The sequence below is a fragment of the Geomonas ferrireducens genome, from assembly GCF_004917065.1.
In the GTDB taxonomy this organism is placed as follows: domain Bacteria; phylum Desulfobacterota; class Desulfuromonadia; order Geobacterales; family Geobacteraceae; genus Geomonas; species Geomonas ferrireducens.
Genome location: NZ_SSYA01000004.1, coordinates 1 through 57,671 on the forward strand (window position 1 = coordinate 1; position 57,671 = coordinate 57,671).

Annotated in this window: 52 protein-coding genes and 1 rRNA gene (1 of these 53 running past the window's edge); 41 read left to right on the forward strand and 12 right to left on the reverse strand. The window is 62.7% G+C overall.

The genetic code is table 11. The features are described 5' to 3' along the window. Positions 1–104, forward strand: a 5S ribosomal RNA gene (rrf, locus tag E8L22_RS20225); the annotation flags it as partial. An 87-nt stretch (positions 105–191) separates the two neighbouring features. On the opposite strand, the gene E8L22_RS20230 is transcribed toward rrf, so the two are convergent. Beyond that, a complete protein-coding gene (locus E8L22_RS20230; protein ID WP_246044870.1) occupies positions 192–1,487 on the reverse strand; it encodes a radical SAM protein in 1,296 nt (431 codons plus the stop codon). Positions 1,488–1,928: 441 nt separating this feature from the next. Between E8L22_RS20230 and ung the strand changes: the two genes are divergently transcribed. After that, positions 1,929–2,618 (forward strand): uracil-DNA glycosylase, encoded by a 690-nt coding sequence (ung, locus tag E8L22_RS20235; protein ID WP_136526928.1) that lies wholly within the window; start codon positions 1,929–1,931, stop codon positions 2,616–2,618. 57 nt (positions 2,619–2,675) lie between these two features. Here ung and E8L22_RS20240 read toward each other — a convergent pair whose 3' ends face one another. Further along, positions 2,676–4,274: a methyl-accepting chemotaxis protein gene (locus E8L22_RS20240; protein ID WP_136526929.1), complete on the reverse strand. Its 1,599-nt coding sequence runs from the start codon at positions 4,272–4,274 to the stop codon at positions 2,676–2,678. Positions 4,275–4,572: 298 nt separating this feature from the next. Here E8L22_RS20240 and E8L22_RS20245 point away from each other — a divergent pair, with 298 nt between their 5' ends. Further along, the gene (locus E8L22_RS20245) at positions 4,573–4,878 is read left to right on the forward strand and encodes a hypothetical protein (RefSeq protein WP_136526930.1); all 306 of its coding nucleotides are present in this window, start codon (positions 4,573–4,575) and stop codon (positions 4,876–4,878) included. A gap of 47 nt (positions 4,879–4,925) precedes the next feature. Here the strand turns inward: E8L22_RS20245 and E8L22_RS21835 are convergent, their stop codons facing one another. Genes E8L22_RS21835 through E8L22_RS20260 form a run of 3 tightly spaced genes read right to left on the reverse strand, consistent with a single transcriptional unit; the run spans position 4,926 to position 8,503 of the window. Then, positions 4,926–7,316, reverse strand: coding sequence for an ATP-binding protein (locus tag E8L22_RS21835; RefSeq protein ID WP_136526931.1), 2,391 nt, complete (start codon positions 7,314–7,316; stop codon positions 4,926–4,928). Beyond that, complete coding sequence (locus tag E8L22_RS20255) at positions 7,303–8,178, reverse strand: HDOD domain-containing protein (protein WP_129128455.1); 876 nt, start codon at positions 8,176–8,178, stop codon at positions 7,303–7,305. Before E8L22_RS20255 ends, E8L22_RS21835 begins: the two co-directional genes overlap by 14 nt. Further along, entirely contained in the window at positions 8,168–8,503 is a 336-nt protein-coding gene (locus E8L22_RS20260) for a hypothetical protein (RefSeq protein ID WP_246044887.1), read from the reverse strand. The genes E8L22_RS20255 and E8L22_RS20260 overlap by 11 nt, the downstream gene beginning before the upstream one ends. A 191-nt stretch (positions 8,504–8,694) precedes the next feature. On the opposite strand from E8L22_RS20260, the gene E8L22_RS20265 reads away from it, so the two are divergent. The 3 genes from E8L22_RS20265 to E8L22_RS20275 all read left to right on the forward strand — a co-directional run bounded on the left by E8L22_RS20265 (position 8,695) and on the right by E8L22_RS20275 (position 11,211). Then, the gene (locus E8L22_RS20265) at positions 8,695–9,621 is read left to right on the forward strand and encodes a DMT family transporter (protein WP_136526933.1); all 927 of its coding nucleotides are present in this window, start codon (positions 8,695–8,697) and stop codon (positions 9,619–9,621) included. A gap of 82 nt (positions 9,622–9,703) precedes the next feature. Further along, positions 9,704–10,489, forward strand: a complete 786-nt coding sequence (locus E8L22_RS20270; RefSeq protein ID WP_136526934.1) for a DNA-formamidopyrimidine glycosylase family protein — start codon at positions 9,704–9,706, stop codon at positions 10,487–10,489. 194 nt (positions 10,490–10,683) lie between these two features. Continuing rightward, positions 10,684–11,211, forward strand: a complete 528-nt coding sequence (locus E8L22_RS20275) for a DUF4142 domain-containing protein (protein WP_136526935.1) — start codon at positions 10,684–10,686, stop codon at positions 11,209–11,211. Between the two features lie 62 nt (positions 11,212–11,273). Here the strand turns inward: E8L22_RS20275 and malQ are convergent, their stop codons facing one another. Both malQ and E8L22_RS20285 read right to left on the reverse strand, forming a co-directional pair. Further along, positions 11,274–12,764, reverse strand: a complete 1,491-nt coding sequence (malQ, locus tag E8L22_RS20280) for a 4-alpha-glucanotransferase (protein ID WP_136526936.1) — start codon at positions 12,762–12,764, stop codon at positions 11,274–11,276. A 111-nt stretch (positions 12,765–12,875) separates the two neighbouring features. Next, on the reverse strand, positions 12,876–14,414 hold the full coding sequence (locus E8L22_RS20285; RefSeq protein WP_136526937.1) for a cytochrome B6: 1,539 nt from the start codon (positions 14,412–14,414) through the stop codon (positions 12,876–12,878). Positions 14,415–14,853: 439 nt separating this feature from the next. Between E8L22_RS20285 and E8L22_RS21840 the strand changes: the two genes are divergently transcribed. From E8L22_RS21840 to aroC, 5 genes are all read left to right on the forward strand, one after another. Continuing rightward, positions 14,854–15,180, forward strand: coding sequence for a hypothetical protein (locus E8L22_RS21840; RefSeq protein ID WP_246044872.1), 327 nt, complete (start codon positions 14,854–14,856; stop codon positions 15,178–15,180). A 2-nt stretch (positions 15,181–15,182) separates the two neighbouring features. Further along, entirely contained in the window at positions 15,183–15,713 is a 531-nt protein-coding gene (locus tag E8L22_RS20295) for a YMGG-like glycine zipper-containing protein (protein WP_136526939.1), read from the forward strand. Between the two features lie 204 nt (positions 15,714–15,917). Further along, positions 15,918–17,483 carry an apolipoprotein N-acyltransferase gene (gene lnt, locus E8L22_RS20300; RefSeq protein WP_246044874.1) on the forward strand — a complete coding sequence of 522 codons (1,566 nt, stop codon included), beginning with the start codon at positions 15,918–15,920 and terminating at the stop codon, positions 17,481–17,483. A 67-nt stretch (positions 17,484–17,550) separates the two neighbouring features. Next, a complete protein-coding gene (gene glgX / locus E8L22_RS20305; RefSeq protein WP_136526940.1) occupies positions 17,551–19,665 on the forward strand; it encodes a glycogen debranching protein GlgX in 2,115 nt (704 codons plus the stop codon). Positions 19,666–19,667: 2 nt separating this feature from the next. Then, positions 19,668–20,750: a chorismate synthase gene (aroC, locus tag E8L22_RS20310; RefSeq protein WP_136526941.1), complete on the forward strand. Its 1,083-nt coding sequence runs from the start codon at positions 19,668–19,670 to the stop codon at positions 20,748–20,750. A gap of 3 nt (positions 20,751–20,753) precedes the next feature. On the opposite strand, the gene E8L22_RS20315 is transcribed toward aroC, so the two are convergent. After that, positions 20,754–21,185, reverse strand: a complete 432-nt coding sequence (locus E8L22_RS20315) for a hypothetical protein (protein ID WP_136526942.1) — start codon at positions 21,183–21,185, stop codon at positions 20,754–20,756. A 3-nt stretch (positions 21,186–21,188) separates the two neighbouring features. Next, positions 21,189–21,638: a hypothetical protein gene (locus tag E8L22_RS20320; RefSeq protein ID WP_136526943.1), complete on the reverse strand. Its 450-nt coding sequence runs from the start codon at positions 21,636–21,638 to the stop codon at positions 21,189–21,191. 212 nt (positions 21,639–21,850) lie between these two features. Here E8L22_RS20320 and E8L22_RS20325 point away from each other — a divergent pair, with 212 nt between their 5' ends. Both E8L22_RS20325 and E8L22_RS20330 read left to right on the forward strand, forming a co-directional pair. Then, entirely contained in the window at positions 21,851–22,363 is a 513-nt protein-coding gene (locus E8L22_RS20325) for a DUF1440 domain-containing protein (RefSeq protein WP_136526944.1), read from the forward strand. Between the two features lie 25 nt (positions 22,364–22,388). Beyond that, positions 22,389–23,258 (forward strand): sterol desaturase family protein, encoded by an 870-nt coding sequence (locus E8L22_RS20330; protein WP_136526945.1) that lies wholly within the window; start codon positions 22,389–22,391, stop codon positions 23,256–23,258. 81 nt (positions 23,259–23,339) lie between these two features. Here the strand turns inward: E8L22_RS20330 and E8L22_RS20335 are convergent, their stop codons facing one another. Continuing rightward, positions 23,340–23,525, reverse strand: coding sequence for a hypothetical protein (locus E8L22_RS20335; protein ID WP_129128442.1), 186 nt, complete (start codon positions 23,523–23,525; stop codon positions 23,340–23,342). Between the two features lie 126 nt (positions 23,526–23,651). Beyond that, a complete protein-coding gene (locus E8L22_RS20340) occupies positions 23,652–24,173 on the reverse strand; it encodes a M48 metallopeptidase family protein (protein WP_136526946.1) in 522 nt (173 codons plus the stop codon). 223 nt (positions 24,174–24,396) lie between these two features. Between E8L22_RS20340 and bioF the strand changes: the two genes are divergently transcribed. The 3 genes from bioF to E8L22_RS20355 all read left to right on the forward strand — a co-directional run bounded on the left by bioF (position 24,397) and on the right by E8L22_RS20355 (position 27,325). Beyond that, positions 24,397–25,566: an 8-amino-7-oxononanoate synthase gene (bioF, locus tag E8L22_RS20345; protein WP_136526947.1), complete on the forward strand. Its 1,170-nt coding sequence runs from the start codon at positions 24,397–24,399 to the stop codon at positions 25,564–25,566. Positions 25,567–25,752: 186 nt separating this feature from the next. Further along, positions 25,753–26,493 (forward strand): alpha/beta fold hydrolase, encoded by a 741-nt coding sequence (locus E8L22_RS20350; protein ID WP_342793108.1) that lies wholly within the window; start codon positions 25,753–25,755, stop codon positions 26,491–26,493. 28 nt (positions 26,494–26,521) lie between these two features. Continuing rightward, positions 26,522–27,325: a methyltransferase domain-containing protein gene (locus tag E8L22_RS20355; RefSeq protein ID WP_136526949.1), complete on the forward strand. Its 804-nt coding sequence runs from the start codon at positions 26,522–26,524 to the stop codon at positions 27,323–27,325. A gap of 124 nt (positions 27,326–27,449) precedes the next feature. Here the strand turns inward: E8L22_RS20355 and ettA are convergent, their stop codons facing one another. Continuing rightward, positions 27,450–29,135, reverse strand: a complete 1,686-nt coding sequence (ettA, locus tag E8L22_RS20360; RefSeq protein ID WP_136526950.1) for an energy-dependent translational throttle protein EttA — start codon at positions 29,133–29,135, stop codon at positions 27,450–27,452. Between the two features lie 175 nt (positions 29,136–29,310). Between ettA and E8L22_RS20365 the strand changes: the two genes are divergently transcribed. From E8L22_RS20365 to E8L22_RS20485, 25 genes are all read left to right on the forward strand, one after another. Then, a complete protein-coding gene (locus E8L22_RS20365; RefSeq protein ID WP_136526951.1) occupies positions 29,311–30,612 on the forward strand; it encodes an RCC1 domain-containing protein in 1,302 nt (433 codons plus the stop codon). A gap of 111 nt (positions 30,613–30,723) precedes the next feature. Further along, positions 30,724–32,202, forward strand: coding sequence for a lysine--tRNA ligase (lysS, locus tag E8L22_RS20370; protein WP_136526952.1), 1,479 nt, complete (start codon positions 30,724–30,726; stop codon positions 32,200–32,202). Next, positions 32,202–33,452 carry a lipoprotein-releasing ABC transporter permease subunit gene (locus E8L22_RS20375; protein WP_136526953.1) on the forward strand — a complete coding sequence of 417 codons (1,251 nt, stop codon included), beginning with the start codon at positions 32,202–32,204 and terminating at the stop codon, positions 33,450–33,452. The genes lysS and E8L22_RS20375 overlap by 1 nt, the downstream gene beginning before the upstream one ends. Further along, the gene (locus E8L22_RS20380) at positions 33,445–34,125 is read left to right on the forward strand and encodes an ABC transporter ATP-binding protein (protein ID WP_129128433.1); all 681 of its coding nucleotides are present in this window, start codon (positions 33,445–33,447) and stop codon (positions 34,123–34,125) included. The genes E8L22_RS20375 and E8L22_RS20380 overlap by 8 nt, the downstream gene beginning before the upstream one ends. Before the next feature lie 64 nt (positions 34,126–34,189). Beyond that, a complete protein-coding gene (gene bamA, locus E8L22_RS20385) occupies positions 34,190–36,595 on the forward strand; it encodes an outer membrane protein assembly factor BamA (protein ID WP_136526954.1) in 2,406 nt (801 codons plus the stop codon). Positions 36,596–36,621: 26 nt separating this feature from the next. Continuing rightward, positions 36,622–37,137, forward strand: a complete 516-nt coding sequence (locus E8L22_RS20390) for an OmpH family outer membrane protein (protein ID WP_136526955.1) — start codon at positions 36,622–36,624, stop codon at positions 37,135–37,137. A 232-nt stretch (positions 37,138–37,369) separates the two neighbouring features. Beyond that, a complete protein-coding gene (lpxD, locus tag E8L22_RS20395) occupies positions 37,370–38,410 on the forward strand; it encodes a UDP-3-O-(3-hydroxymyristoyl)glucosamine N-acyltransferase (RefSeq protein WP_136526956.1) in 1,041 nt (346 codons plus the stop codon). 75 nt (positions 38,411–38,485) lie between these two features. Continuing rightward, positions 38,486–38,920, forward strand: a complete 435-nt coding sequence (gene fabZ / locus E8L22_RS20400; protein WP_136526957.1) for a 3-hydroxyacyl-ACP dehydratase FabZ — start codon at positions 38,486–38,488, stop codon at positions 38,918–38,920. Between the two features lie 15 nt (positions 38,921–38,935). After that, entirely contained in the window at positions 38,936–39,712 is a 777-nt protein-coding gene (gene lpxA, locus E8L22_RS20405; protein ID WP_136526958.1) for an acyl-ACP--UDP-N-acetylglucosamine O-acyltransferase, read from the forward strand. Between the two features lie 104 nt (positions 39,713–39,816). Then, the gene (lpxB, locus tag E8L22_RS20410) at positions 39,817–40,935 is read left to right on the forward strand and encodes a lipid-A-disaccharide synthase (protein ID WP_162604898.1); all 1,119 of its coding nucleotides are present in this window, start codon (positions 39,817–39,819) and stop codon (positions 40,933–40,935) included. Then, the gene (msbA, locus tag E8L22_RS20415) at positions 40,932–42,695 is read left to right on the forward strand and encodes a lipid A export permease/ATP-binding protein MsbA (RefSeq protein ID WP_136526960.1); all 1,764 of its coding nucleotides are present in this window, start codon (positions 40,932–40,934) and stop codon (positions 42,693–42,695) included. Before lpxB ends, msbA begins: the two co-directional genes overlap by 4 nt. Further along, entirely contained in the window at positions 42,680–43,627 is a 948-nt protein-coding gene (locus E8L22_RS20420) for a lysophospholipid acyltransferase family protein (protein WP_246044876.1), read from the forward strand. The genes msbA and E8L22_RS20420 overlap by 16 nt, the downstream gene beginning before the upstream one ends. A gap of 96 nt (positions 43,628–43,723) precedes the next feature. Continuing rightward, the gene (locus E8L22_RS20425; RefSeq protein WP_136526961.1) at positions 43,724–44,494 is read left to right on the forward strand and encodes a lipopolysaccharide kinase InaA family protein; all 771 of its coding nucleotides are present in this window, start codon (positions 43,724–43,726) and stop codon (positions 44,492–44,494) included. Continuing rightward, positions 44,494–45,540, forward strand: coding sequence for a glycosyltransferase family 9 protein (locus tag E8L22_RS20430; protein ID WP_136526962.1), 1,047 nt, complete (start codon positions 44,494–44,496; stop codon positions 45,538–45,540). Before E8L22_RS20425 ends, E8L22_RS20430 begins: the two co-directional genes overlap by 1 nt. An 85-nt stretch (positions 45,541–45,625) precedes the next feature. After that, positions 45,626–46,924 (forward strand): 3-deoxy-D-manno-octulosonic acid transferase, encoded by a 1,299-nt coding sequence (locus E8L22_RS20435; protein ID WP_136526963.1) that lies wholly within the window; start codon positions 45,626–45,628, stop codon positions 46,922–46,924. A gap of 152 nt (positions 46,925–47,076) precedes the next feature. Further along, complete coding sequence (waaF, locus tag E8L22_RS20440) at positions 47,077–48,144, forward strand: lipopolysaccharide heptosyltransferase II (protein WP_136526964.1); 1,068 nt, start codon at positions 47,077–47,079, stop codon at positions 48,142–48,144. Continuing rightward, positions 48,141–49,217: a tetraacyldisaccharide 4'-kinase gene (gene lpxK, locus E8L22_RS20445; protein WP_136526965.1), complete on the forward strand. Its 1,077-nt coding sequence runs from the start codon at positions 48,141–48,143 to the stop codon at positions 49,215–49,217. The genes waaF and lpxK overlap by 4 nt, the downstream gene beginning before the upstream one ends. A gap of 21 nt (positions 49,218–49,238) precedes the next feature. Then, positions 49,239–50,288, forward strand: a complete 1,050-nt coding sequence (gene waaC, locus E8L22_RS20450; RefSeq protein ID WP_136526966.1) for a lipopolysaccharide heptosyltransferase I — start codon at positions 49,239–49,241, stop codon at positions 50,286–50,288. After that, positions 50,285–51,061, forward strand: coding sequence for a glycosyltransferase family 2 protein (locus E8L22_RS20455; RefSeq protein WP_136526967.1), 777 nt, complete (start codon positions 50,285–50,287; stop codon positions 51,059–51,061). Before waaC ends, E8L22_RS20455 begins: the two co-directional genes overlap by 4 nt. Then, complete coding sequence (locus tag E8L22_RS20460; RefSeq protein ID WP_136526968.1) at positions 51,034–52,056, forward strand: glycosyltransferase family 4 protein; 1,023 nt, start codon at positions 51,034–51,036, stop codon at positions 52,054–52,056. The genes E8L22_RS20455 and E8L22_RS20460 overlap by 28 nt, the downstream gene beginning before the upstream one ends. Then, positions 52,053–53,198 carry a glycosyltransferase gene (locus E8L22_RS20465; RefSeq protein WP_136526969.1) on the forward strand — a complete coding sequence of 382 codons (1,146 nt, stop codon included), beginning with the start codon at positions 52,053–52,055 and terminating at the stop codon, positions 53,196–53,198. Before E8L22_RS20460 ends, E8L22_RS20465 begins: the two co-directional genes overlap by 4 nt. Positions 53,199–53,286: 88 nt before the next feature. Then, on the forward strand, positions 53,287–55,149 hold the full coding sequence (locus E8L22_RS20470; protein WP_136526970.1) for a DUF3413 domain-containing protein: 1,863 nt from the start codon (positions 53,287–53,289) through the stop codon (positions 55,147–55,149). Between the two features lie 105 nt (positions 55,150–55,254). Beyond that, on the forward strand, positions 55,255–56,385 hold the full coding sequence (locus tag E8L22_RS20475; RefSeq protein ID WP_136526971.1) for a glycosyltransferase family 4 protein: 1,131 nt from the start codon (positions 55,255–55,257) through the stop codon (positions 56,383–56,385). Positions 56,386–56,528: 143 nt separating this feature from the next. Further along, the gene (locus tag E8L22_RS20480) at positions 56,529–57,539 is read left to right on the forward strand and encodes an NAD-dependent epimerase (protein WP_136526972.1); all 1,011 of its coding nucleotides are present in this window, start codon (positions 56,529–56,531) and stop codon (positions 57,537–57,539) included. 25 nt (positions 57,540–57,564) lie between these two features. After that, positions 57,565–57,671, forward strand: the beginning of a protein-coding gene (locus E8L22_RS20485; protein ID WP_136526973.1) for a hypothetical protein. 841 nt of this gene lie beyond the right edge of the window; only the first 107 of its 948 coding nucleotides appear in the window; it begins with the start codon at positions 57,565–57,567; the stop codon falls past the right edge of the window.

Here is a 57,671-nt window from a genome sequence, read left to right on the forward strand (position 1 = left end):
CCGAGAGGGTCACACCCGTTCCCATCCCGAACACGGAAGTTAAGCCTCTCAGGGCCGATGGTACTGCACTGGTAACGGTGTGGGAGAGTAGGTCGCCGCAGGGAATTTAATAGAGAAGCCCCACTGGATTACCAGTGGGGCTTTTCGCTTTTATGCATTCAACCAAACTGACATTGCGGACCGTTCGTCGTTCAAGCCTCAGCCTGGATCATCGGGCATTCGGCCGGCGGCACGAAGACCGTTCCTGATTTGAAATACGCTTCGCGGAAGCAGTACCCAGCCTTACTTTGGCACTTCGCCAGATCCTTGCAGTTGTAACAGGCCGCGCCCTTGAACTGCTCCGACCTCGGATGGGCGAAGTTTCGCAGCGCATCGCTGTTCCAAACCTCAGCTATCGAGTCCTTTGACACATCGCCCACGAAGAGCATCTCGTCTCTTGGCACCGTGTCGTACAACATCACCTTGCCGTCCGGTGTGATGGTCATGCTGCTGTGCGCTCCGTAGCGCCCTTCCTCACGGCAGAGTCTGATCTTATCCGCGATACCCTGGTCCTCTCCCGGCAGTGGCACTAAAGGTTCACTGTACCTATCCCAGGATCGCTCACCCTGCTCAAGTCCCGCTGTGGAGAGATCTATTTCCGGGAAATCGATCCTCGCTTGACGGCATTGCTCCAGGATGGAATTCCGCCCCTCCGTGCCGAGGAACATCTTGTCCGTGTTGCCTGTCAGGCTGCTATTGTAGGCCGCGATAGATATCTGGCGTACCCCCATGTCCTGAAGCTCCTCAACCCATTCGTAAACGTGTGGAGCGGTCAATGCGGTCACAACCGATTTCACTCTGAGATTGAACCCCCACTTGAGAAGGTTTCTGATACTGCGTACGGCCCTGTTGTAGTACCCTGGGCTGCCTGCCAGTCTGTCGGCAGTAGGCTCATCGGGATCCATGCTGAGTTGGATCTCTCGTACGTACTGGTTCACAGGTTGTGTCATGCCGATTGCGACGAGGCTGTCTGCGATTTCCTCGGTAATATGGCACTTCGTCGAAAGCGTGAACAGCATCTCAAGTGCGATCATTTCCTCGATCAACTGCAGCGCGTCCTTTCTCAAAAGAGGATCGCCACCGGAAAGCGTCACTTGGTCGATGCCAAGTCCCTTCGCCTCCCGCAACAGCTCTTTCCAGCGCTCGGTTGACAACAACTTCCCTTCGGGGACACAGTGCCCCTTTGCAAAGCAGTAAGCACAGTTGGGCTGACAGTCGTTACTGAACATCACGTTGAGCGAGATCGGGTAAGCGAGCCGCTGCTGCTCCTTCCACCTGGAGGCTTTTACCACGAAATCAAAGGGGTCGATGCGTTTTACGTAGGCCTCTAACTCCGGAGTCATGTTGACGACGGCATCACCTTCTCGGTTCGCTTCACTAATTATCCTTGTGATGAACTCCTGAGACTTTTCCTGCGATTCAAGGTTGAATGCGTACTGTGCGATCATAGTCAGGTGTCTGACCGTTAAACGCCCGTCCATAAGTGCCAAGGCGGCACCAGCCTTGGGAGACAGGACGCAGTAACGGGGCCGTTCGTGATCGTAACGACACAAAAGTGTCCAGTGACCGTTCCGCTTCAGGCGCCAATAAGGGGAAATAACCGGGATGGTGGTTTCTGTTATGGCGAAGTCCTTTCCTAGAACAGCACACTCTAGTGGCATTTGATTGCTCCTCCTTGGAGAGTCGGTTCCCCGATTTTGCAACCCCACCAGTCTACTCCGGCATTAAAACCTGTCAATGTTTGTTGCGTCGTGACTAAACGCCACCGGTGGGGCATCACAACGCTTCGTTGTCCTATCGCACGCGTACTTGGCAAGATTTCCTTGGATCGTGGCCGATAGGTGTGCTAATTTCTTGCTGCGTTACATCAACATCCGGAGCATTTTGCCATGTCGACCGAAGCACAGATACGGCTTGAAGAGAGCTGGAAATCCCATCTTCTGGAAGAGTTCGAGAAGCCATACATGTGCGCCTTGAAGGACTTTCTAAGGCAGGAGATCTTGAAGCGGAAGGTCATTTATCCAAAAGGAAGTGAGTACTTCAATGCCCTCAACACCACCTCCTTCGACAGGGTAAAAGTTGTCATCCTCGGGCAGGATCCATACCACGGACCGGACCAAGCCCACGGCCTCTGTTTCTCGGTCCGTAAAGGCGTCGATATCCCGCCATCTCTTGTGAATATATACAAGGAGATCCAGAGCGACCTCGGTCTCCCCGCTTCGGAATTCAGCCATGGACACCTGGCTTCATGGGCTGAGCAGGGGGTGTTGCTTTTGAACAGCGTCTTGACGGTGGAGGCGGGGAGGGCGGCATCACACCAGGGAAAAGGGTGGGAGACCTTCACGGATAGGGTCATCTCCGTTCTTAACGAGGAGAAGGACCACGTGGTGTTCATGCTGTGGGGGGCTTATGCCCACAAGAAGGGTGCCGTCATCGACGAAAAACGGCACCTGGTGCTGCGCGCTCCGCACCCCTCACCGCTGTCCGCGCACCGCGGCTTCCTGGGATGCCGGCATTTCTCCAAGGCCAACGCCTACCTCGTCCGGCACGGCCTAGAGCCGATTGACTGGATGCCATAAACGAAAGGCCCGGGTGATTCACCCGGGCCTTTTTCGCATGTGCCTACTTCACTACTGCTAGAACCTGAATTTCCTGATCTGTCCCTTCAGGTTCTCCGACAGGTTGTTGAGCTGGTTTGCCGTGGCCATCGATTCGCGGTTTGCACGGGCAGCCCCCTGTATGATGCCGGTGATCTGGTGCACGTTGTTGCTGATTTCCCGGCTGGTCGCGCTCTGCTCCTCGGCCGCGGTGGCGATCTGGCCGATCTGCTGGGTCACCTCGTTGATCTGCCTTTGAATCTCTTCAAGGCTTTGGCCCGATTTGACCGAATCTTCGGCACCCCTGGCCGCCTCGGTCGCACTCTCCTGCATCACCTGCACCGCCCTAGTGGTCTCTTCCTGAATGGAGCGGATGTTTACCTCGATCTGCTTCGTCGCATTGGTGGTTCGCTCGGCGAGTCGGCGTACTTCGTCGGCCACCACGGCGAAACCGCGTCCCTGTTCTCCTGCCCGCGCGGCCTCTATCGCTGCATTGAGCGCCAGCAGGTTGGTCTGGTCCGCGATGTCCTGGATGGTGCTGATGATGTCACCGATCTGCTCGGATTTGGCGCCAAGGGAACTGACACTCTCCGAGGTGAGATGGACCTTTTCATTGATCAGCTGCATGCCGCGAATGCTGCGCTCAACATCGGCCGCACCGATCGTGGCCAGATCGCATGCGCGCTGGGCGCTCTCGACAGCCTGGAGGCAGTTCTGCGATATATCGGCCGATGTTGCGGCCATTTCTTCACCGGCTGTAGAGACCGTTTCGGTCTGCCCGGCGACGTCATCCGAGGTCTGTGCGAGTTTCTGGGTGCTGCCGTGCAGTTCCGAACTCGCGTTGGCGACCGCGTTGGCATTATCGGCCACCGACTCGACGATGGCATGGACCTGTTCGATGAACCTGTTGAAGTAGCGGCTCGCCGTACCAACTTCGTCGTTCGATTCCGCAAGGCGGTGGGTGAGATTGCCATCCCCCTCGGCCACGTCCTTGAGGGTTGCGATCAGTGCCCGCATCGGCTCTAGGGCGCGGTGCATGACCAGGTAGGCGACCAGGGCAAGAAGACCGGCGAGTAACGCGGAGATCGCGAAACTAAGGTATTTGAGCTGGTCGAAGACGGCGAGGAACTGCGATTTTTTCTCACCCACGAACAGCGCACCGATCACTTTGCCGTTGCCGTCCTGCAGCGGAAGGTATGAGGCGAAGTGCGGTGTCCCGAGGATCTTCGCCTCCCCTAGATAGCTGGAGGCACGGTCGATGACAGCATCACGGGCGGGGCCCTGGAGGTTCGTACCGACAGCGCGAGTGCCGTCGTCCTTCTTTATCGTGGTAGCAACCCGCGTGTCTCCCCGAAAAATGGTGGCTTCACCGCCGAAGATTTCCTTCATTTTGTCGGTCACATCGTTGCGGCCGTCGAGGACCACGCCGTTTGCCTGCAGCTTCCCGTCGGCAAGGGTGAACGATGCGCCGTTGGGCGCGACTAGTTCCTTGAACGCTTTCGTGCGAGAGGTAAGCCCGACGGTGACTTGCCGGGTTATCTCTTTCTTGATTACATACAGGGTGATGGCCGACGTCGTTATGGTAGCGATGAGGACGATGGCTACGTTAGCGATGAAGATCTTTTTGCTGATGTTCATTGGTAAGACCTCTTGTTGCAAATGGGTGTTGTTAAAACCATTACGCTTTTGAAGCTCTATCGGCTTACTGTCGAGAATCTTTAGAAAATGTATGACAAAAATTGTATACACTTTGTGGTCGGAGAGGGAGCAGAGACGGGGACGAGGCCCACTGTCACAGGGTAAAGGATGAGGGCTATGAAGCTGCCGTAATCAGTTGCGAAAATCAGAAACTTATTGATAATGATTTTTAGTTGCAAAGCTTGAGGGGTCTCTTCTATACTCTTAATATGGAGTTGAAAAGAAAAGGAGGTTTGTCATGAAACGACTTGCGAGAACATTTGCTGTCGTTACGACTGTCTCTCTCATGTCAGTGATTTCCGTACTGGCAGCCGACACCGGGATGGGGATAAGCCCTGACAGCAACACGAGCAAAGACCAGTGCCTGCTGGTCGCTCAGACATGCAAAGACAGTGTAGACTCACTGCAGCAGAGAATCGAGCGGCTGCACCGTGAGATCAGTAAAGGCAACAGCGTGTACACGAATGAGGAGTTGAGGAGCCTGGAGTTCCAGCTTAAAGATGCGATAAGCACCATGGAGGTCCTGACGCGGGGAGGGGCTTGACGGTTATCTCATGCATCAACAATCGGGCGAAAAATGGAGGCTGCGGTTCAAGCCTCCATTTTTGTTGCTGCAGCATCGCTGCCGCAGGCAACCGTCACGAAAGCCGCGTACGCCTCCTGCAACTGGCGGTACAGTCCGGGGAGTGGCCCTAGCTGCTGCGCTTTGGCAAGGGTTTCCATCTCCGCAGCCAGGTTTCGCATGCGCACCGCGCCCATGTTGCCGGCCGTTCCGGCGATGGTGTGGGACTTGAAATAGCAGGTTTCGTAGTCGCCATTTTGCAAAGCTTCGCCGAGCAGACGCAGGTGCTCCGATACGGCACTCACGAACTTGTCGACGAAAACACCCACCATCTCCTGGTCGCCGCCCAGGCGCTCGAGCAGATCTTCGACGTCAAAATCAAGGGGCGCTTTGGCAGGAGGCGGGGCTTTCGCCTCCCCGGCAGTAGGGGGGGCTGCGGGACCCTCCGGGGTCACCTCCGACGTGATTTTACGGATCACCGATTTCAGGTCCCGTTCCCGGACCGGCTTGGAAATGTGGCTGTCCATGCCGGCCTCCCGGCAGACGGCGACGTCTTCCTTCATGGCGTTGGCAGTCATGGCGCAAATATGAATCCGTCGCCCCGTGCCGTGTTCCCGTTCGCGTATGGTCCTCGTCGCCTCCAGGCCGTCCATCACCGGCATCTGTACGTCCATGAAGATGAGGTCGTACTCCCCCTGTTCCCACTTTTCCAGCGCTTCCTTGCCGTTCTCGGCGCAGTCCACCTGGTGGTTGCCCGTCTTGCCGATCAGCTTGAGCGATATGAGCTGGTTGATGGGGACATCGTCGACCAGCAGGATGCGCAGCGGCCGTGCCGCCTGTACCGGCTGTTCATCGCCTTCATCGACGGTGGGGAACTCACCGGGCTGGGGAAGCCTGCTCTTCAGGGTGAAGCTGAAGACGCTTCCCTCCCCGAGGCGGCTCTCGACGACGATCTGGCCCCCCATCAGTTCCACGAGGCTCCTGCTGATGGAAAGCCCGAGTCCGGTCCCACCGTAGAGACGGGTGGTCGAGCTGTCGGCCTGGGAGAACTTCTCGAAGATGACGTCCAGGGCGTGCGGGGCGATGCCGATACCGGTATCGGCAACGGCGAACTTGAGCTGGACCTCGCCGTCGTTCGTGCCCATGAGCAGGCACTTCACGGTGATCGACCCTTTGTGGGTGAACTTGAGCGCGTTACCTACCAGGTTGCCTAGCACCTGCCCTATCCTNGAGCTGTCGGCCTGGGAGAACTTCTCGAAGATGACGTCCAGGGCGTGCGGGGCGATGCCGATACCGGTATCGGCAACGGCGAACTTGAGCTGGACCTCGCCGTCGTTCGTGCCCATGAGCAGGCACTTCACGGTGATCGACCCTTTGTGGGTGAACTTGAGCGCGTTACCTACCAGGTTGCCTAGCACCTGCCCTATCCTCACCGAGTCGCCGGCCACGAACTGCGGCAGGTCGGGGCTCGCGTCGAGAAGCACCTGCACCCCCTTTTCCTGCCCGCGCAGCATGAACGGTTGGAGGCAGCGGTCGAGGAAACGGTGCAGGTCGAAGACGATCGTCTCGAGGGTGATCATCCCTGCCTCCACCTTGGAGATGTCGAGGATTTCGTTGATGATGGTGAGAAGGCTTTCGGCACAGTCGGAAAGCGACTCGAGATAGTTGCGCTGCACCTTGTCGAGCGGGGTTTCCATGAGGAGCCTCGCCAGACCGATGACACCGTTCATGGGCGTCCTGATCTCGTGGCTCATGTTGGCAAGAAAGACGCTCTTGGCGGCGGTGGCTGCCTCGGCGCGTACCAGGGCGTGCTCAAGCTCGGTGGTCCGCTGCTGCACCTTGAGCTCCAGGTTCTGCATGTGCTCCTGGAGCATTTCGTAAAGCTCAGAGTTCTCCACCGCATAGGCGGTGTTGATCAGGATGCTGCTCAGGGCGTTTAAGGTCGAGACCTCGGCGCTCAGGTGGCTTCCCCGCATGATGCCGGCGAACATCCCCCTGATGCGGCTGTTGGTGGCAAGTACGTGCAAGACGAGGGTGTCGGTCCCGGAGACGGTGGGGACCACCACCGGATGGTTCTGGTTCAGGGCCCACGCGAAGGTGCCGTCCTGGACACGTGCCTCGACTTCCTTCCTTATCGCCGCTCCGGACCGTTCCGGTTCACAAACCGTGAGGTCGAAGGAGGAATCGTCGTCGATGCCGAACATGGAGAGGGTGGCGAAGGGAATCAGGCGCTTCAACTGCCCGAAGACGGCCCTGATCACGAAGGAAGACTCCTTCACCCGGTAGATGTCTGACTGCAGATCACTGCAGGCGGTGAGGACGTCGAGGGTGCGGACGTAGTTCAGGTTCGTCTCTTCGAGGAAGCTCACGCGCTCCTGGAGATTTCTGATCTGGAGATCCCTGGGGTCATCGGGCGCCATCTTCACCCCCGAAAAGGACCGAGACCGTCTGCTCGTAGGTCGTGTCCACCTGCTTGATAAGCGTCGGGAGGAAATAGCAGGAGATCTGCAGCCGCTCCCAGACTGCGTGGTCCAACTGCGGCACGAAGATCTCGCCGCTGTTGCCGATCTGCATGGCGTGGGCGATGATGTCGGCAAAATGCAGTATGGAGGCCTCACGGGGGTACTGGTCCGCTTTGCTGCAGTTGTGATGCGTCCCCACCGGCTCGGCCACGCGCGGCGGGATCTTCCAGCGCTTCAAGAGGGCTCCGCCGACATCCGCGTGGTCGAAGCCGAAGCGCTCACGTTCGGCGCAGTGCAGGATCATGCCGCTACTCCGGCACTCCTCGAGGAGTTCGAGGCAGATCTCCGGGACCCTCACGTACATGACGAGCCTTCCCACGTCGTGCAGGATTCCCGCGACGAAGAAGCGCTCCAGGTTCGCCTCCCGCTGGCTGGTGGCGAGCGTCCTGGCTGCCAGGCCGGTAGCGATGCTGTGCTTCCAGAACTGCTCCATGTTGACCAGGTCCTCCGGTATCCCCTTGAAGACGTCCATGACGGAAAGGGCGAGGGCCAGGTCGCGCACCTGCAGGACGCCTATGATGGTGACCGCCTGGGTGATGGTGTCGATCTTTGAGAAGTAGCCGAAGAGGGGGCTGTTGGCGAGTTTGAGTATCCTCGCGGTGAGCCCCTGGTCCTCCGAGATGATCTTGGCGATGTCCCCTATGGAGCTTCTGGGGTGGTCGATCGCCTCGGAAAGCTGAGAGTAGAAAAGCGGGAGCGAATGTATGGTGGAGACATCCTCAACCATGTGCTCGACGGAGAGTTGGGGTTTACGCAGCACGAGTCGCCCTCCTCTCGGTGCAGATGCGCATCAGCTCCTTTATCGCGGGATGGTCGGGGTCGTTGTAGACGAAAAGCCGCTCCACCTCGGCACGCGCCTCGGCGAGGAGCTCCGGATCTATCTCCGTGCTGGGGGAGGGGGGGGCTTCCGGGTCCTCCGCGATGGTCTCCCCGACGATTTCGACTTCGAGGACGCCCCACATGCGGAAGATGGAGAAATGCTTGTCGGTGAGCTCGGCACCGGACGGCAAGAGGAGCCGTCCGCTGCGGTCACAGACGTTGCGGCTGAGGACCATGCCCGGTGCGAGGTTGTCGATGTGAACCACTGCCAAAATAGATCCTCCTCTGCGCAGGCACCAGTTCTTATGGTGTCTGCCCCACGTATCGGTCCAGCTCGAAAATTCTTTAGCACCGGGTGGGTTTAAAAGAGAGCCTCCAGTAAGAGCGTCACGACGGGGTAGGAATTGTCTCACAACATCTGTTGACATATGGACCTGCCCCTGTCTTTAATATGCGGATGCATACGACGACACAAGATGACCCGCGCTCTGCCAGAGCGACCTTTTGGCTGATACTGACCACCGTGTTCTGGGGTGGCAGTTTCATCTTCAACAAGATCGGCTTTCGCGAGATTCCGCCGCTTGATTTCTTCTTCTACAGGTTCGCGCTGGCTACGCTCATCATGGCGGTGCTCTGCCTGCCGCGCCTGAAAAAGCTTAACCGTGGCACCTTGAAGACCGGGGTTCTGGTCGGTCTGCCGCTCGCGGCGACGAATCTCTCCTTTGTCCTCGGGGTGAGCGGCACCAGCGTGTCCCGGGCGGGGTTTCTGAACAACCTGTTCGTGCTGCTCATTCCGCTTCTGTGCTTCGTCTTCTGGCGTGAGCGCCTGGATCGCTGGAGCGCGGGTGGGCTCTTCCTCGCCCTGGCCGGTCTCTGGCTCCTCGCCAAGGGGGGCGTGGACGGTTTCAACCAGGGGGACCTCCTCTCCACCCTGTGCGCCCTCTTCATCGCGCTGCAGATCATCGCCGTTTCCAGGCTGGTCGGCGCGGAGGACGTCTACCTTTTGAGCCTGATCCAGTTCGCGACCGTGGCTGCGGTCGGGGGCGTGCTGAACGTCGTCCTCCCGTCCCCTCCCTTCACGGTGACCTGGGTCTCGGTGGGTGCGCTCGTGTACTGCGCCGTCTTCCCCACCGTGGTCTGCTTCACCCTGCAAAACGCCTATCAGCGTTACACGACCCCCACAAAGGCGGGGCTCATCTACACGATGGACCCGGTCTGGAGCATGCTGGGGGGGACGCTCCTTCTGGGGGAGAGGCTTACCGCCGAGGAATGGACAGGTTGCGCCCTCATCTTCGCCGCGGTAGTGCTTCCCCTTGGGGTGAAGCGCCTGCGTGAGCGCTACTCCGGCATCGGTTGCGCGGCCGAAGGGGCTGCCGCCGATTAGCCACGCGTCGCTTTGACACCCGGGATATCATCGACTACGCTGCAAGCACATCAAAGCGCCGCCTGCGGCACGAGGAGGAGCCATGCCTGAGCTTCCTGATCTTACCGTCTATGCCGAAAACCTAGGGAAGGCCCTCGTGGGGAAGAGGATCGAGAAAGGCGAGTACCACGGGAGGGGACGCCTCAACGTCGCAGCCGAGGAGCTTGCCGCCGCCGTCGCGGGTGCCGAGGTGACCGCTGTGGAGCGCACCGGCAAACAGGTGACCTTTCGGCTTGGCAACGGCAACACGCTGAAAATCCACCTGATGCTTACCGGCGGGTTCGCCCTTGCCGGTTCCTCCGCAGTGCAGGAGGTCCGCTACCCGGTGCTCACCCTGCTCTTTGCCGACAGTACTGCCCTCGCCGTGGCCGACGAGAAGGGATGGGCGAGCGTCACCCTGAACCCCGGCGCCGAGAAGGAAGCGCCTGACGCGCTGGAGCTCACCGAGGAGGAGTTGCAGCGGTTGTGCGCCAGGAAGCCCCGCACCATGATCAAGCCTTTGCTTCTCGACCAGGCGCTGATCGGGGGCATCGGTAACGCCTATGCCGACGAGATCCTCTGGGCCGCGCGCATCTCCCCGAAATCCCCCGCTGGCAAGCTTCCCCCGGAGGCAGTACGGGCCCTCGCCGGGGCGATTCCTGCGGTCTTGAACGACGCCATCGCGGAGTTGAGAAAGCGCCACCCGGACATGGTTTCCGGTGAATATCGCGAGTTTCTGAAGGTGCACCGCCCCGAGCTTAAGACCTCCCCCACCGGTGCCAGGATCATCAAGGAGAACGTCCAGTCCAAGCGGACCTACTACACCGAGGAACAACTGCTGTACCAGTAGCATCTTGCGTCCCCCGGACCCGCCGTTACCGAGTCATCGCCTGAAGCGCCCCCATGGGGCGCTTTTTTATTGTCCTTCGCGAACCGGGCGAAGGTGCCGGACCGGTTGACAAGAAGCCAAAGCCGGATACCTTTTCACGGTTAGATTTTGCTAATCTGACGAACCCCATGGCTTCGGCCACAAAAGGAGGCAACATGAAAAGGAGATTGGTATGGATGGCGGTGGTTTCCCTGTTCGCATTCTGCAGCATGCTTCTTCCGGCACTGGCGGCTGACAAGCTGACCATGTCCGAGAAGTCCTTCGTCAAGAAGGCGGCGAGCGGCGGCATGATGGAGGTCGAACTGGGACAGTTGGCTAAGGAAAAGGCAAAGTCACAGGAAGTGAAGGATTTCGCCCAGCTCATGGTGACCGATCACGGCAAGGCGAACGACGAGCTGAAGACGGCGGTGGGCAACAAGTACAAAATTCCCGCGAAGATGGAGCTGAAGCACAAGGCGATGGTCGAGAAGTTTCAGAAAACCTCGGCCGACGAGTTCGACAAGAAGTACGCGGAAGCGATGGTGAAGGACCACAAGAAGGACGTCGAGGACTTCAAAAAGGCGAGCAAGAAGGTGAAGGACCCCGAGATCAAGGCGTGGATCGACAAGACCCTGCCGACCCTGGAGCAGCACCTGCAGCACGCGAAGGATATGGCGCAGAAGGTGGGCGCCGCGAAGAAGTAGTCGGTGTTGCAAAAGGGGAAAAGGAGAGGGGCTCTGCCGCAAGGCGAAGCCCCTTTTTTTGTTCAGCGTGCCCTGTCGTAGCGCAGCGTCATCTCCGCCAGGCGGTGCGCCGCCCCGGTGAGATCGACCGATGGGGAAAGGCGCCACTGCCAGTTGCCTTCGCTTCCCCCCGGTGTGTTCATCCTGGTGTCGGCCCCGCCGCCGACGAGATCCTGCAGCTGGATCATCGCGGTGCGCGCGACCGACATCTGTGCGAGCCTGATCAGTTCCCAGCCCGCCTCGTCCACATGGTCGCGACCTAGGTAATCGGACAGGCGCTTTTTCTCATCCTCCCCTGCCTCCTCAAACCACCCCCGCGCCGTGTTGGTGTCGTGCGTCCCGGTGTAGGCGACGCTATTTTCCGGGTGGTTGTGGGGGAGGTAGATCTTGGCGTCATCCTGGAATGCGACAACGAGCACCTTCATCCCCGGTATGCCGAACTGCGCCATCTTCTCCCGCACCTCGGCGGTGATGACGCCGAGATCCTCTGCGATGACCGGGAAGGTGGGGAAGTACCGCACCATGGTGTAGAGGAACTCGTCGGAGGGGACCGGCTGCCAGCTCCCCTTAAGTGCGTCCTCAGCACTCGCCGGGACTTCCCAGTACGATATGAGCCCGCGGAAGTGGTCGATGCGCACCACGTCGAAGCGTCTGAACAGGTGGTGAAAACGGGCAACCCACCAGTAGAACCCGTTTTCCCGCAGGGCGTCCCAGTTATAGGCGGCGCAGTCGAAGAGCTGTCCCTTCTCGCTGAAGTTGTCGGGCGGGCTCCCCGCCTGTACGTACGGCCTCTTGTTCTCGTCCACCTTGAAAAACTCCGGGTGTACCCAGATATCGGCGGCGTCGTAGCTCATGAACATGGGGAAGTCGCCGATCACGCTGATCCCCTTGTCGTTGCAGTGCTGCTTCAGGGCTTGCCACTGGCGGTTGACGACGTACTGCAGGAACTTCTCCCGCTCCACGGAGTCCGAGAGTTCGTCGCTCATCTGCCGCACCTCGTCGCTTGTGCGGCGCCTCAACGCCTCGGGCCACTCGGCGAGGGGAAGGCCGTTCAGGCGCGCGGTCATCGCGTTGTGCAGTGCGTGGTCGTCGAGCCATTGTGCATTGTCGCGGCAGAACGAGGCGTACTCCTGGTCTGCCGCCTGCTCCTCTTTGAAGCGGTGGTGCGCACGCAGGAAGAGGTGGTTCTTGAAGCGCGAGACCGCCTGGTAGTCGACGCGCAGCGCGTCGAAGGGGGGATGGTCTTCCACCTCCGCCTGGGTCAGGAGCCCGTCGGCGACCAGGAGTTGCGGACTGATGAGGGCCGTGTTGCCGGCGCAGGAAGAGACGCTGATGAAGGGCGAATCGAGGAACCTCTCGTTGGTCGGGTTGAGCGGCAGCACCTGCCAGTAACTCTGCTTTGCCTCGTGGAGAAATTCGGCGAAACGGTAGGCACCGGGACCGAAGTCGCCGATGCCGAAGGGGGAAGGGAGTGAGGTGACGTGACAGAGCACGCCGCTGGCGCGTCTTTTCATGATGCCTCCGAAAAAGGCCCCACCTGTTTCAAGGGGGATCAGGTGCCTGTCCCCTTCAAGACAAGTGGGGCCTTGGGTGTGATACTGGGAGCGGCCGTTCCTCTTTAAAGGCTAGAGCACCCTGAGGAAGGCAACTAAGTCGTTTTGCTCCTGCTGGGTGAGTCGCAAACCAAGCACCAGGTCGAAAAACTTCACCGTGTCCTCAAGGGTGAGGCAGCGGCCGTCGTGCATGTAGGGGGGGCTCTCCTTGATGCCTCGCAGGGTGAAGGTCTTGATGGGGCCGTCGCCGGGCTCCCTGGTGAAGCGATCAAGCTGCAGATCATGCATCATGTGATCGAGGTAGAACGGAGCGGGATGGCAGACGCCGCACCTCCCCTTGCCGAAGAAGACCTGCTGGCCTGCCATTTCCGACTGGGTCGCTTGGGCTGGGTAGAGGAAGCCTGCTGGGTCGAGTTTCGGGGCGGGGGGGACGTCGAACATGTTCTGCATCTGTGCCATGTGCGACACCTGCACCCGGCTGATGATGTTCATCCCCTTCTTGGCGGCGTGGATCTCGTCACCGTTAAAGTAGGCGGTGCGCTGCTCGAACTCGGAGAAGTCTTCCACCGAACGGAGGCTGCGCTTGGAGGAGTGGACCTGCTGGTTGAAAAGCCCCCTGAGGCTCACCGTGTCGAGGCGGAAACGCCGCTCCTGAGGCCGGATGTCGGGGCTTAGGTGAAACTGTGCCGTGGTGTGGCCGTTCACGTGGCAGTCGAGGCAGGCGACCCCGAGGCTCGGCTGTGGCGACTTGCGGTCGTCGGTCGGGTTGAATTCCTCCTGGGGGAAGGGGGTGACCAGCATGCGAAGGCCGTCGAGCTGCACCGGGGTGAGGAGGTCCTTGAAGAGACGGTAGTAGTTGTTGATGGAGACCACCTCGCCGCGCGAGACGTCGCCCAGTTCCGGCCGGTTCTGCAGGAATATCGCGGGTGGAAACTCGGGAAGAAAGGCGTCGGGGAGATCGAAGTCGACGTCGAAGCGCTGCAGCCTCGGGAACATGTCGATCTGGATCTGCGGGAAGACCTGCCCGCCGTTAACCTGCTTGGGATGGGGCAGCGGCGGATAGGGGAAGAGGTTCTTCGACCTCATATCTGCCGGGTTCATCGCGGCCAAGCTCTCCCAGGTCGTTCCCTTTGCCAGCCGCGCCGTCGGCCCGACGGCGATCGGCTTGCCGCGCGACATCTTCACATCGGGCGCAAGCCGCGGCCGCAGGTCGTAGCGCGACTCCAGAAGCCGCCTCTGCGTCTCCATTACCTTGGGCTTTTCACCGGCATCCTTCTGATAAACCTCCTGGAAGGTCATCATCGGTTTTTTCGCGTCCAGCGGATCGCGGTAGAAGTCGAACCCGAGGATCTTTCCTTCGTCCGGTTGGTTCTTGAACGCAGTGGAGGAAGGCTCCGCCTTGGTCGCATGGAAGACGTCGGACTGGTCGTGGCTCCCTCTTTGCTGTTCAGGGCGAGTAGCCGGCACATCCCTCGGCATCTGGGCTTCCATCACCGCGTCCGGCGGCGCCTTGCGGGAAGGCTGCCCCTCCGCGGTCCAAGAGTTGACGGCGGGGAGGATGAGAGCGGCTGCAATAAACAGTGACGATACAACGGTGGCGTCTTTTCTCATACCAGGCTCCTTTTTTTTTGGGGGGGGGATGTTGGAACCCGCTAATTTTTCCACGGTCGCTGGGGAAGTCAAACCGTACTGAGGACTTAGGCGCCATCAGGGAAGACAGGCAGAGTGAAGGACGCGGTGCCTTTTCATGTCGCGCCGATAGGATCTGTTGCCGTGTGCCATGGTTCCTTTCTTAGTTTTTGCAGATATAGTGGCCGCGTTGTACAATGAGTTGGTCATAAAAGCCCACGAAAAAGGAGGGCACGTCATGAGGAACCACCGTATTTGCACCCTGCTTCTTCCACTGTTTCTTGTCGCAGCGTCAATAACTTCTACCGTCGTGACCAGTCATGCTGATTCCGGCGGACGAGGTGACAGGCCTGTCGCTCGCTCGGTAGGGCGCTCCGGCGGATCAGTTACCTATGGCGGCCGTGGGAGCTATACGCGGTACGTGGGGCCGAGGCATGACTCTCACTTCTCGGGGAGTGTCTGGATAGGACCGGGTTGGGGATACTATGATCCCTTCTTCTACCCGTACTATTACAACTACCCAGCCTATCCGTACTATTACTCCCCACCGACCGTGGTCGTGCCGCAGGAGCCGCAGGAGTACATCTCCCCCGACACCCAGCAGGAGCAAGAGGGCGGGCAGTACTGGTACTACTGCCGCAAACCGCAGGGGTACTATCCCTACGTGGAGCGCTGCCCCGGAGGGTGGTTGAAAGTGGTGCCGGACACGACGCCGCCCAGCCAGGAACAGGAAGACAAGGAGGAATGATCATGACAAGGACTTTGACCAACGTTTGCTCGCTGCTTGCCTTGCTGGTTCTGGGGGGGTGCGTCACCATGCCGACGGGACCGAGCGTCCGCGTGCTCCCCGCGCCCGGGAAGACCTTCGAGCAGTTCATGGCTGAGGATGCCGTCTGCCGCAGGTATGCCGAGCAGCAACTCGGCATGAGCCCGCAGGATACGGCGAACCAGAATACCGCAACGAGCGCCGTGGTGGGGACCGCCATCGGTGCCGGGGTCGGGGCGGCTCTTGGTGCGGCGAGCGGCAATGCTGGGGCGGGTGCGGCCATCGGCGGCGGCACCGGCCTTCTATTCGGCGCGGCAAGCGGCTCCGAGTCGGGGCGGGTCTACGGATACGAGGCGCAGCGGCGCTACGACAACACCTATGTGCAGTGCATGTACGCCAAGGGGAACCAGATTCCGGGGAGCGTGCGCAAGACGCGCCGCGTGAGGAGTTATGTTCCTCCGCCACCTCCGGGGGTGTACTCGGTGCCGCCGGATTACTATCCGGAACGTTACTGAGAAGAGGGCGCCTGTGAGGGCGCCCTTTTTCTTTTGGGTGACTTTGAAAATCTGGGAATGATGGGAGGACTGGGAAGCCTGGGAGTAATGAGACGGGGCTCTTGATAGGAGGTGCCGCACGGGCTTCCCGGATTGTGGTTGTCATGCCGTTGTGGTATCGTGCGGGGGCGCGCGAGGCGCCATCACCAAAAAACAGAGGTCGTTTTGACTACTTCCAGCAACTCCCACCCCCTTGCTCCCTGGGGCGCGGCCATACTTACTGGCGTCCTGATGTTCCTGGGCTACGCCGGCTTCGACCAATTCTACCTTGAGTGGATCTTTCTCCTCCCACTTCTCTGGGCCGTACGCGACGTGCAACCGCGACGCGCCTTCCTGCTTGGCTGGGTCGCAGGCATCGTGGGACACGGCGGCGGCTTCTACTGGATCATCCAGATGTTCCAGCAGTTCGCCGGTGCACCTTTGGCGGTCGGCGTCGCAGGACTCGTTCTTTTGGCGGCGGCCAACGGGGTCGTGCTGGCGGTCTGGGCCTGGGGGATGAGCCTGCTAACCCGCGGACGGGAGCGCAACCTGGTATGGATCGCCCCGGTACTCTGGACCGCCATCGAGAAGGTCTGGCCCGAGGTGTTCCCCAACTACCTGGGCGCGAGCCAGTACAAGGTCCCGCACCTGACCCAGATTGCCGACTTCACCGGTGTCCTCGGCGTCTCCTTCCTCGTGGTCTACATCAACGCGACGCTTTACCGTATCCTCGCCTGCCGGCTCGAAGGTAAAGAGGTGCCGTGGCGTGCGGCGGCGGTACTCGGGGGGATCCTGATCCTTGTTGTCGGTTACGGCGAGTTCCGAATCCGCGAGGTGGAAGGCAAGGTCGCCGCGGCGCAGCACCTCACCGTCGGGCTCGTGCAGACCAACCGCGGCGCTGCCGACCTCCACCTCTCGGCCGGAGCGATACAGCAGGAGCACCGCGATATGTCGAAGGCGCTGCTCGCGGCAAAGAAGGCCGACCTCGTGGTCTGGCCGGAGGGGGTGCTGAGCTTGGGGCTTTCCTCCCGCGAGGGAACCATCCCGACCTGGGCCCTCGGCGACCTGAACGTACCGCTGCTCTTCGGGGCCTGCCTCCAGTTGAACGGGGAGGGGGAGACACGCTTCTACAACAGCGCCCTTCTCGCCGACGCCTCGGGCAAGATCCTCGGGACCTACGACAAGACCGTACTCGTTCCCTTTGGCGAGTACATACCCTTCGGGGACGCCTTCCCGGTCCTGTACTCCTGGTCCCCGTACAGCAGCAAGTTCTTCTCGGGGAAAAGCGTTGAGCCGCTCAAACTCGGACCGCATCTCTTGTCGGTGAGCATCTGTTACGAGGACATCTTCCCCACCCATATCAGGAAGCTGATGCACGGGGGGCGCGAGGGGCGGACCCCGGCGGTCATGTTCAACCTGACCAACGACTCCTGGTACGGCAACTCCACCGAACCGATGGAGCACCTCGCCCTGGCGAGCTTCCGTTCCATCGAAAACAGACGCTCCCTGGTGCGGGTCACCAACACGGGAATCTCCGCCTTCGTCGACCCGGCCGGGCGCATCACGAGCCGCACCGGCGTCTGGACCAGGGAGGTGCTTGTGGACCGGGTGCCGCTTCTGGAGGGGAAAACAGTCTACGGCGCTATCGGCGACTGGATCGGCTGGCTCTGCGCAGTCATCTCGCTCGTTGCCGTAGTCTTCGTGACTGTATCAAACAGGCGCGGTTTGACTGGGAAAAAGAATGCTTTATAGTCTGACAGGGGAAAAGCGGGTCTCACAGCCTCCCAGCTAGAGCAGGTTCAACGAGGCGGAAGCTATCATGGCGAATTCGAGCGGAAGATCGGTTAGGAAGAACGCGGAGCAGCTCAAGGGAAACACCTCGCCACTGGGCGCGACTGTCACCCCCGGAGGGGTGAACTTCAGCGTCTTTGCCAGGGACTGCAGCGGCGTCGAACTGCTCCTCTTCGATCGCGTCGACGACCCAGTCCCTTCCCGTGTCATCACTCTCGATCCAAAGCGCAACCGCACCTACCACTACTGGCACGTCTTCGTCCCGGGCATCGGCGCGGGGCAGCTCTACGGTTACCGCGTCGCCGGTCCCTTCGAACCACAGCGCGGACGCCGCTTCGATCCCGGCAAGGTCCTCATCGACCCTTACGGCCGCGCCGTTGCCGTCCCGGACGGCTACTGCCGGGGGGACGCGTGCATCCCCGGCGACAACGCGGCGAGCGCCATGAAGAGCGTGGTGGCCGACCCCCGCGGCTACAACTGGGAGGGGGACCTGCCGCTCAAGCGCCCCTATTCCAGCACCGTCATCTACGAGATGCACGTGGCAGGGTTCACCAGGCACCCATCCTCGGGAGTCTCAGACGATAAGCGCGGCACCTACGCGGGGCTCATCGAGAAGATCCCCTACCTGAAGGAGCTGGGCATCACCGCGGTGGAGCTGCTCCCGGTGTTCCAGTTCGACCCGCTAGACGCTCCCCTTGGGCTTCGCAACTACTGGGGCTACAGCCCGGTCTCCTTCTTTGCGCCCCACGCCGCCTACAGCTCAAAGCAGGGACCGCTCGGTCCTCTGGACGAGTTCCGGGACATGGTGAAGGCGCTGCACAAGGCGGGGATCGAGGTGATCCTCGACGTGGTCTACAACCACACCTCCGAAGGGGACCACAACGGCCCCACCTTCTGCTTCCGCGGCTTTGCCAACGACGTCTACTACTCCCTCGCCCCCGACGGCAGCTACCTGAACCACACCGGCTGCGGCAACACACTGAACGCGAACCACCACGTGGTGCGCCGGCTCATCATCGACTCCCTGCATTACTGGGTGAAAGAGATGCACGTCGACGGCTTCCGTTTCGACCTCGCCTCCATCCTCTCCCGCGACGGCCAGGGACGTCCGCTGAAGGATCCCCCCATCCTCTGGGACATCGAGTCCGATCCGGCGCTAGCCGGCATAAAGCTCATCGCCGAGGCGTGGGACGCGGGTGGGCTCTACCAAGTGGGGAGCTTCATCGGGGACAGCTGGAAGGAGTGGAACGGCGAGTTCCGCGATGACGTGCGCCGCTTCCTGAAGGGGGACGAGGGGATGGTGTCCCGCTTTGCGGCACGTATCCTGGCGAGTCCGGATATTTATGGGCACCAGGAGCGCGAGCCGGAACAGAGCATCAACTTCGTCACCTGTCATGACGGCTTCACCCTGAACGACCTCGTCTCGTACAACAAAAAGCACAACGAGGCGAACGGGGAAGGGAACCGTGACGGCTCCGACGCGAACGAAAGCTGGAACTGCGGGATGGAGGGGCCGACGGACAATCCGGCCATCGAGGCGCTGCGTAAGCGCCAGGTGAAGAACTTCGTCGCGGTCACCCTGCTCGCCCTCGGAACGCCGATGATCCTGATGGGTGACGAGGCGCGGCGCACCCAGCTTGGAAACAACAACGCCTACTGCCAGGACAACGAAATCGGCTGGTTCGACTGGAACAAGGTCGAGGAGCATGCCGACATCCATCGCTTCACTAAGGAACTGATCCGGGCGCGCCTCAGGCAGAGCGAGGCGTCGGCGGATGTCCTGTCGCTCAGCCAGTTGCTGGGGCAAGCGCGCCTTGAGTGGCACGGCGTCCGCTTAGGGACGCCGGACTGGAGCCACGAGTCGCACAGCATCGCCCTCACCGTCCGCAGCAACACGAAGAGCCTCGTGTTCCATTACATGGTGAACGCCTACTGGGAGCCGCTCTCATTCATGCTCCCCTCGCCCAGGAAGCTTCCAGGAGGGAGATGGCACCGCTGGATCGACACCTCGCTCGATTCCCCCGACGACATCGCCCCGTGGGAAGAGTTGCCGCTCGTCGAGGGGGAGAGTTACCGTCTTCCACCCCGCAGCCTCGTCGTGGTCGTGGCTAAGAACCGCACGGCGAGCCGGACAAGGAGCTGAACATGTCATCGGTATTCGGAACGATCTTCAAGGTTTCCACCTTCGGCGAGAGCCACTGCAAGGCGGTCGGCGCCGTCATCGACGGGGCACCGGCCGGAATGCGACTGTCCGAGGCGGATATCCAGCCGCAACTCGACCGCCGCCGTCCCGGGCAGAGCGAGCTCAGTACCCCCCGAGAGGAGGAGGACATCGTCACCATCCTCTCCGGCGTCGAGCTCGGCGTCACCCTCGGAACCCCCATAGGACTCATGGTGCATAACCGCGACCAGCGCCCGGGGGACTACGAGGAGATGGCGGAGGTGCCGCGCCCCTCCCATGCCGACTACACCTACCAGATGAAGTACGGCGTGCGTGCCTCGAGCGGCGGCGGACGCTCCTCCGCACGGGAAACCATCGGCCGGGTCGCGGCGGGTGCCATCGCCGAGAAGTACCTCTTCGAACGTTACGGGATCGAGATCGTCGCCTGGGTGGACGCCGTCGGGGCGATCGATGCCGGGCCGGTCGACTTGGTCTCGATCACCCGCAAAGAGGTGGACGCACACCCGGTGCGCTGCGGCAACCCCGCCATGGCGCAGGCGATGGCCGACCTGATCGCCCAGGTGCGCGACAAAAACGACTCGGTCGGGGGAATGGTCTCCTGCGTCTGCCGCAACATCCCCGCCGGGCTCGGCGAGCCGGTGTTCGACAAGCTGGACGCCCTTTTGGCCCACGCCATGCTCTCCATCCCCGCATCCAAGGGGTTCGAGATCGGCTCGGGCTTCAGCGGCAGCCGCATGCTGGGGAGCGCCCACAACGATCCATTCGTCAGCAAGGGGGGGAGGCTCGGGACCTCGAGCAACTACTCTGGCGGCGTGCAGGGAGGGATTTCCAACGGGGAGCCGGTCTACTTCCGGGTGGGCTTCAAGCCGCCGGCGACGGTGGCGCTGCCGCAGAAGACGGCGCGCTTCGACGGCAGTGAGGCCGTCCTCGAGGCGAAGGGGCGCCACGACCCGTGCATCGTGCCGCGCGCCGTCCCCGTCGTCGAGGCAATGGCCGCCCTGGTGCTCCTGGACCTCGTGCTCAGGCAGGAATACCGGAAGCTGTAAAGGCTAACGGGTGCAGGCCTGTCCGAGGACGAGCCCCATCCTGGTATCGGGGGGGAGGTACTCCCATTGGGTGACGGCGGAGAGGTCGGTGCTTCTCAGCGTGCCGCCCTTCTTGTCGAGATGGGTCGCAGCGAGGAGATGCCCCTCCCGCTCCGTGCAGTTGACCTCGTAGCTGTAGAGGGTCTCGTACAGCGGCGTGGAGTCCGGCAGTTCGGTGAGGACCTTGAGGGCGTCCTTTCTTCCTTGGTCACTGTACACCACCCGCGTCCTCACCTGGATGACCCCTTCCCGCAGCGGGGTCACGCCGCTTCGGTCGAAGAAGAAGCTCGAGTCCTCGTTTTCGTCCAGCTTGAACCAGTCAGGCGACGCCGCAAAGGCCGACGCAGCCAGCATCCCCACCGCAACCATGCTCAGCAGAAAAAGTTTTACCCGCATCTCTCACCCCCTTGCATCCAATTCCTCAGCCCGCGAACGTATCTTCTGCATCTCCGTCTCCAGGTCGGTGATGATCTCCTCTTCCTCCCGCACCAGCCCGTGAACCTTGAGGGACTTGCGCAAGAGATCCAGGTCGTACTCAAGGTAGAGCGGCACCACCGGGCTCTGTCGAGCCGATTTCAGGATCTTGCGGACGATGAACCCGGTGAACTGCGGGTGTTCCAGCAGTTCATGGCGCATCTCCCCGTCGTAGGGGCGCAAAATCACCCGCTCCCGCACCGGATCGCCGTGCACCGTCATCTCGGATATGAAGGTATCCGGTGCTTCCTCGGAGAGCCGGACGTCGGCGATCCCCAGTGCGTAGCGCTCCGGGTGGTGCAACCGGTCGACCAGCATGTCCCACAGCGTCTTGTGCTCGCAATGAACCACCACCTGAAGGGTGCGGATGAGCATGGGAACCTCCTTGTGCGTGTCGTGCCTGCGGGGTCGTTTTGAACTAGCCAATTATAAAACGCCCTCTCATGCGGTCAAGCCGAAGGCGGTGTTGAAACCATGCGGCAAGAAAGGGGGGCGCCCAAAATTGACAGCCGCTCCGGTGTGGTTACAATGGGCGTGCCCCTGCCGGGCGCTGGAAATAAAACAGCGAGATCGCAAGGAGGTCTGTCATGGCAACGGGAAATGCCGGCTCGATGACGCAGCGACATCCGGTCATCATCGCGATGGCCGCCGGCTTGATCGCCGGTGCGGCGGCGAGCGCCTCGGACAGGCTCCTGGACCGGCTGGTGAGCGAGAGGCAGAAAAGGCGCGACCGGCTTGTGCGCGAGGCACCGGCGCACCAGGCGGCCGGGCCGCACTTCGCCGCGAAGATTGCGGGTCGCAAGCTGAACAGGAAGGAGAAGGAGTGCGCCAGGGCAGCCTTCGGTGTGCTCTACGGGCTGGGGTGGGGAGCGATCCATGGCGGGCTGCGGAGGAGGTTCCCGGTGCTTTCCCGCTGGGGCGGTCTCCCCTTCGCGCTCCCCTTCTTCTTCGCCTGCGACGGCGTGATTGCGCCGGCGCTCGGCGTGTCGCCGGGGCTGAACCGCGTTCCGTGGCAGCCCAGCGTGAAGGAAATGGGAAATCACATCGCATGGACGTTGGTCGCTGAACTGGTGCATCGTGTGGTGGGCAAAGAGCGTTGAAAGAGGTTGCGGAGGAGGGGCGTGTATGGCAAGGACCGTTGATCCGATGAGACGGGAGCTTCCCAGATGGCTGAACGCGGTGCTGATCGTCGGCACCGTGGCAACCGTCGCCGTCATGGAGCTCAGGCGTCCGCTCAGGAAGGAGCGGGAAGGCAAACTGAGGAGAAACGGGCGCAACGCCGCCTTCGCCCTCATCGCGGCGGCCACGGTCGCCCTCGCCGAGAAGCCGGCGGTGGTTCCCCTCGCACACCATGTGCAGAAAAAGGGCTTGGGCGCGGTCAAGCTTCTCGGTCTCCCCCCATGGGCCGAGGTGGCGCTGTCGGTGCTCCTGCTCGACTACATGCTGTTCATCTGGCATGTGCTGACCCACAAGATCCCGCTCCTTTGGCGCTTCCACAAGCCGCACCACGTCGATCTCGATCTTGACGCGAGCACGGCGCTTCGCTTCCACTTCGGCGAGCTGCTCCTGTCCGTACCGTGGCGGGCGGCCCAGGTCCGCCTGATCGGCGTCTCCCCCTTCGCCCTTGCCATGTGGCAGACCCTTACCCTCATGGCGATTCTGTTCCATCACTCGAACGTGAGACTCCCGCACCGGGTCGAGCGGCGCCTGTGCCACTTGATCGTTACCCCGAGGATGCACGGCATCCACCATTCCGTCGTGAGGGGGGAGACCGACTCCAACTGGAGCACCATCTTTTCCTGGCCGGATCACCTGCATCGCACGCTGAAGCTGAACGTCCTTCAGGACTCGGTGACCATCGGCGTTGCCGGCTTCCAGGACCCGGCACAGCTCACCCTCGGGAAGACCCTTGGCATGCCCTTTGTCAGACAGGTGGAGGTGGAGGGACCGAAAAGGGAGGTGCTGCCGGTACCGCCGACGGTGCTGGCAGTCTAGGAGGCTGCTGGATCCGGAAACGCAAAGAGACCCGTCGGGTACCCGGCGGGTCTCTTTTTTGCGGCACGAGGACGCATCCGATCAGGCAAGCGGTCCTCGCGGCGGGTCCTTCGGACGGGTGTGCACCACGCCGGTCAGGATGCCGATGCCAAGGAGTATGATGCAGACGATGGCGATCTTGAAGACGGCGATGCCGGCGGTCACCAGGGCCCAGGCGACCCCGGAAATGATGAGGATGAAGCCGATGATGTAGAGCGCAAATGACATGGCTACCTCCGTGGACAATCGTGTTGGAAATTTCCAATCTTGCGACAGCTCAATGCTAGCGGGAGGGCTTCCGTTGTCAATGCGCGGGAGGAAGTCAGGAAGAGGGCGGCGGGGGGTACGCGGGGGCTATGCGGGGGAAGTTTCCTTGTAGAGCGCCCCGGCTGTTTCCAGGTGGGTCAGGTACAGCCTGGTGTCGAACTCGAGCTGGTGGTAGTCGGGTTCCATGTACTCGCAGAGCTGGTAGAAGGCCTTGTTGTGCTCCTTCTCCTTCAGGTGGGCGAGCTCGTGCACGACGATCATCCTCAGGAACTCAACCGGGGCGACCCGGAACATGCTCGCCACCCTGATCTCGTTTTTCGCCGTGAGCTTCGCGCCCTGCACCCGTGAAACGAAGCTGTGGAGCCCGAGGGCGTGGTTGATCACGCTGATCTTCGGGTCATAGACGACCTTGCTGAGCGGCTGCGACTTGCGAAGGTACTCGTTCTTGATGCCCATGGTGAAGTCGTAGAGCGACCGGTCCGTGGTGAAGCCGTGCGGGGCGGGGTACTTGGAAAGGAGCACGCCGCCGAGTTCGTTCGCATCGAGGAGCCGCTGCACCTTTGAGGTCACCTGCTCGGAATAGCCCGCTAGATATTTGAGTCCACGCATCACTTCTTCCCTTTCACATTTACCTATCGCTTGCCCGACGGCGAAGGTAGCACATCGTCATGCCGAGTGCAAACGTCCCGGCGTGCGAGTCCCGCCGGGTGCGTCAAAATTTTTGGATAATCGCATGCAGTTGTCAACCTGTGCAGGTTGTCAGGTTGACGTGTTCCGGCCGCTGTGCTAATAACAGAGGCTCGACTCTGACCCTGAGTGGAAAGGAGAGGCCGTGCCGACATTCGCAGAAGAACTGGAAAAATTGCGTGAAGAGGGGCTGTACCGCAGCATGAGGGTGATCAGCGGCGCGCAGGGAAGCCACGTGGAGCTGGAAGGGAGGCGGGTGCTCATGCTCTGCTCCAACAACTACCTGGGGCTTGCCGACCACCCGGCGCTGCGCAGAGCGGCGGTGATGGGGGTGGCGTTCGGGGTAGGCAGCGGCGCATCGCGCCTGGTCTCCGGCACCATGGAGCTGCACGCGCGTCTCGAGGAGCGGATCGCCCGGTTCAAAGGGACTGAGCGGGCTCTCGTCTTCAACTCCGGTTATGCGGCCAACACCGGTATCATCTCGGCCCTGGTCGGCCGCGGCGACGCCATCTTCTCCGACAAACTGAACCACGCGAGCATCGTGGACGGCGCACTCCTTTCCCGTGCCAACTTCCATCGCTTCGGTCACCGCGACGTCGCCGCTCTGGAGCGGCTGCTTAAGGAGAAGGGAGGAAGCGGCCGGCGCCTCATCGTGACCGACGGCGTCTTCAGCATGGACGGCGATATCGCTCCGCTCAGGGAGATGGCACGGCTCGCCAAGCGCTACGACGCGCTCCTCATGGTCGACGACGCCCACGGCACCGGCGTCCTTGGCGCCACCGGTCGCGGCACCGCCGAACTCTTGGGCGTTATGGACGATGTCGACATCCACATGGGGACGCTGGGAAAGGGGCTGGGGAGCTTCGGCGCCTATGCCGCGGCGTCGGGAACGATCTGCGACTACCTCGTCAACAAGGCGAGGAGCTTCATCTTCTCCACCTCGATGCCCCCAGCGGTGCTCGCCCCGTCCATCGCGGCGCTCGACCTGGTCGACTCCGCGGAAGGTAAGAGGCTGCGAGACCGGCTGGCGGCAAACGTCGCCCTGTTCAAGGAGCGGCTGACGGGAGCCGGCTTCGACACCATGGGGAGCGAGACCCAGATCGTCCCGATCTTCGTCGGTCCGGCCGAAACCACCATGCGCTTCAGCCAGGAACTCCTCGAGGAGGGGATCTTCCTGCAGGGGATCCGCCCCCCGACCGTTCCGGCAGGAAGCTGTCGCCTGCGCTGCACGATCATGGCAACCCATGAGGCCGCGGATCTCGAGGCTGCCGCCGACACCATAGCCCGCGTGGGCAAGAAGTTGAGCGTGATTTAAATCAGAAAAGCTCGAGCACAGAGGTCACAGAGGAAGAGCCAGAGCGGAGCACAGAGGAGAGCTCATTCTTTGCAGTAACCAAAGCATGCTTTTCTCCGTGTCCTCTGTGGACCTCGGTGTCCTCTGTGTTGAGCTTTAGAGGTTTTTGTGATGATGCATTTTCAGGAAATAGGTACCGGAAGACCGGTGGTATTTGTGCACGGCTGGGCCATGTCCGGAAAGGCCTGGAGTTTTCAGCGTGAGCTTGCCGACGCGGGGCGCCTCATCTTCGTGGACCTGCGCGGGCACGGCCAGTCGGCTCCGGCCGACTCTTACACCCTGGACGACTACGCCTCCGATCTCGTCTCCTTTTTCGAGGGGCACGCGCTCACAGATGCGGTCCTCGTCGGCTGGTCCATGGGGACGCAGGTGGCGCTGCATGCCTTCCCCGCGCTCAGGGAACGCCTTGCCGGGATGGTGCTGGTCGGCGGTAACCCGAGGTACGCAAGTACCGATGACTACCCGCACGGCAAGCCCCCGGTTGAGGTGAAGGGGATGGGGCTCAGGCTGCGGCGCGATCGCCAGAAGACCATGGGGGACTTCTTCAAGGGGATGTTCGCCGAGGGGGAGCTGGACCACGCGCTGTACCAACGCATCGTCCACGAGATCGTTATGGGGGGACGTGCGCCGGACCCCGAGGCGGCGCTACGTTCGTTGGACATCCTGTCGAGCGCAGACCTGCGGGAACAACTTCCCGAGGTGGACCGCCCCGTCCTCCTCGTGCACGGCGAACTCGACACCGTTTGTCCCGCCTCGGCATCGAGCTACATGGGGGAGCGGCTCCCGTCGGCGCGGGTGGAGATCTACCCGGGGTGCGGCCACGCCCCCTTTATGAGCAGGCCGGAGCGCTTCAATGAGCAGCTCAGGGAGTTCATCGCGGGGCTGTAGTTAGTTCGATTTATTCGGAAAGGTGTTTATGGCGGCAGAGATAGATAGAGAGAGGGTGCGGGATTCGTTTCACCGGCAGGCCGCCGATTACGACAGTCACGCCGTGGTGCAGGGGCGTGTGATCGAGAAGGTCGTGGGGCTTTTGCAGGCGGAGCGGGTTGCGCCGGTGCGGCTTTTGGATATCGGCGCCGGGACCGGGCGGCTGCTTGCGCGGCTGACCGAGCTCTACCCGGAGATGGACGCGGTTGGGGTCGATCTTGCGCCCGGGATGTGTGCCACGGCGGCGAGTAATCTCGCCGGGCGGCGGGTGCAGGTGATGCCCGCCGACGCCGAGGCGCTTCCCTTTGAGGCTGAGTCCTTCGACGTCGTCGTTTCCACCTCGACGTACCAGTGGCTTCCCTGTCTCGACCGGGCCTTCGCCGAGGCGCGCCGCGTGCTGGCGCCCGGAGGTGTCTTCTGTTTCGCACTCTTCGGCGAGAGGACCCTTTTCGAGCTGCGCGACTCCTACCGGAGCGTGCTGCAGGGGGCGTCAGACCGCACGCACAGTTTCTTTTCCTGCACGGAGGTGCTGGAGGCGCTCGAACGCGCCGGGTTCAGCGGCGCGCGCGTGAGCTCCGAGTTGGAGGTGGAGCTGCATCCCGACGTGCCGGAGCTTCTGCGCTCGCTCAAGAAGATAGGCGCCGGGAGCACCGCGCCGGCAAGCGGGAAGGGGCTTGCCGAACGGCGGGTCATGCTGGACATGATGCGGAGCTACCGCGAGCACTTCGGCGGCGAAGAGGGAATACCCGCCACCTACGACGTGGTGTACGGCGTGGTGCGCAAGAGCGGGTAGCCGCGGCTAGCTCGGCGGTTCGGACCAGTCGGACCAGTCAGACAGGTCAGACAGGTCAGACAAAAAAAGAGAGGGGCGGCCAATCATGGCCGCCCCTCTTTGCTTTGCACCGGCTCTTCCCGCTTTACGCCCTGGTGAGCTGGCGGTACCTGATGCGGTGCGGCTGGTCGGCCGCGGTTCCCAGGCGGGCATGGCGGTCTTCCTCGTACTCGGAGTAGTTCCCCTCGAACCAAACCACTTTGCTGTCACCCTCGAAGGCGAGGATGTGGGTGGCGATCCTGTCCAGGAACCAGCGGTCGTGGGAGATCACCACGGCGCAACCGGCGAAGTTCTCGAGCGCTTCCTCGAGCGCACGCATCGTGTTCACGTCCAGGTCGTTGGTCGGTTCGTCCAGAAGGATGACGTTGCCGCCGTCTTTGAGCGTCTTCGCCAGGTGCACGCGGTTTCTTTCCCCGCCGGAAAGCATCCCCACCTTCTTCTGCTGGTCGGCGCCGGAGAAGTTGAAGCGGGCCACGTAGGCGCGGGAGTTCACCAACTGCTTGCCGAGCTGCAACTGCTCCTGCCCCTCGGAGATCACCTCCCAGATGGTCTTGTCCGGATCGAGCGCGTCCCTGCTCTGGTCCACGTAGGCGAGCTTCACCGTCTCACCGGTCTTGAAGCTGCCGGAGTCCGGCTTCTCCTCCCCGGTGATCATCCTGAAGAGGGTGGTCTTACCGGCGCCGTTGGGGCCGATGACGCCGACGATGCCGCCCGGCGGGAGGCGGAACTCCATCCCCTCGATGAGGAGCTTCTCGCCGTATCCCTTGCTGACGTTTTCGGCCTCGACCACCACGCCGCCGAGACGCGGCCCGGGCGGAATGAAGATCTCGAGGTCCTTCGCACGCTGCTCGCTCTCTGTGTTCAGCATGTCCTCGTAGGAGTTGATGCGCGCCTTACCTTTGGCGTGACGTCCCTTCGGGGACATCCTGATCCACTCCAGCTCGCGCTTCAAAGTCTTCTGGCGCTCGCTCTCGCTCTTCTCCTCCTGGGCCAGGCGCTTCTCCTTCTGCTCCAGCCAGGAAGAGTAGTTACCCTGCCACGGGATCCCCTGGCCGCGGTCGAGCTCGAGGATCCACCCCGCCACGTTGTCTAAGAAGTAACGGTCGTGGGTCACCGCGATGACGGTGCCGGCGTAGCGCTGCAGGTGCTGCTCGAGCCAGGCGACGCTTTCGGCGTCCAGGTGGTTGGTCGGTTCGTCCAGCAGCAGGATGTCCGGCTTCTGCAAAAGCAGGCGGCAAAGGGCGACGCGGCGCTTCTCACCGCCGGAGAGGTTCGCCACGTTGGTTTCCGGCGGGGGGCAGCGCAGGGCGTCCATGGCGAGCTCCAGGCGGCTGTCCAGGTCCCAGGCGTCCAGGTGGTCGAGCTTCTCCTGCACCTTCGCCTGACGGTCGCAGAGCTTCTCCATGTCGGCGTCGCTCATCTCCTCGCCGAATTTCATGTTGATCTCGTTGAATTCGTTAACCAGGTCGACGATTTCCTGCACCCCTTCCTCGACGCACTGGCGTACCGTCTTGGTCGGGTCGAGCTGCGGCTCCTGCGCTAAATAGCCTACCGTGTAGCCCGGGGAGAGGATGGTCTTGCCGTTGAACTCCTTGTCCACGCCGGCGAGGATCTTCAAAAGGGAGCTCTTGCCCGAGCCGTTAAGACCGAGCACGCCGATCTTCGCGCCGTAGAAGTAGGAGAGGTAGATGTCCTTCAACACCGGTTTCTTGTCGTAGAACTTGCTTACCCCGATCATGGAGTAGATGACCTTGTTCGGGTCGATCGCCATTTTTATCGTCACCTCCGTATGGATTTGTCAGCATTTGTAGCTTTTGTTAAGCGGCCATTATTACATGCAACGACCGCGGCGTGTCAACCGCGATCGGCCGGGAGTCCGTCCTTGACATTCTAGTTTATGTATAGTTAAATCCGCCGGATTGTACTAACTCTCAAGGGGTCCCCTCATGCAAATCAGCAGGCGTTTCGGGTTCTTTATCTGCGCCGGGCTTCTCTCTGTCGCCATCTACGGCTGCGGCGGCTCATCCACCAAAGACACCATCCCTTCCACGGTCTCCATCTTCTACGAGCACAGCCTCATATTCAGAAACCACACCACCTTCACCATGGGGTACAACGGTTTCGGGCAAATTGGGGACGGTACCCTGGATCGGCGCGAGAGCGCCACGCCGGTGCCGGGGATGACCGGCATGATCAAAGGTGGCGTGGGTGCCGAGCACACCATGGTCATGAACGGTAGCAACGAGATCCATACCTGGGGGTACAACCTCTACGGCCAGTTGGGCAGCTCCACCGTTTCGACGAGCTACCCCGACGCGTACAGCAGTTCCCCGGTGACGGTCACCTTCTCCGACGCGGTGACCGACATCGCCGCGGGCGGGTACCACTCCCTCGCCATCGCCGGAGGGAAGCTTTACGGTTGGGGTTCCAACGGCTATCGTCAGGTCGGCAACGACTCAAGCAGCGAGGCGAAGACCCCGGCCCAGCTCTCCACCGGGCACGACGGGGAGGACCTGACCCAGCTGACTGCCAGCAACGTGATAGCGGGGTGGCTCCACTCCATGGCCCTTTTCTCCAACGGTGACGTGTATGCCTGGGGGAGCAACGCGAAGGGACAGCTCGCCTTCAGCACCTATTCGAGCACCAGTTCGCGCCCCAGAAAGGTGACCATCCCGGAGGCGACCGGCAAGATCGAGCAGATCGCCGCGCTCTCCAGGGGGAGCCTCGCCCTCGAGGTGCAGCGGGACGCTCAGAACAACATCACCAGCCAGACCCTGTGGGGATGGGGCTACAACGACTCCGGTGAGCTCGGCTCGCGGATCCCGCTGCGCGCCTTCAGCGCCGAGCCGGTCACGGTCATCCCGACCATCGCCGTCACGGACGGGCAGACCTTCGTCATAAAGAAGATCGTCACCGGTATCAACCACGTGCTGCTCCTCATGGGGCCGCGTGACACCCTCGTCAACGACGGCTCCTGGTTCGTGCAGGGGCTGGGCCTGAACTTCTACGGCCAGCTCGGTAACAACACGACCACCGACACCAGCAGCCTGGTCGCGGTGTACACCGCTCTCAACCCCGAGTGGAGCGCCGGCGTTTCCGACATCGCCGCGTTCGGCACCGCTTCCTTCGCCCTCGTGAACGGCGTCTGGTACGGCTGGGGCAACAACGATCTCGGACAGCTCGGCAACCCCGTGGTGAAGGATACCGTGGCGTTTTTCGAGAGACCGGTAACGGTGAAGTTCAAGTAGGGGTAATCGCCCGCGCGCGTGGGGTTTTAAGCCTTGACTTGATTGACGCAAATAGTTTAGTTTGACGGATTGTTTCACAGCCCAAAGCGGTAAAGAAAGGTTGCAGATAACATGGAAGAGTTGAGCGAACTGCTGCTGCAGAGAAGACGTAAGGTAGATGCATTGTGGGAGGCGGGGATCAACCCGTACCCGAACGATTACAAGCCTCAGCATACCTCGGCCGACGTGCGCGCCGCCTACGGTGACAAGGAGGTCATCGAGGAGGAGCCGCAGACCTTCGTGGTCGCCGGCCGCATCATCATGCGACGTTCCTTCGGCAAGGCGGCCTTCGTGCAGGTGCAGGACCGCAAGGGACGCATGCAGCTTTACATGAAGAAGGACACCCTGGGCGAGGAGCTCTTCGCCGAGTTCGAGAATTACGACATAGGCGACATCATCGGCGCCACCGGGACCCCGTTCCGCACCAAGACCGGCGAGCTCTCCCTGGCCGTCTCCACGGTGCGTCTGCTCACCAAGTCGCTGCTGCCGCTTCCCGAGAAGTTCCACGGCCTGACCGACGTGGAAACCCGTTACCGCCAGCGCTACGTCGACCTGATCGTCTCCCCCGAGGTGCGTGAGGTGTTTTACAAGCGCTCCCGCATCGTGCATCTCATCCGCGAGTTCATGACGAAGAACGACTTCCTCGAAGTCGAGACCCCGATGATGCAGCCGATCCCCGGCGGCGCCACCGCGAAGCCGTTCGTCACGCACCATAACGCGCTCGACATGGAGCTCTTCCTGCGCATCGCCCCCGAGCTCTACCTGAAGCGCCTGGTGGTCGGCGGCTTCGATCGCGTCTTCGAGATCAACCGCAACTTCAGAAACGAGGGGATCTCGGTGCGTCACAACCCCGAGTTCACCATGATGGAGTTCTACCAGGCCTACGCCACCTTCGAGGACCTGATGAACTTCACCGAAGAACTTTTGTGCCACGTGACCCAGGAACTCCTAGGTACCCTGGACTTCACCTACGGCGGCGAGCCGATCAGCTTCCAGCGCCCCTGGAAGCGCTTCACCGTGAAGGAAGCCATCCTCGAGTACGGCGACATCGACGCGAAGAGCCTCGAGGACCGCGATCTTGCCTACGCCTACGCCCAGAAGATCGGCCTGGAACTCCCCGAGGACGTCGGGTACGGCAAGCTCATCACCGAGATCTTCGAGGAAGTCGCCGAGACCAAGCTGATCCAGCCGACCTTCATCACCAACTACCCGACCGAGGTCTCCCCCCTCTCCAGAAAGAACGACCACGACCCCGACTACGTCGACCGCTTCGAGTTCTTCTGCGCCGGGCGCGAGATGGCCAACGCCTTCTCCGAGCTGAACGACCCGCGCGACCAGAAGGAGCGCTTCCTGGCCCAGGTCGCCGCCAAGGACAAAGGCGACGAGGAGGCGCACTACATGGACGAGGACTACATCCGCGCCCTGGAGTACGGTCTGCCTCCGACCGCGGGGGAGGGGATCGGCATCGACCGCCTGGTCATGCTGCTCACCGATTCCCCGTCGATCCGCGACGTCATCCTCTTCCCGCAACTGCGTAAAGAGGGCAAGTAATGCCCTTCGAGCTCCTCATAGGGCTGCGCTACCTGAAGGCGAAGCGCAAGTCGACCTTCATCTCGCTGATCACCCTGATCTCCGTCGCCGGTGTGGCGCTCGGCGTCATGGCCCTCATCATCGTGCTGGCGGTAATGACCGGCTTCGAGGAGGACTTAAAGGACAAGATCCTCGGGACCAACGCGCACATCGTGGTCTTAAACGGCCTCGGCGCGGTGCAGGACTACCCGCAGGTCGTGAAGAAGCTCGAGGGGATGGACGGCGTGGTCGCCGCCACCCCGTTCATCTACAACCAGGTGATGCTCTCCACCGGCAGGACCGTCTCCGGGGTGGTGCTGCGCGGCATCGAGGTGCAGACCGACGCCAAGGTTACCAACCTGCACAAGTCCATGGTGGAGGGGAGCCTAGACTCGCTCGACTCGGAGGTCGGCAAGACGCCGGGGGTGGTGATCGGCAAGGAGCTCGCCAAGAACCTGGGGCTCATCCTCGGCGACACGGTGGACGTCATCTCTCCGATGGGCAACATCACCCCGCTCGGCATGATGCCCAAGCTGAACCGCTTCCGCATCACCGGCATCTTCAACACCGGCATGTTCGAGTACGACTCGACGCTCGCCTACGTTTCGCTGAAAGAGGCCCAGCAGTTCCTGGGGCTTGGCGACGTGGTGACCGGGATCCAGCTCAAGGTGCGCGACGTGTACAAGACGGGCGAGCTCGCCCAGGCGATCGACAAGGAACTCGGTCCCCCGTACCACGCCCGCGACTGGATGCAGATGAACAAGAACATCCTCTTCGCGCTGAAGACTGAGAAAAGCGTCATGTTCATCATCCTGACCCTGATCGTGCTCGTGGCCGCCTTCGGCATCGCCTCGACGCTCTTCATGGTGGTCATGGAGAAGACGCGCGACATCGCCATCCTTAAGTCGATGGGGGCGACCAGCCGGAGCATCATGCGCATCTTCGTCTTCGAAGGGGTCATCATCGGGGTCTTGGGCACCATCATCGGCGTGCTGGGGGGGCTTTTGGTCGCGCTCAACCTGGAGCCGATCGTCGGCGCGATCCAGAAGGTGACCGGCTTCGAGCTCTTCAGCAAGGACATCTACTACCTGGACCATTTCCCGTCCCAGGTGATCCCGTCCGACGTCGTGCTGATCAGCGTGACCGCCGTGATCATCTCCTTCGCCGCGACGCTCTACCCTTCCTGGGCTGCCTCGCGCATGGCCCCCGCGGAGGCGCTGCGCTATGAGTAACCTCCTCGAGGTAAGGGGACTCTTCAAGTCCTACGGCGGCAACGGCGCCACGGTCGAGGTGCTGAAGGGGATCGACCTCGACGTCGCGGCGGGCGACACCATCGCGCTCGTCGGCCCCTCGGGCGCCGGCAAGAGCACGCTTTTGCACGTGATGGGGACCATCGACCGTCCCACCTCCGGGGAAGTGCTCTTCGAAGGGGAGAGGATCTTCAACCTCTCGGACCAGCCGCTTGCCGCCTTCCGCAACCGCTCCATAGGTTTCGTCTTCCAGTTTCATCACCTCCTGCCGGAGTTCTCGGCGCTGGAGAACGTGATGATGCCGCTTCTCATCGGAGGCGAGAGACGCTCCCGCGCCGAAGGGCGTGCCCTTGAGCTTTTAAAGGGCGTCGGGCTCTCGCACCGGGTGACGCACCGGCCGGGGGAACTCTCCGGGGGGGAACAGCAGCGGGTGGCCATCGCGCGGGCGCTGGTGCGCGAGCCGAAGCTGCTCCTCGCCGACGAGCCGACCGGCAACCTGGACATGAAGACCAGCGAAGAGGTGCACGCGCTTTTGTACGAGATCCAGCGGCAGACAGGCATCGCCCTGGTCATCGTGACGCACAACGAACAGTTGGCCGCGGGGATGGCCCGCACCATCAGGATGGTGGACGGCAAGGTCGTCGAGTCGGCGTAAGGCCCTTTTGGCGACGGCTCTTTTGTAGCCGCATATTTTCTTTTGGCTTTTTCGGGGGGACCCTTTGCTGCGTAAATCGTTATCAGCTCTGCTTGTCGTTCAGCTTTTCGGGGCATCCTACGCCCTGGCCGAACAGCCCGTTGCCGGAAAGGCCGCACCGGACGCCACCTCCACGGGGAAGAGCGCGGCTGAGAAGGCCGCAGCAAAACCCGTCGAGGAGAAACCGGCAAGCGACAAGATAGCCGCGGTCAGGATAAGCGGCAACCACCGCATCGAGAGTGCCGCCGTCATGCAGGCGGTCCGGATCAAGGCAGGCGACGTCCTCGATCCCGAGAAGGTGGATGCCGACATCCGCGCCATCTTCAAGCTAGGGCACTTCACCGACGTGAAGGCGCAGACCGACGTGAAGGACGGGGCGCTCGTCCTCGAATACGTCGTGACCGAGAAGCCGATCGTCCGTGAGATAAAGATCGAGGGGGCCAAGGAGATAAGCGCGGACAAGGTGCGCGAGGCCGTCGAGATCAAGCCGAATTCGGTCTTTTCCGCCAAGGCGCTGCAAAAGAGCGTCAAGAAGGTGAAGAAGCTGTACGCGGACGAGGGTTATTACCTGGCCGAGGTCTCCGGCGACATCAGCGTGCGCTCCGATACCGATATCCACGTCATCTTCCGCATCAAGGAAGGGGACAAGGTCCTGATCCAGAAGATCGAGTTCGACGGCAACCACGCCTTCACCGACAAAAAGCTGAAAAAGTCGATGGAGACCGACGAGAAGTGGTTCCTCTCCTGGCTCACCGGGGCCGGTACTTACAAGGAGGAGGTGCTCAAAAACGACGTCAACCTCCTTACCGAGCTCTACATGAACAACGGCTACGTCAACGTGAAGGTCGGCGAGCCTAAGGTTGAACTCCTGACTGATCGCACCGGCCTCAAGGTCCGCATCGGCATCACCGAGGGGGAGCAGTACCGCCTCGGCAAGCTCGCCTTCAAGGGGGAACTCCTCGAGAACGAGAGCGTGCTCGCCGGAAAGCTCAAGGAGAAGAGCGGCCAGCTCTTCAGCCGCGCCGACCTGCGCACCGACGTCTTCGCCCTCACCGACCTCTACGCCGACAAGGGGTACGCCTTCGCCAACGCGTCGCCGCTCACCAAGCTGAACGCGGATACCCACACCATCGACATCACCTTCGATATGGAGAAGGGGCAGAAGGTGACCATCGACCGGATCAACATCTCCGGCAACACGAAGACGCGCGACAAGGTCGTGCGCCGTGAACTGAGGCTCGACGAGGGAGACCAGTACAGCTCCACGGGGCTCAAGCGCAGCAAGCAGAACCTGATGAACACCGGCTTCTTCGAGGAGGCGAACATCGCCACGGTGAAGGGAAGCGCCCCGGACAAGCTCGACATGAACGTCGAGGTGAAGGAGAAACCGACCGGCACCTTCAGCATCGGCGCAGGCTACAGCTCACTCGACGGCATCATAGGGCAGGGCTCGATCCAGCAGGCGAACTTCCTGGGGCTCGGGCTCAAGATGACCGCGGCCGCCAGCCTCGGCAGCAAGTCGCAGACCTATAACCTGGGTCTCACCGACCCGTACTTCATGGACACCAAGTGGACCGTCGGGGGCGACATCTACCGCACCGACCGTAAGTACCTCGACTATACCCGCAGGGCGACCGGCGGTGACATCAAGGCGGGATACTCCCTCTCCGATACGCTCGGGACCTTCTGGCTTTACAAGTACGAGCAGAAGGAGATCTACGACGAGTCCGAGGACCTCCTGCAGAACATCCACAACGGGTCGGTGATCGCACCCGAGGCCACTTCCACGACGAGCGCCATCGTCGCGAGCCTCACCAGCAACACCACCGATTACCGTCCCGACCCCACGACCGGCATGATCAACACGCTCTCCATAGAGTTCGCCGGTCTTGGCGGCAGCAACAGGTACATCAAGTACCTGACCGAGCACACCCTGTTCCACCCGGTGCTGTGGGGGGTGGGGTCGCTGCGCGGCACCTTGGGGTACGTGCAGTCCTACGGCGGCAAGGATGTCCCGATCGACGAGAAGTTCTACCTGGGCGGCATCAGCTCGCTGCGCGGCTTCTCCTCGAGAACGGTGAGCCCCTACAAGACGAGCCAGGTACCGAGGATCGGTGTCGGCGGTGCCGACGGCAAAAGCGACAACCGTGTCTACTTAGGTGGCGCGGTCGAGGCGGTGGCCAACGCCGAGTACACCTTCCCTCTGTTGAAGGAGGCGGGGCTCAAGGCGGTACTCTTCTTCGACGCGGGCAACTGTGAAAACAACGTCAAGTCCACCTTCTCCAACGTACTGAGCAGTTACGGCGGCGGCATCAGGTGGTTCTCCCCGATCGGGCCGCTGAGGCTTGAGTACGGCATTCCGATCAACCCGAGGGAAGGGATAGACAGCAAAGGCGGCAAGTTGGAGTTCTCCATAGGGAGCATTTTCTAAAATCGATGCACTGCAAGGAGCAAGTCATGAAACGTTTCATCATCGCATTATCGCTGGTTCTGGCACTTCCGCTGTCCGTGATGGCCGCCGATGGTTCAAAGATCGGTTCGGTCGATGTGCAGAAGGTGCTGCTGACCTCCGACGCAGGGAAGGAAGCGAAGGAGCAACTGGCTCAGAAGGCCAGCAAGTACGAGGCGGAAAAGGCGAGCAAGGAAGGTGAGCTGAAGAAGCTCAAAGGCGAGCTGGAGAGCCAGGGGGCGCTGCTGAACGATTCCGCCCGTGGAGCGAAGGAGCGTGACTACCAGCAGCGCTTGAAAGAGTACCAGCGCTTCCTCAAGGACGCCCAGGACGACCTGCAGGCGAAGAACGACGAGTTCACCGGCAAGATCGTGGATGAGATCGTGAAGGTGGCCCAGGTCTTCGGGAAGAAGAACGGCTTCACCGCCATCTTCGTCAAGAACGAGACCATGATCTTCCTCGACCCCTCCGCCGATGTCACCGAAGCGGTGCTGAAGGCGTTCAACGAGAACAGGAAGAAGTAAACCCCGTTCAGCGTTCAACGTTCAACGTTACGACCACTCCCCCCTCCTGCCCGAGGGGGCAGACCGGGGCCGACACCGTAGTGACTGCGGGCGGAGGTTCCCTGGCTGCTCCTGAAAGGTCGGGGGGGAATTGTCGTTTTTGAGAGGCGACAAGTCGGTGTTACGCGTCCTTAATGGCGCGCACCGTTTACGAACGTTGAACGCAGAACGTTGAACATTTTTTGAGGTTCATATGAAAAAGACGCTTCGAGAAATAGCCGAGTATCTCGGGGGGACGGTTTCGGGCGACGGCGACGTGCTGATCGGCGGACTGGGAACCCTCGACGACGCGGGGGAAGGGCAGCTCACCTTCCTCGCGAACCCGAAGTACGCAAGCAAGGTGGCCACCACGGGCGCCTCGGCGGTGCTCATGGGGACGGGGGGGAACACACACGGCAAAAACGCCATCTTCCACGCGAACCCCTACCTCGCCTTCGCCAAGCTTTTGACCCTGTTCTACACCCAGCCGGCACCCCGCCTGGGCGTGCTCCCGGGCGCCTTCGTAGCGCCGGGTGCGAAGATAGGCCAGGAAGTCACCATCTACCCGGGTGCGACCGTCGGCCCCGGCGTCACCGTCGGCGACCGCGTGACCCTCTACCCCGGCGTGGTACTCTACCCCGGCTCCAGCGTCGGGGACGACGTCACCCTCTACGCCAACGTGAGCGTCCGCGAGCGCTGCCGCATCGGCAACCGCGTCATCATCCACGACGGCACGGTGATCGGCTCGGACGGTTTCGGCTACGCGCCGGACGGCAGCTCCTGGTACAAGATCCCGCAGATCGGCATCGTGGTGGTCGAAGACGACGTGGAGATCGGCTCCAACGCGGTCATCGACCGCGCGGCACTCGAGGTCACCCGCATCAGGCGCGGCACCAAGATCGACAACCTCGTGCAGATCGGCCACAACTGCGTGATCGGCGAGGACTGCATGATCGTCTCGCAGGTAGGTATCTCCGGCAGCACCCAGCTCGGCAACCACGTCATCCTGGGAGGCCAAGTCGGCGTCGCCGGACACATAAAGATCGGCGACAACGTCATGGTGGGAGCCAAGTCCGGCGTGGCGGGGAACCTGGAGCCGAACCAGGTCCTTTCCGGGATACCGGTCATGCCGCACCGCGAGTGGCTCAAATCCTCCAATCTGCTCCCGAAGCTCCCGGAATTCAGGAAGACCCTGAACACCCTCGAGAAGCGCGTGGCCGAGCTGGAGGCGAAGCTCGCCGAAAAAGGGGAATAGCCCCCCGTAACACTGAAATGAATACCTCGGCTCAAGCCCGACGGGCTGTCGGCCGATGCAAGGAGAGGACAGGCAATGCTTGATATCGTCCAGATAATGGAAATTCTGCCGCACCGTTACCCGTTTCTGCTCATCGACAAGGTCACCGACCTGGAGCCCGGGAAGCGGATCGTGGCCATCAAGAACGTGACCATGAACGAGCCCTTCTTCCAGGGGCACTTCCCCGGTTTCCCGGTGATGCCGGGGGTCCTGATCATCGAGGCGATGGCCCAGGCCGCCGCCACCATGGCATACCTCAGCATGGGGGGGGACGCGAAGGACAAGGTGAGCTACTTCATGGCCATCGACAACGCGCGTTTCAGGAAGCCGGTAAAGCCCGGCGACACCCTGAGAATCGAGGTGGAGACCCTCTTCAACAAGCGCGGCATCTGGAGCTGCGCCGCCAAGGCTTACGTCGGCGAGACGCTGATGACCGAAGCGGAACTGAAGGCAACGCTCGCCGACAAGTAGGCACGGAGAACATCTATGATCCACAGCACCGCAATCATCCATCCCGGAGCCAAGATCGCCGAAGGGGTTGAGATCGGCCCGTACGCCGTGATCGGCGAGAACGTGAGCATCGGCAAGGGGACCAAGGTGGGGCCGCACGCCGTCATCGACGGCTGGACCGAGATCGGCGAAAACAACACCATTTTCCATATGGCGTCGGTCGGGGCGATCCCGCAGGACCTCAAGTACCGCGGCGAGAAAACCTGGCTCAGGATCGGCAACGGGAACACCATCCGCGAGTTCGCGAGCCTGCACCTCGGGACCGTGACCGGCGACGGCGAGACCACCGTCGGCGACAACAACCTCTTCATGGCGTACTCCCACGTAGCGCACGACTGCCACATCGGCAACAACGTCATCATGGCGAATTCGGCCACCCTCGCGGGGCACGTCACCGTCGAGGACTACGCGATCCTCGGGGGGCTCTGCGCGGTGCTGCAGTTCATGCGCATCGGCGCCCACGTCATGGTGGGGGGGATGACCTCGGTTCCGCTCGACGTCCCGCCGTACACGATCATCACCGGTGACCGTTCCGAAAGCCGCCTGCGCGGCCTGAACCTGGTAGGGCTTAAGCGGCGCGGTTTCTCCGACGAGACCATCTCCAGCCTGAAGAAGGCCTACAAGCTTCTCTCCATGTCGGGACTGAAGCTTGCCGAGGCGGTCGAGAAGATGAAGACCGAGGTGCCGAAGTGCCCCGAGGTGGACCACTTCATCGAGTTCATCGAGACTGCCAAACGGGGCGTCACAAGGTAAAAAAGGAGGGTCGAGGTCGGGGTGCAGGACGGACTTTCCCCGACCTGTGTCTCGACCTTGATCTCTTTTAGAGGTTCTATTTGCAAGAAAAGCAACAGTCAGTGATGATCGTCGCCGGGGAGGCTTCCGGCGAGATGTACGGCGCGCAGATCGCCTCCGCGATACGCACCCTCTCCCCCGACACCCGCTTCTTCGGGATGGGTGGGAACTGCATGCGCGAGGCCGGGGTGGAAACCCTGGTCGACGCCAACGTGATGGCGGTGATGGGGCTCGTGGAAGTTGTGGCGCACCTGCCGACCATCATAAACGGCTTCAACACGCTGAAAAACAAACTCCACACCGATCCTCCCGACCTCCTGATCCTGATCGATTACCCGGATTTCAACCTGAGGCTCGCCAAGGTGGCGAAGAAGGCGGGCATCAAGGTGCTCTACTTCATCTCCCCGCAGGTCTGGGCCTGGAGAAGCCACCGCGTGCACGGCATCGGCCGCGTCGTCGACATGATGGCGGTGCTCTTCCCCTTCGAGGTCCCCTTCTACCGGAAGGCCGGGGTTCCGGTCACCTTCGTCGGACACCCGCTGCTCGACCTGGTAAAGCCGACCATGCGGCGTGACGAGGCGCTCGCCTCGCTGGGACTCGACCCGCAAAGGCGCTGCGTGGGGCTTTTCCCCGGCAGCCGCCACGCGGAGGTGAAAAAGCTCTTTCCCGTCATCCTCGACGCGGCGCGCATCCTGAAAGAGCGCATGCCGGACCTGCAGTTCGTGCTGCCGCGCGCCTCCTCGCTAAAGGATGAGGACCTCGCCCACTACCTTTCCGGGGCGGGGCTCGATGTCGCCGTGATCGCCGGGAGAAACCACGACGTGATGACCGCCTGCGACGCGGTGATCGCGGCGTCCGGTACCGTGGTCATGGAGCTCGCCCTGGTCGGCGTTCCCCACGTGATCATCTACAAGATGTCCAAGTTCACCTACGAGGTGGGGAAACGGGTCATCAACGTGCCGCACATAGGGATCAGCAACATCGTCGCTGAAAAGCGGATGGTGAAGGAATTGTTGCAAGACGAAGCGGAGCCGCTGCCGATCGCGAACGAGATCGACGCGCTCCTGAACAACCCCGGTTACGCGGCGGCCATGCGGGAAGATTTCGCCGCGATGAGAGTTAAGCTGGGGAGCGGCGGCGCTTTGGGCCGCGTGGCCCGGCTCGCCATGGAGATGATGAAATGAGTGCAACACCCCCGAAGAAAGTGAACGTTTTCATGCGGCTGGTCGGCTACAGCCGTCCTCACTGGTGGCGCATCGCGCTTGCCGCCGTGGGCTCGCTCGGGGTGGGCGGGATGGACGGCGCCATGGCCTACCTCGTCGAGCCGGTCTTAAGGAAGATCTTTTCCGGCAAGGACACCGCCATCTTCATGCTGCTGCCGATCGGTATCGTGCTGCTTTACGCCCTGCGCGGCGTCTGCCGCTACACGAACGACTACTTCATCAAGAGCGCCGGGCAGCTGGCGGTCCAGGACGTGAGAAACGATCTGTACGAGAAGAACATGCGCCTGAGTGTCGGGTACTTCAACCGCAACGAGACCGGCACGCTCATGTCGCGCGTGCTGGCCGACGTCGGGATGATGCAGGAAGGGGTGGCGAACGTCATCAGCGGCCTGTTCCGCGACGGGATCTCGGCCGTCGCCCTGCTGGGCGTCATCTTCTACCGCGACTGGCAGCTCGCCCTGATCTCCTTCGTGGTCATTCCGCTCACCGTGATCCCGGCGACGAAGATCGGCAAGCGGATCAAGCGGGTGGCGCGCCAGGGGCAGGAGAAGATGGGGGACCTGGCCAGCATCCTCCAGGAGACCTACTCCGGCATCAAGGTGGTGAAGGCCTTCGGCCTCGAGGGGCGCGAGATCGAGCGCTTCCGGGCGCGCAACAGCGACTTCTACCACTTCACCAGGAAGAACATCAAGTACGACGGCCTCTCGACTCCGATCATGGAGTTCATCACCTCCTTCGGCATCGCAGCCGTCATCTGGGTGGGGGGCAGCAACGTCATGCACGGCACGAAGAGCGCCTCGGAGTTCTTCTCCTTCATCACCGGCATGGTGCTCGTCTTCAACCCGATCAAGCGGCTGCTCTCCTCTTACAACAGCCTGCAGCGCTCCATAGGTGCCGCGGAACGGGTCTTCGAGGTGATGGACGAGAAACCCGAGATCGTGGATGCGCCGGATGCCCGGGACCTCGGCAAGGTGAACGGCGAGGTGGAGTTCCGCGACGTCCGCTTCAAGTACGAGGACGACTACGTGCTGCAGGGGGTGGACCTCAAGGCGAAAAAAGGCGAGGTCATCGCCCTGGTCGGACCCTCCGGCGGCGGCAAGACCACCCTCGTCTCTCTCATCACCCGCTTCTACGATCCGACCGGCGGCGCGGTGCTCATGGACGGCGTCGACATCCGCAAGCGGACCATGCAGAACCTTTTGCAGCAGATCGCCCTGGTCGACCAGGAGACGATACTGTTCAACGACACCATCGCCAACAACATCCGCTACGGACGCTCGCAGGCGACCGATGCGGAGGTCGAGGCCGCGGCGCGGGCCGCCTTCGCTCACGAGTTCATCCTGGAGCTCCCGGAGGGGTACCAGACCAACATCGGCGACCGCGGGGTGCGCCTCTCCGGCGGACAGCGCCAGAGGCTGTGCATCGCCCGGGCCATCCTAAAGGACGCCCCCATCCTCATCCTCGACGAGGCGACCAGCGCGCTCGACACCGAGAGCGAGCAGATGGTGCAAAAGGCGCTCAATAACCTCATGAAGAACCGGACCACCTTCGTCATCGCGCATCGCCTCTCCACCATCACCCATGCCGACCGCATCGTGGTGCTGGAGAAGGGTGTTGTCGCGGAGATGGGGACCCACGAAGAGCTGCTGCAGAAGGAAGGGGTCTACAGCCGCCTGCACGGCATGCAGTTCAAGGAGACAAAATCGTGCCCCGCAGGGTAACTGCGACGAGGAAGTTGCGCTGGAGACTGGAGTCGCTGCTGTTCATGGCCGTCTCCAATCTGGTGGCGCGCCTTCCCCTTAGTGCCGCCAACGCCGTTGGGCCGGCACTGGGCAGGCTTTTGTTCCGTCTGTTGAAGCGGCGTCGCGAGATCGCGGTGCAAAACATCGAGCGCTCGCTTCCCTTCCTGGAAGCCCAGCCGGGGTGGGAGCGGCGCAGTGCCGTCGAGCTTGCCCGCGCGACCTTCGAGAACCTCGGTCGGACCGCGGTGGAGGTCTGCCGCCTCTACCACGACAAGGGGCAGGCGATGATCGATGCCGTCGAGTTCCGGGGACTGGAGCACTTCCAGAAGGCGCGCGAGCGGGGGCGTGGCGTGGCGCTCCTCACCGGCCACTGCGGCAACTGGGAGCTCATGGCGCTCTCCTTCGGCAGCCGGGTGCAAAACATCAGCGTGGTGGCCAAACGCCAGGACAACCAGTCCCTGAACGCCGTGCTGGAGAAGGTGCGCGGGCGTCACGGGAACTCGGTCATCTACGCCGACGGGGCCCTGCGCAACATGCTCGTCCAGTTCCGCCGCAACGGGGTCGTAGGGCTCCTGATCGATCAGGCCACCTGGACCCGCAACGGGGTGCTGGTCGATTTTCTCGGCCGACCGGCCTGGACCACCAACATGCTTGCCCTTTTGGCGCGCAAGAACCAGGTGCCGCTCGTGCCCGCCTTCATCCACCGTGAAGGGGAGCGTCAGGTGGTGGAGTTCCACCCGGAACTGGAACTGGGAGAGGCGCTCGAGGATATCGAGGTGCAGGACACGGTTCAGATGACCCGCTGCCTCGAGGATTACGTGGTGCGGCACCCGACCGAGTGGTATTGGGTTCATCAGCGCTGGAAGCGCGCCCCGCAACCGGCGGGTCCGGCGGACGGGGCGAAGCAGTAACCCCTCCACTTTCCGCCTGCCGCCGAACCTAGCGTTTGATCGCCTCGGTGCAGGCGGCTTCCCCGCTAATGGTTCCCGGATTATTTTGGAGGCCGGATGACGGCAGACCCCGCTGCAACCCGTATCGTCAACCCCGATTCGTACCTTGAATTTGTCGTCGCCGGCAGGCGGGTGGTGGCGCGCGCCTGGGCCGCAGACGCCGTCCGCGAGGCGTTGGCCGCGCCGACTCTGCACGACTGGGCGGCAGCCCGGACGGAGCGCGACGTGATGCACGGCCGCGGCGCCTGCTACGGCGTCACCCTCCCCGGGGCCGAGCCGGTGCCCGTCGTGGTGCGCCGCAACCGGCACGGCGGCCTGCTGCGCTACTTGACCGGGGAGCGCTTCCTCCCCCCGACCCGCGCGCCGCTGGAGCTCGCCAACGCGGTCCGGCTTGCCGAAGCCGGGGTCCCGACCCCCGAGGTGGTCGCTTACGCGCTCTACCCCGCGGCGTTCCCCTTCGTCCGCTGCGACGTGATGACCCGGCGCCTCCCTGCCGGGGGGGACCTGCCGGAGCGCTGGCAGGAAAGCGATGCCGCCGGGCGCGAGGCGCTCCTTCAGGCGGTGGCGCTGCTTTTGCGCCGGCTGGAAGGGTGCGGTGCCTGGCACCCCGATCTCAACATGAAAAACATCTACGTGACGCACGCCCCGGTCCCCACAGCCTATCTGCTCGACGTGGACCGGGTGCTGTTTCCCCCGGAAGGGAAGGTCGCTCGGCGCAACTATGAGCGACTCGCCCGCTCGGCGCGCAAGTGGCGCGACCGGTGGGGATTGCAAATCGACGAGGAGGCGCTGGCGCGGCTGGCATCCCTCGCTATGGAGAAAGATTGATGCGTTTTGCCACAGATAGGGTCTGTATCGTCATGATGAGTGCAGTAGGGGACACCGTGCACGTGCTGCCGGTGCTTCACGCGCTAAAGCGCGCCAACCCGGCCATGAAGGTGACCTGGATCCTGCAGCCCGGGCCGGCGATGCTGGTGCGCGGACACGCGCTGGTTGACGAGATCATCCTGTTCGACCGCAGCAAGGGGTGGCGCGGCTACCTCGAGGTACGGGAGCAGCTGAAGTCGCGCCGCTTCGACCTCGTCCTTGACCTGCAGGTGTACTTCAAGGCCAACATAATCTGCTCTTTCGTGAACGCGCCGGTGAAACTCGGCTTCGATTTCGCCCGTGCCCGGGACCTCAACTGGCTCTTCACCACGCACCGCATTCCGCCGCATGCCATGCAGCACGTCCAGGACCAGTACCTGGAATTCTGCGAGTACCTCGGTGCGCCGACCTCCCCGGTGGAATGGAACCTGGGGCCCTGGAACGACCAGGAACGCGCCTGGCAGCGCGATTTCTACGCGCAGTTCGACCGTCCGGTGGTCCCCATCGTGGTCGCCACCAGCAAGGCACAAAAAGACTGGGTCCCCGAGCGCTGGGCGGAGGTGTGCGATGCGCTGCACGGCGACTTCGGCCTGCAGCCGGTCCTGGTGGGGGGACGCTCCCCGCGCGAGGAGAACGCGGAACGGATCATCATGGAGAAGGCGCGCATCAAGCCCTTCAGCAACCTTGGGAACGGCGGCCTGCGGGGGCTCGTGGGGGTGCTCGACAAGGCGGCACTCGTGCTGTCGCTCGACACCGGCCCGCTGCATATCACGGTCGCCCTGGATCGTCCCGTGATCGCCCTCATGGGGTACTCGAACCCGAAGCGCGTCGGCCCGTACCGCAAGTTCGGCGACCTGGCCATCGACGCCTACGGCGAACCGGGCGAGGATTACCCGATCACCATGGAGAACCATCCCGACCGGATGGCGCGCATCACGGTGCAGGACGTTCTCGACAAGGTCGAGGTGTGGCGCAGCCGTTACCGCCAAAGCGAGGCGGGCGCCTAGCTCAAGGCGCCGACCGACCATGGTCCCGCCGTCAGGCGCGACCCCCCGTCCCCCGCTTGACACCAGGGACGGGAGAGAGAGCTGCATGTTCCTTCTTTTCTACAACCTGGCCGCCCTGATCCTTTTCCCTGCGCTGCTGGCGTTTCATCTTTTCCAGCTCTTGGCCGGCAAGAACCCGCCGGCTCTTGCCGAGCGCCTCGGTGCGATCTCGGCGGAGCAGATGCAAAAGATCCGGGGGCGCAAGGTGATCTGGGTCCACGCGGTCTCGGTCGGCGAGACCCTGGCGGCGCGTCCCCTCCTGAAGGCCCTGAAGGAGCGCCGCCCCGACTGGGCCCTCGTGGTTTCCAACACCACCGCCACCGGCCGGGCCGTCTCCGCCGGGATCCCCGAAATAGACGCCATCATTTGCTTCCCCTTCGATTTTCTCCCATCCGTGCGGCGCGCCTTAGGCGTCGTTGCGCCCGAGCTCGTGGTGATCATGGAAACGGAGATCTGGCCCAACTTCACCCGCGAGGCGGCGCGCCGCGGCATCCCGGTGGTCCTCGCCAACGGCAGGATCTCGGAGCGCTCCTTCCCGCGTTACCGCAAATTCGACTGGTTCTTCCGCCCGACCTTACGCCTCTTTTCCCTGCTTTGCATGCAGGCCGAGGGGGACCTGGAGCGGGTGCTGGCGATCGGCGCACCGCCGGAGCGGAGCGTGGTGACCGGGAACCTGAAATACGATGTCCCGTACCGCGAGGTACCCGCCGCTGAGCGGGCGCAACTGCGGGAAGCGTACCGGATCCCCGCCTCCGCCACCGTCATCTGCGCGGGGAGCACCAGGCCGGGGGAGGAGGCGTACCTGCTCGCCTCCTACCAGGAACTCAAGCGGGAGCGCGACGACCTCTTCCTGGTCCTCGCGCCGCGCCACCCCGAGCGCACCGCGGAGATCGCGTCGCTTTTGGAGCGGGACGGCTTTACCTACCGGCGCTGCAGCGCGCTCGACGGGTGGAGCGGTTCCTTCGCGCCGGGCGAGGTGCTCCTGGTGGACGGGGTGGGACAGTTGATGAGACTCTACGCCCTCTCCGACCTCTGTTTCGTGGGGGGGAGCCTCGTGGAGCTTGGCGGGCACAACCTGCTGGAGCCCGCCTCGTGCGGCATCCCTTCCACCTTCGGGCCATACATGAACAACTTCCGCGACATCGCGGCGCTCGTGCAGCGCTACCGCGGCGGGGTGCAGGTGCCGTCGCCGGGGGAGTTGACTGAAGTCTGGCGCGAGCTCCTCGCCGATACGGACCGGCGCCGCGAACTCGGGCGCAACGCCCTTCTCATGATGCGGGAGAGCGGCGGGGCGACCGCGAAACACATGGCGCTCATGGACCGGTTCCTGGACAAACTCCCTTAATTTACTTCCCATATCGGCGTGGTTATGGCATCATTGCCCGATTTGAACGCCGAGAAAGCCATAATGCAATCAGTTCCACGTTTTGATAAGTCCGCTCGTCCCGCCGGTCCGTCCTGCGCTGGGGGCAGCCCCAGCGGCGCTACGGGTGCCCGATGAAGCCAATAGACCGCAGCCGCGTCCGCAAAATCCTCATCCGTGCCGTCAACTGGATCGGCGATGCCGTGATGACCACCCCGGCCGTCGACACCGTTCGCGCCAACTTCCCCGAAGCCGAAATCACCGTGCTTGCCAACGAGGCCGTCTCAGAGGTCTTTCGCGTCTATGACGGCGTGGACCGGGTGATCACCTTCCACCGTAACGGCCGTCACAAGGGTGCCCTCGGGCGTCTGCGGCTTGCCGCCGAACTGCGCCGCAGCCGCTTCGACCTGGCCGTCATGCTCCCCAACTCCTTCGATGCCGCCCTCGTCCCCTGGCTTGCCGGGATCCCGCAGCGCGTCGGCAAAGACAGCGACGCCCGCAGCATAATACTGACGCACCGCTTTCCCCGCGTACTGCTCAAGCCGGACACGCATCAGGTGCTGAACTACCTGACCATGCTGGAGTACTTCGGCCTCAAACCCTCGCCGGCGCACCTTAGGCTGCAGACCTCGGCCGAGGAAGACGCCGGGATGGAGGCGCTCCTCGCGGCGCGAGGGATCGCCCCCGGGGACTTCGTGATCGGCGTGAACCCCGGCGCCACCTACGGCTCCGCCAAGCGCTGGTACCCCGAGCGCTTTGCCGAGGCCGCGCGCGAACTGGCCGAGCGCTGGGGCGCCCGGGTCATCATCACCGGCGGTCCGGGCGAAACCGAGATGGCGGGGAAAATTGCCGAGTTGCTGGAAGGGGACTGCGCCGATTTCGCCGGAAAGACCTCGGTGAGGCAGCTCATGGCGCTCATCAAGCGTTGCAACTTCTTCATCACCAACGATTCCGGGCCGATGCACATCGCAGCGGCCTTCGACGTCCCGCTTGTCGCCATCTTCGGTCCGACCGACCACCGCACCACGAGCGCCTTCTTCGAGCGCGGCGCCATCGTGCGCCGGGGGGCCGACTGCGCTCCCTGCATGAAGCGGGAGTGCCCCATCGACCACCGCTGCATGACCGCGGTAACCGCGGGCGATGTGATCGAGGCGGCGGACGGCCTCTACCAACGGCTCGGCATCGGCAAGGGGGGGCGGTGAAGCTTCCCTCGGAGCACTACTACCGCGATCTCGTGGAAGGGAGGCGAGAGGCGGTGAGCGACCGGCTCCTCCTCGCGCTGCTGCGGGCACTAGCCGTTCCCTACGCGGCGGTGCTGAGGCTCCGGGCGGCTGCCTACCGTATCGGCCTCTTGCCGTCGCACCGCCTGCCGGTCCCGGTCATCTCGGTCGGGAACATCGCTCTCGGCGGCACAGGGAAGACGCCGGTGGTCGCCTGGCTTTCGCAGTACCTCATAAAGCGCGGCAAGCGGGTCGCCGTTCTTTCCCGCGGGTACGGCGGTTCTGCAGAAGGTGAGCTCCGCATCGTCTGCGACGGCAAGAGCATGCTCCTTCCCCCCGAAGCATCCGGGGATGAGCCGTACCTGCTGGCGCAGAAGGTCCCGGGACTCATGACCGTCATCGGGGCGAACCGTTACCGCGCCGGGCTCTTCGCTCTCAAAGAGTTGCAGCCGGACGTCTTCATCCTGGACGACGGGTTCCAGCACCTGCGCTTGAAGCGCGATCTCGACATCCTGCTTCTTGACGCAAAGCGTCCGCTGGCCGGCGGCCGGACCCTTCCCGCGGGCTTTCTGAGGGAGCCTGCAGCTGCAGTGCAGCGTGCCGATCTCATCGTCTATACCCGCTGCGTCCCGGGGCTCGCCCCCGAACCGGTCGCCCAGAAACCCGCCTGCCGCAGCGCCCACCGGCTCACCGGCCTCATGCCGCTCGCCGGGGGTGCCCGCGTCGGTCTTGATAGCGCAGCCGGGGCGCGGGTGACCGCCTTTTCCGGCATCGCCGACCCCGCCGGTTTCTTCGATCTGTTGGAGGCGGACGGGGTGAAGCTCACCGCGACCCTCGCCTTTCCGGACCACGCAAGCTACGGTGAGGAGGAGATCGCCGCCATCTGCCGGTTGCGGGACGCCTCGCGCAGCACCGTTCTCATCACCACCGAGAAGGATGCCGTTAAGCTCGCGCCGTACCGGGAGAGGCTTGGCAACTGTTTCGTGACGCTGCTCGAGATCGAATTCGAGGAGAGCGGCGTGCTGCTGGATAAGCTCGATGAGCTGTTTCGATAACCCTTGCTCGCAGAAGGCTCTATGCGCGTACTAATCATCAAGACCTCGCCTCTGGGCGAGCTGGCCATCGCACTCTCCGTGCTCGACTACCTGAAACAGGCGTCGCCCGGCATCGAGATCGACTGGGTCGTCGAAGAGTCGCTGCGGCAGGTGCTGGAAGGGCATCCGGACGTAAGCCTGCTGCACACGGTCCGCCCCGACGCCTGGCGCCGGCAGCCGTTCGCCGCCTCGACCCGAAACGAGGTGACGGCGCTCAGGAGTGCGCTTAACGAGCGCGAGTACGACCTCGTCTTCGATCTGCAGGGGGATCTGAAAAGCGGCCTCATCTGCAAGCTGACCGGCTGCCCGAACCGCATCGGTTTCGAGAAGGAGGATCTGAAGGAGGGGGTGAACGCCTTTTTCACCACGCGGCGGATCCCGATGCGGCGCCAGGACCAGCACCTGGCCGACAAATACCTGCGCCTGGTGAGCATCCCCTTCGGTAAGGACTTCAGGCAGATGCCCCTTTGCGTCACGGTCGGCGTCTCTGCCGACGACGACGCCGATGCGGCGGCGCTCTACGCGACCCTTTCCGACGGCCTCGTGTTCCTCTTCCAGTGCGGCAGCTCGCTGCCGACCAAGCTCTGGAGCGAAGCGGGGTGGATCGCGCTGGGGATCGCGCTTTTGGAGCGTTTTCCGGACGCGACCATGCTGCTTCCCTGGGGGGACGACGGTGAGAAAGGGGCGGTGGTCCGCATCGCCGCCGGTATCGGGCGTGGTGCACGCGTGCTCGAGGCGTACCACCTGAAGGGGCTCGCGGCGGTGATGAAAAAGGCGGACCTCGTGGTGGGGGTGGACTCCGGACCGCTCCACCTGGCGGCCGCGCTCGGCACTCCCACGGTCTCCCTCTACCGCTCAACCGATGCCCGCAGCGTCGGGCCGCGCGGAGAGCAGCACGCCGTCTTGCAGTCCCCCATGCACTGCGCCCGCTGCCTGCGCAAGCAATGCGACAAAGACCTCGCCTGCCGCGACACCATCAAGGTGGAGGCGGTGCTGGCCTGCGTCGAGAAACTGTTGACGGATCATTCATGAAGATAACCGCTACCATCATCACCCTGAACGAAGAGAAGTTCATCGGCGACTGTTTGAAGAGCCTCGACTTTGCCGATGAGATCGTGGTCGTCGACTCGGGGAGCACCGACCGTACCGAGGAGATCTGCCGCGAAAACCCGAAGGTCCGCTTCGTGTACCGGGCATGGCCCGGCTTCGGCAAGCAGAAAAACGCCGCGGCGGAGCTTGCGCAAAACGACTGGATCTTCAACATCGACGCCGACGAGCGGGTCTCGCCGCGGCTCAAGGAGTCGATCCTGAAGGTGACCGAGGGGGAGGCACCCTGTTACCGGGTGGCGCGGGAGAACTACTTCGGCGATCGCTGGATCAGGCGTTGCGGCTGGTACCCCGATTTCAACAAGCGGCTCTACGACCGCAGGGAATGCGCCTTCAGCGAGAAAGAGGTCCACGAGGCGCTGGAGTGCCGGGGGAGGGTGGGGGAGCTCGATGGGAATCTGGTGCACAAAACCTATTCCGGCCTCTCCGACTACGTCACCCGGATGGAGCGCTATTCCACCCTGGCGGCCCGGGAACTGGTCAAAAAGGGGAAGCGGCCCGGGCTCGCCCATCTTCTTTTCAAACCCCTCTTCACTTTCTTCAAGATGTACGTCCTGAAGCTCGGTTTCCTGGAAGGGGGGATGGGGTTCGTGCTGAGCACCATTTACGCCCATTACACCTTCTACAAGTACGGCAAGGCGATCGAGCTGAACCGGAACATCGAGGCTTCATGCCCCCCACAAACTCCAAGATATTGATGCTGTACCAGGACGAGCGGTTGCCGTCGAGCCGCGTACGGGTGTTGAACCTGCTCCCGGAACTCGAAACCCTCGGGCTTTGTTGCACGGCCCGCCGTTATCCAAGGAAGGCGTTGGAAAAACTGCGCCTTTACGGGACCTTGGGGCAGTACGACATGGTGTTGCTGCAGAAAAAGCTGGTGTCGCTCCCTGAGCTGTTTATGCTGCGCCGCTGTTGCCGCAGGCTCGCCTTCGACTTCGACGACGTCATCCACATCAGGGACGATAGCTCGTCCGGTGGTTTCAGCAGGACTAGAGAGCGCCGCTTCGCCAACACCATAAAGAGCAGCGACCTGGTCGTTGCCGGGAACGAGGTCCTTGCCGGCTACGCCGGGCGGTTCAACCCGCGTGTCGCGGTCGTCCCCTCGGCCGTCCCCTTTGCAGGGCTCCCGTTGAAGGACTGGCGCCTGCAGAACGAGACGCTCGTCATTGGGTGGGTCGGCGGCGGTGGCAACTTGCATCACCTTTCCATCATAGGCGACGCGCTTAGGGAGTTGGCGCGGCGGACGGACCTGGAACTGCGCGTGATCGCCGACCAGGAGTTCAAGCTGGACGGGGTGCGGGTCCGGAACATACCGTGGCGCCTGGAAACGCAGGAGGCCGAGATCGCGCGCTTCGATGTCGGCATCATGCCCCTTCCCAAGAACATGTGGACCGAGGGGAAGTGCAGCTACAAGTTGCTTCAGTACATGGCGGCGGGTGTGCCGGTGGTGGCAACGGACTGGGGTTTTAATCGTACCGTGGTCCGGCATGGCGAGAACGGGTTCTTGGCCGACGGCCCGGAAGAGTTCTGCCGTTATCTCGATATCATCGGAGGCGACCGGCGCCTTGCGCGGGATATGGGCACGGCGGCGCGGGAAGTGGTCGGCAGGGAATACTCCCTCGCCGCGGTGTCCGCAAAGTTGGCGGCGGCGCTGAAGGCCGCCGTAGGTCAGAGAGGAAGCGTAACGACATGAGAAAAAATGGTGGCGAGGCATGTCGCCTTAAGTTCAACATACTCCACACCGAGTGGTCCCCGGACGGCTGGGGCGGGCAGGAACGGCGCATAATCCAGGAGTGCCTCAGGGTGCGCGAGATGGGTCACAACGTGGTGATCGCCTGCCAGCCGGGGAGTGCGGTGCTTGAGAATGCGAAGCGCGTTGGTATCCCGGTGGAAGAGGTCAGGATGCGTAGGATTTTCGATCCCACTGCGATCTGGAAGCTCTACCGTGCCATCAAAAAGCACCGCATCAACGTTGTGAGCACGCACAGCAGCAAGGACAGTTGGTCCGGCGGGTTGGCGGCCAAGCTGGCCGGGGTCAAGCTGTTGATCAGGACCCGCCACATGGCGAATCCGATCTCGCAGAGCCCCTTCAATTTCGTCTACCGCATGCCCGACGGCATCGTCACTACGGGCGAAGCGGTCCGGGAGGCGATGATCAAGGACAACGGCATGGCGCCGGAGCGGATAGTCTCCATCGCCACCGGCGTTTCCCTGGAGCGCTTCGACCCGACCCGTCCGGTCGACCCCGGGCTCAGGGCGGAACTCGGGATCCCGGAGGGGGCCCCGGTGATCACCATGATCGCCATGCTGAGAAGGGGGAAGCGCTACGACGTCATGGTGGCTGCGGCGCAACTGCTGCAGGATGAGTTCCCGCAGGCGCGCTACCTGTTCGTCGGCGACGGTGCGGGGCGTGCCACGATCGAGGGACTGGTCCGTGAGGCAGGCCTCGAGCACCAGGTGATCCTGACCGGCTACCGCAGCGACATCCCTGAGCTTCTCGCCATTTCGGACGTAGCGGTGCTCACCTCGGAGCTGGAAGGGGTGCCGCAGGGGATCACGCAGTCGATGGCCATGGGACTCCCCGTAGTGGCGGCCCCGGTGGGGGGACTCGCCGAACTGGTCCTGGACGGCAAGACCGGCTTTCGCGCGCAAAGCGGCGACCCGGCGTCCTACGCCACGGCCATCGCGACCTTGCTGCGCGATGAGGCGCTGCGCAAAAGGCTCGGCGCTGCGGCACGCAACCATGTGCTCCAGGGGTACACCGAAGAGATGATGGCAAAAAGGACGCTGGAGTTCTACCACCGGGTCCTGGACGCGGGGAAAAAGGGGCGTTGAACGCCCGCCGGGCACGGCAGGCCGGGCCCGGCGCCGTCACGACAGGCGGACACGGGCGGCCGGTGTCGCGGCAAAGGAGTGGTTCCAGTTGATCAACAAGACGGTTACCTTTAAAAGGACCGGTCCCCGCATCACCCTATTGCGCTGGGCGGGGTGGTTCACCGCGGCCAACGCTGTGGTGCTCATGCTGATATCCGTGAAATACCTGAAGCTTATGCCCCCGCCGGAAACGGCGCTGGCGACCGCTTCTCTGGGCATCTCCTACCTCGGGCATTTCTTCTCCCTCGCCTTCTACCTCTTCCCGGCAAGCGCGCTGATGATCGCCTGCTACCCGCGCCGTCGGGCGGTCCTGGGGCTCTCCATCGCGCTGCAGCTTGCCCTGGTGCTGGGCATCGTCATCGACACCCTGGTGTTCGCCCAGTACCGTTTTCACCTGAACGGGATGGTGTTGAACCTGCTCGCCAGCGGCGCCGCCGGTGAGGTGCTCCCCGTGACGGGGAAACTCTGGTTCCTGCTGGCGCTCGCCGTGCTGGTCGTCGCGCTCGCCGAGTGCGCCATTGCCTGGGCCTGCTGGCGCTGGGTCGAGAAAAGAAGGCGCAGCGTAGGGGGAGGGGTGGCCCTCGCCGTGACGCTGCTTATCCTCTGCACCCACGCCGTGTACGCCTGGGCCGACGCCAACAACGTCACTTCCGTCACGAGCCAGGCGCGTTACCTCCCCGCCTTCAAGCCCCTTACCGCGAAGCGTCTGCTCGCAAAGCTTGGGCTAGCCGGCAAGCGGGAGGCGGGGGGGCTTGCCATGCCAGGCCGGCACAGCGGCCTGCGCTACCCCCTGGAGCAGCTCTCCTTCCAGGAGCCGCCGCAACGGCTAAACCTCCTGGTCATCGCCATCGACAGCTGGCGCTTCGACAACCTGACCCCCGAGGAGACCCCCAACATCTGGCGCTTGTCGCAAAACTCGTGGCGCTTCGACAACCACCTAAGCTCCGGCAACGCGACGCGCTTCGGGATCTTCGGCCTGTTTTACGGCCTCTACGGCACCTACTGGCACGCGGTGCTGGCCGAGGAGCGTAGCCCCGTGCTGATGCGGGAGCTTTTGCGCCGCGACTACCGGATGGGGATCTACGCCAGCGCCCCGCTGGTGAGCCCGGAATTCGACCGCACCGTCTTCGCCGATATCCGCGGCAAGATCGACCTGCACACCGAGGGGGACTCCCCGGCCACGAAGGACCGGGCCATCACGGACAAGATGCTCAAGTTCATCGGCGCCCAGTCCGCGCAGGCGCCGTTCTTCGGCTTCATGTTTTACGATGCGCCGCACACCGAAGGACACCCTCCCGGGGTCGCACCGTTTCAGCCGGAGCTCACGGAGGTCAACTACCTCAAGCTCAACAACGAGTACGACCCGCGCCCCTTCTACAACAGGTACCGCAACTCGGTGTACTACGTGGACGCCATGGTGGGAGAGGTGATCGCGGCCCTGGAGAAAAAGGGACTCATGGAGCAGACCGTGGTGGTGATCACAGGGGACCACGGCCAGGAGTTCAACGACCTGAAGCTCAACTACTGGGGGCATGGCGGCAACTTCTCGAAGTACCAGACCCAGACCCCGATGGTGATCCGTTGGCCGGGCAAGAAGCCGCACGTCTACAGCCACGCCACCACTCACCTCGACCTGGTCCCCACGCTGATGAAGGAGCTGCTCGGCTGCCGCAACGAGCCTGGAGCCTTCAGTAACGGCCGCTCGCTGCTGGAAACCGGGGCACGCCCTTTCACCGTGATCAGCTCCTGGGACACCTTCAGCGTCAACGAGCCCGACCGCATCACGGTGACCCACCCCTCAGGGGACCTGGAGGTCTTGGATGCCTCCTACCGTCCGATCAAGGGGGCGACGATGCGTCCCAAGATATCCGTGGATGCCATGCAGGGGATGGGGAAGTTCTTCGCCCGATAGGGCCTCAGGAGGAGTTATGACACAGACGCTGGTCTCGGTCTGCGTACCCGCATACGACAGCGCGGCAGAGCGCTTCCTGCAGCTCGCCTTCCGGCCGGGATTGCCATGAAAGTCGCCCTGATCCGCCAGAAATACACCCCCTTCGGGGGGGCTGAGCGCTACATGGTGCGCCTGATCGAGGAGCTTGTCGCCCTGGGGCATGAGGTGCACGTCCTGGCGTCGAGCTGGGACGCGGAAGGGGGCGAGAAGATCCGGTTGCACCCGGTCTCCGCGGCCCGAAAGCCCGGTTGGCTCAAATCACTAACCTTCTCGCTTGGATGCAAGCGCATCATCGAAAGCGAGCGCTTCGACGTGGTCTTCAGCCTGGAGCGGACGCTCAGGCAGGACATCTACCGTGCCGGCGACGGCTGCCACCGGATCTGGCTTCAGCGCAAGAACCTGGGGCGGGGGTGGCTCGCGCGCCTTGCCACCTACCTGAGCCCCTTCCAGCTCGCCTACATGGCGCTGGAGCGGCGCCTCTACACCGACCCCGCCCTTTCCGCGGTGATCGCAAACTCCGAGATGGGCAAGCGCGAGATCGTGGAGCTCTACGGGGTGCCCGAGGAGAAGATCCGGGTGGTGTACAACGGGGTGGACGCGGCCGGCTTCCCGCTGCAAAAGCGCGAGGAGTACCGGGCGCAGCTCGCCGAAGCGTACGGTCTGGGTGAAGAGCTGCGCATCCTCTACGTGGGGAGCGGCTTCAAGCGCAAGGGGGTCCCCGCCCTGATCGAGGCCGCGGCAAAGATCACCGTTCCCTTCAAGCTCTTCATCGTGGGGAAGGGGCGGACCGGGGCCCTCATGCGCCGGGCGCAGCGCCTGGGGGTGGCGGAGCAGGTGGTTTTCACCGGGCCGGTGCGCGACGTGGAGCGCTTCTACCTGGGGTGCGACATCTTCGCCTTCCCGACCCTCTATGACCCCTTCAGCAACGCCACGCTCGAGGCGATGGCCTGCGGGCTTCCCGTGGTGACCTCGCGCTACAACGGGGTGGCGGAGCTGATACGAGACGGGGAGCAGGGGATCGTGTTGCGCGATCCGCTCGATGCCGGGGAGATCGCGGCGGCCGTGGCACAGCTCGCCGATCCGCAGCGGCGCTCGAGGATGGGTGCGGCGGCCGCCGAAGCGGCGGCACCTCTTACCATGCAGCGCAACAGCCGGGAAACCCTGGAGGTGATCGGGGAGGTTCTGGAGAAAAGGTAAGGGACGGTGTTGCGGAAAACGTAAAAAAAGATTTACTTGTGCTCCGCGAAGGTGGCATATAATCCGTTTCCGTATCGGTGCGGCCGGGGCTTTCCGCGGCAGCGGCACCCCGCCGGCCGTACCAGGTCCATTGGGAGGTGTACATGAAGAAGATACTGGTTACCGGCGCCGCCGGTTTCATCGGCTTTCACCTGACGCAGCGGCTTTTGGCACGCGGCGACCAGGTGGTAGGGATCGACAACTTAAACGACTATTACGACGTCAACCTGAAGTTCGGCAGGCTCGACCTGCTCAAGGAGCGCGACGGCTTCCGGTTTATCAAGATGGGGCTCGAGGATCGGGAACCGCTGCAGCGCCTGTTCGAGGAGGAGCGTTTCGACGTCGTGGTGAACCTCGCGGCGCAGGCGGGGGTGCGCTACTCGATCGTTAACCCCTACGCCTACATCGACAGCAACATCCAGGGCTTCATCAACATCCTCGAAGGGTGCCGGCACCACGGCGTGAAGCACCTGGTCTACGCCTCCTCCAGCTCGGTCTACGGCGCCAACACCACCATGCCGTTCTCCGTGCATCACAACGTCGACCACCCGGTCTCCCTCTACGCCGCCACCAAGAAGGCCAACGAGCTGATGGCCCACACCTATTCGAGCCTCTACGGCATCCCCACCACGGGGTTGCGCTTCTTCACCGTCTACGGACCGTGGGGGCGGCCGGACATGGCGCTCTTCCTGTTCACCAAGGCGATCCTCGAAGGGCGCCCCATCGACATCTTCAACTACGGGAAGATGCGCCGCGACTTCACCTTCGTCGACGACATCGTCGAGGGGGTGATCCGGGTGAGCGACAAGGTGCCGCAGGGGAACCCCGCCTGGAGCGGCGACGCCCCGGATCCGGGCACGAGCTACGCCCCGTACAAGATCTACAACATCGGCAACAACTCCCCGGTTGAGCTGCTCCGGTTCATCGAGGTGCTGGAGGATGCGCTGGGTCAAAAGGCCGAGAAGAACCTCCTCCCCATCCAGCCCGGCGACGTGCCGGCGACCTACGCCGACGTCGACGACCTGATGGCCGACGTCGGGTTCAGGCCCGCCACCTCCATCGAGGAGGGAATCGGGCGCTTCGTCCAGTGGTACCGGGAGTTTTACCGGGTCTAAACATCTATCGGCAGAAAGGAAAGATATGAAACACACACCTCTGGATTTCTCAGGTGTCACCACCTATCCCATCGCTACCCGCAAGAACAAGATGAACGTCAAGGACGACTTCGCCCAGCCGGTGCGTTCCGG

Bases quoted from the DNA above. Each gene is read 5' to 3' on its own strand.
- waaC (WP_136526966.1), top strand. From the start codon at position 49,239: ATGCGCGTACTAATCATCAAGACCTCGCCTCTGGGCGAGCTGGCCATC.
- ung (WP_136526928.1), top strand. From the start codon at position 1,929: ATGTCGACCGAAGCACAGATACGGCTTGAAGAGAGCTGGAAATCCCAT.
- E8L22_RS20365 (WP_136526951.1), top strand. From the start codon at position 29,311: ATGCAAATCAGCAGGCGTTTCGGGTTCTTTATCTGCGCCGGGCTTCTC.
- E8L22_RS20475 (WP_136526971.1), top strand. From the start codon at position 55,255: ATGAAAGTCGCCCTGATCCGCCAGAAATACACCCCCTTCGGGGGGGCT.
- E8L22_RS20285 (WP_136526937.1), bottom strand. From the start codon at position 14,414: ATGAGAAAAGACGCCACCGTTGTATCGTCACTGTTTATTGCAGCCGCT.
- E8L22_RS20465 (WP_136526969.1), top strand. From the start codon at position 52,053: ATGAGAAAAAATGGTGGCGAGGCATGTCGCCTTAAGTTCAACATACTC.
- E8L22_RS20240 (WP_136526929.1), bottom strand. From the start codon at position 4,274: ATGAACATCAGCAAAAAGATCTTCATCGCTAACGTAGCCATCGTCCTC.
- E8L22_RS20460 (WP_136526968.1), top strand. From the start codon at position 51,034: ATGCCCCCCACAAACTCCAAGATATTGATGCTGTACCAGGACGAGCGG.
- msbA (WP_136526960.1), top strand. From the start codon at position 40,932: ATGAGTGCAACACCCCCGAAGAAAGTGAACGTTTTCATGCGGCTGGTC.
- E8L22_RS20355 (WP_136526949.1), top strand. From the start codon at position 26,522: ATGGCGGCAGAGATAGATAGAGAGAGGGTGCGGGATTCGTTTCACCGG.
- E8L22_RS20340 (WP_136526946.1), bottom strand. From the start codon at position 24,173: ATGCGTGGACTCAAATATCTAGCGGGCTATTCCGAGCAGGTGACCTCA.
- malQ (WP_136526936.1), bottom strand. From the start codon at position 12,764: ATGAAAAGACGCGCCAGCGGCGTGCTCTGTCACGTCACCTCACTCCCT.
- ettA (WP_136526950.1), bottom strand. From the start codon at position 29,135: ATGGCGATCGACCCGAACAAGGTCATCTACTCCATGATCGGGGTAAGC.
- E8L22_RS20390 (WP_136526955.1), top strand. From the start codon at position 36,622: ATGAAACGTTTCATCATCGCATTATCGCTGGTTCTGGCACTTCCGCTG.
- E8L22_RS20325 (WP_136526944.1), top strand. From the start codon at position 21,851: ATGGCAACGGGAAATGCCGGCTCGATGACGCAGCGACATCCGGTCATC.
- E8L22_RS20435 (WP_136526963.1), top strand. From the start codon at position 45,626: ATGTTCCTTCTTTTCTACAACCTGGCCGCCCTGATCCTTTTCCCTGCG.
- E8L22_RS20380 (WP_129128433.1), top strand. From the start codon at position 33,445: ATGAGTAACCTCCTCGAGGTAAGGGGACTCTTCAAGTCCTACGGCGGC.
- glgX (WP_136526940.1), top strand. From the start codon at position 17,551: ATGGCGAATTCGAGCGGAAGATCGGTTAGGAAGAACGCGGAGCAGCTC.
- E8L22_RS20480 (WP_136526972.1), top strand. From the start codon at position 56,529: ATGAAGAAGATACTGGTTACCGGCGCCGCCGGTTTCATCGGCTTTCAC.
- E8L22_RS20320 (WP_136526943.1), bottom strand. From the start codon at position 21,638: ATGCTCATCCGCACCCTTCAGGTGGTGGTTCATTGCGAGCACAAGACG.
- lysS (WP_136526952.1), top strand. From the start codon at position 30,724: ATGGAAGAGTTGAGCGAACTGCTGCTGCAGAGAAGACGTAAGGTAGAT.
- E8L22_RS20430 (WP_136526962.1), top strand. From the start codon at position 44,494: ATGCGTTTTGCCACAGATAGGGTCTGTATCGTCATGATGAGTGCAGTA.
- E8L22_RS20270 (WP_136526934.1), top strand. From the start codon at position 9,704: ATGCCTGAGCTTCCTGATCTTACCGTCTATGCCGAAAACCTAGGGAAG.
- E8L22_RS20425 (WP_136526961.1), top strand. From the start codon at position 43,724: ATGACGGCAGACCCCGCTGCAACCCGTATCGTCAACCCCGATTCGTAC.
- E8L22_RS20315 (WP_136526942.1), bottom strand. From the start codon at position 21,185: ATGCGGGTAAAACTTTTTCTGCTGAGCATGGTTGCGGTGGGGATGCTG.
- E8L22_RS20230 (WP_246044870.1), bottom strand. From the start codon at position 1,487: ATGATCGCACAGTACGCATTCAACCTTGAATCGCAGGAAAAGTCTCAG.
- E8L22_RS20375 (WP_136526953.1), top strand. From the start codon at position 32,202: ATGCCCTTCGAGCTCCTCATAGGGCTGCGCTACCTGAAGGCGAAGCGC.
- waaF (WP_136526964.1), top strand. From the start codon at position 47,077: ATGAAGCCAATAGACCGCAGCCGCGTCCGCAAAATCCTCATCCGTGCC.
- E8L22_RS20275 (WP_136526935.1), top strand. From the start codon at position 10,684: ATGAAAAGGAGATTGGTATGGATGGCGGTGGTTTCCCTGTTCGCATTC.
- E8L22_RS20245 (WP_136526930.1), top strand. From the start codon at position 4,573: ATGAAACGACTTGCGAGAACATTTGCTGTCGTTACGACTGTCTCTCTC.
- E8L22_RS20295 (WP_136526939.1), top strand. From the start codon at position 15,183: ATGACAAGGACTTTGACCAACGTTTGCTCGCTGCTTGCCTTGCTGGTT.
- fabZ (WP_136526957.1), top strand. From the start codon at position 38,486: ATGCTTGATATCGTCCAGATAATGGAAATTCTGCCGCACCGTTACCCG.
- E8L22_RS20455 (WP_136526967.1), top strand. From the start codon at position 50,285: ATGAAGATAACCGCTACCATCATCACCCTGAACGAAGAGAAGTTCATC.
- lpxB (WP_162604898.1), top strand. From the start codon at position 39,817: ATGATCGTCGCCGGGGAGGCTTCCGGCGAGATGTACGGCGCGCAGATC.
- lpxD (WP_136526956.1), top strand. From the start codon at position 37,370: ATGAAAAAGACGCTTCGAGAAATAGCCGAGTATCTCGGGGGGACGGTT.
- E8L22_RS20330 (WP_136526945.1), top strand. From the start codon at position 22,389: ATGGCAAGGACCGTTGATCCGATGAGACGGGAGCTTCCCAGATGGCTG.
- E8L22_RS20335 (WP_129128442.1), bottom strand. From the start codon at position 23,525: ATGTCATTTGCGCTCTACATCATCGGCTTCATCCTCATCATTTCCGGG.
- lpxA (WP_136526958.1), top strand. From the start codon at position 38,936: ATGATCCACAGCACCGCAATCATCCATCCCGGAGCCAAGATCGCCGAA.
- E8L22_RS20265 (WP_136526933.1), top strand. From the start codon at position 8,695: ATGCATACGACGACACAAGATGACCCGCGCTCTGCCAGAGCGACCTTT.
- aroC (WP_136526941.1), top strand. From the start codon at position 19,668: ATGTCATCGGTATTCGGAACGATCTTCAAGGTTTCCACCTTCGGCGAG.